The organism is Sphingobium sp. PAMC28499 (assembly GCF_004795815.1).
GTDB lineage: Bacteria > Pseudomonadota > Alphaproteobacteria > Sphingomonadales > Sphingomonadaceae > Sphingobium > Sphingobium yanoikuyae.
On record NZ_CP039248.1, the window covers coordinates 57,672 to 111,767 of the forward strand.

Below are 54,096 nucleotides of genomic sequence, written 5' to 3' on the forward strand. Positions count from 1 at the left end.
ATTGGCCGCCATGCGCAGGTTGCGCACCTCCCAATAGCCGGCATAGCCGCGCCCGAAACGCTCGGGCGAAGGCTCCTTGAGCGCCGCGCCGAAATCGCTGTCATAGATGGTCTGCGCCTGATCCGGCGCATTATAGGCGCGATAGAGCGCCAGCACGCCGGCCCCCGTCCGGATGCCGGGCTGCAGCGCCGCATCGGCCGCCTTGCGCCGCGCCGTCGCTTCATTGTCCCACGCCTTCATGATCGCCGCGCCCGCCGCCTTCTCCTCCTCGGCATTGCGATAGGGCCGGTCGGCGCTGTGGTCGTCCATCGGTTCCAGCCGCTCCAGCCCCAGCCGGGCAGCCAGCGGCGCGGCAATCAGGAACTCCTCGTTGCGACGCTGGCGCAGCGTTTCCAGCCGCGCCACCAATATGGCGTCCAGCCCATCCCCCGCATGCCGGTCCGCGCCGTCCAGCCGCAGCCATTGCACCAGCGCCGATCCCTGATCCGCCGCCGCCAGGAACAAGGCCGCCATATGGCGCCGGTCCGATGCCGTCGGCCGCTCCGGCCAGGCGGCCATACGCCGCTCGACCTCGGCCGTGGCGGCCGGCACGTCCAGCCCGGTCGCCTGGCGCGCCGGCGTCGCGTCCCAGCAATAGGTTTCCACCGTCTCCGCATAGCGGAACGGCGCGCGACGCAAGGCGTCGCATTGCAGGCCAGACAGGGACTCGACCGCGATCGATTGCGGCTTCCACGCCGCCAGCCGGTCGATCAGCGGCCCCAGCGCCTTTGCATCGAAATCCTTTGGCCAGCCCGACAGATGGGGCGTGCCCAGCACCATCACCTCATTGGGCGGCCCGGCAACCGCCTTCAAAGCGCGCGGATCGAAACCGGGACCAGTCGCCTGCACAGACACCGCCGCAAGCCCCGCTGCCACTATCGCCATGATCGTCCGCATCATCCGCCACGCTCCCTTGCCGCCACGTGTGTTATCATAACAATACAGCAAGGCAAGACGGCAAAGAAAAAGGCCCCCGCCAGATGGCGGGAGCCCTGTTCCTTCCAGCCGAGGGAAAGGCTTATGCCTTCGCCTGCGGCTCCACCACGCGGACATGCAGTTCGCGCAGCTGCTTGAACTCGGCAGCGCTGGGCGCCCCCATCAGCAGGTCTTCGGCGCGCTGGTTCATCGGGAACAGCGTGATCTCGCGCAGATTCTGCGCGCCGCACAGCAGCATCACGATACGGTCGACGCCGGCGGCCATGCCACCATGCGGCGGCGCGCCGTACTGGAACGCGCGATAGAGACCGCCGAAACGCTCTTCCACGTCGGCCTGGCTGAGGCCGACCAGCTCGAACGCCTTCACCATCGCCTCGGGCGACTGGTTACGGATCGAACCCGACGCGATCTCATAGCCGTTGCAGACCATGTCATACTGATAGGCCTTGAGGCTCAGCGGATCCTGATTGTTGAGCGCGTCCAGCCCGCCCTGCGGCATCGAGAAGGGATTGTGGGCGAAGTCGACCTTCTTCTCGTCTTCATCATATTCATAGAAGGGGAAGTCGACGATCCAGCACAGGTCGAACCGGTCCTTGTCGATCAGGTCGAGCGTCTCGCCGACGCGGATGCGCGCCAGGCCCGCCAGCTTCGCTGCCTGCGACTCCTTGCCCGCGGCGAAGAACACGCCGTCATTCGGGCCAAGGCCCAGCGCTGCGATCAGCTTGGCGGTCGCTTCCTCGCCATGATTCTTGGCGATCGGGCCGCCGGGCACGCCATCCTTGATGTTGATATAGCCAAGGCCCGAATAGCCTTCGCCGCGCGCCCAGCTGTTCATGTCGTCGAAGAATTTGCGGCTGCCCGCGCCCGCGCCCGGCGCCGGGATCGCGCGGATCACATTGCCGCTCTCGACCAGGCTGGCGAAGATGCCGAAGCCCGAGCCGTGGAAATGCTCGGTCACGTCCTGGATGATGATCGGGTTGCGCAGGTCCGGCTTGTCGCTGCCATATTTCAGCATGGCTTCGGCATGCGGAATGCGCGGGAAGCTGCCGGCCGGGGTGACCGGCTTGCCCTGCGCAAATTCCTCGAACACCGATGCGATGACCGGTTCCATCGTGTTCCAGACATCTTCCTGGGTGACGAAGCTCATTTCCAGGTCGAGCTGGTAGAATTCGCCCGGCAGACGATCGGCGCGCGGATCTTCGTCGCGGAAGCAGGGCGCAATCTGGAAATAGCGGTCGAAACCGGCAACCATCAGCAGCTGCTTATATTGCTGCGGCGCCTGCGGCAGGGCGTAGAACTTGCCCGCATGGATGCGGCTGGGCACCAGGAAGTCGCGCGCGCCTTCCGGGCTGGACGCGGTCAGGATCGGCGTCGAATATTCGGTGAAGCCGGCATCTTCCATGCGGCGACGCATGTCGCGGATGATCTTGGTGCGGGTGACGATATTGGCGTGCAGCGTTTCGCGGCGCAGGTCCAGGAAGCGATAGCGCAGGCGGATATCCTCGGGATATTCCTGCTCGCCCGCCACCGGCAGCGGCAGTTCGGCCGCGGTCGACAGCACGGTCACCTTGTCGGCCACGACCTCGATCGTGCCGGTCGCCATCTTCGGGTTGGTCGCTTCCGGGCCGCGCGCGACCACGGTGCCGTCGATCGTCACGACCGATTCCGCACGCAGGCCGTCTAGGATGCGCAGCGGCTCGCTGTCCGCCTTGGCGACGATCTGGGTCAGGCCATAATGGTCGCGCAGGTCGATGAAGAGAACGCCGCCATGATCGCGCTTGCGATGCACCCAGCCGGACAGGCGCACATTCGCGCCGACATCGGCTTCACGAAGGGCGCCGCAATTGTGGGTGCGATAGGCGTGCATGGCGTTTCGATCTTTCAAATTCGTTTTACGGAAATGACAAATTGTTGCGGCCCGGCTATGGGCTTGCCTTGTCGACTATCGACCAGCCCGCAGGACGCGGGCCAGCCCATAATAAGATCGAAGACCATATGCAAATTCATCCGCTGATTACCGACAGCAAGACGCTTTCCGATTTCTGCGCCCGCATGGCCAAATCCCCCTATGTCGCGGTGGATACCGAGTTCATGCGCGAGAATAGCTACTGGCCCGAACTCTGCCTGGTCCAGGTCGCCGACTCCAACGAGGCCGCGGCGATCGATCCCAAGGCGCCGGGCATCGACCTTACGCCCCTGCTCGACCTGCTGGTCAATAATGAGGACGTGCTCAAGGTCTTCCATGCCGGCGGCCAGGACATCGAGATCGTCCATAATCTGACCGGCAAGACGCCGCATCCGATGTTCGACACCCAGATCGCCGCCATGGCGCTCGGCCTTGGCGAACAGATCGGCTATGGCAACCTCGTCGACGCCTGGCTCGGCGTGCAACTCGACAAGGGCGCACGGTTCACCGACTGGGCGCGCCGCCCGCTCGACAAGCGCCAGATCGACTATGCGATCGGCGACGTCACCTATCTGATCGAAATCTTCCCCAAGATGCTGGAAGAATTGCGCAAGACCGGGCGCGGCGACTGGCTCGACCAGGAAATGGAGCGGATCAGCGATCCGTCCAATTACGAGAATGATCCATCCGAAGCCTGGAAGCGCGTCCGCATCGCCAGCCGCAAGGCCGATGTGCTGGGTCGCCTCAAGGCGCTGGCCGCCTGGCGCGAGAAGGAAGCGCAGGACAAGAATCTGCCGCGCGGCCGCATCGTCAAGGACGAGACGCTGGCCGACATCGCCAGCCACCCGCCGCGCGCGCAGGAGGATCTGGGCAAGGTGCGCGGTCTCTCCGCCACCTGGAAGAGCAACGACATTGGCGGCCGGCTGATGGCTGCGCTCGGCGCGCACAAGCCGCTCGGCAAGGACGAGATGCCCGAGCGCGATCCCAAGCGTCCGGGCCTGGGCAAGGATGGCGCACTGGTCGCCGACCTGTTGAAGCTGTTGCTCAAGATTCGCTCGCGCGACATCAATGTCGCCCCGCGCCTGCTCGCCCGCACCGACGATATCGAGGCGCTGGCCGCCGGCGTGCGCGACGATCTCGCGATCCTGGAAGGCTGGCGCTATGACCAGTTCGGCCGGGACGCGGTGGACCTGGTCGAAGGACGCCTTGCCTTTGCGGTCAAGAATGGCCGGCTCAAGATGACGCGGACTGAATAAGGAGACGGACGATGCGGATGCCGGTGCCCATGCCGATGATGGCGATGATACTCCTGCCCCTGGCCGCCTGTGCCGGAACCGGCAGCGAAGGCCCCGGCTCCGCATCGCCGCCTGCCATGGCGCAGGGGCCGTGCAGCCATGACGGGCTCGACCGCTTCACCGGCCAGAAGGCGACGGCCGATCTGGGCGCGGAATTGCTCAAGGCGTCGGGCGCGAAGACGCTGCGCTGGGGCGGTCCCAATATGGCCATGACCATGGACTTCCGCCCCGACCGGCTGACCGTCAGCTATGACGATCAGATGGTCGTCACCAGCGCCCGCTGCGGCTGACCCGCGCCCGCCTCATTCGGCGGCGCGCGGCAACTCCACTACCGTGCTCCCATCGAGCGCGGTGATCAGCACCACCGCCCCCTCGGCGCCATAGGCGCCGTGCAGGGCGACGATAGAGGCCTTCACGGCCACCGCCTCGCCGCGATTGCTCAGCAGCATGGTCTGCACGCATTGCGCGCCCTGCCCCTGCATCGCTCGCTCCAGCGCCTGGCGGAATGCCGCGCGGCCATGGGTGAGGACCAGGTCGGTCAGTTGCACGCCCATCACCCGTTCGCGCGGCAGGCTCAGCATGTCGGTGAAGGGCACATCGACCGCGTCGATCGTGCCGCGCACCGACAGGCGGACATAGCCGACATCGCCATGGGCGGTCATCGCCTCGATGATCGCGGCCTTGGCATCGGCCAGCCGATGGCGGCGCACATCCTCGGTAATGTCGCGGAACATGATGACGGTTGACCTTCCAAGGGGGAAACTCTGCAGCCGCAGCCAGGCGCCGTCGGCAAAGGGGGAGGGAATATCGGCTGCGCTCGGCTCGCCGCCGCTCACGGTGCGGCGCACATGCACTTCCATCAGGCTGCCACTGATCGACGGCAGGACGACGTCCAGCTTCGGACCGACCATCTGCCCCACCGGCTTGCGACAGATGGCGCTGGCGACCCGGTTGACGAAGTCGACGCGCATGTCCTGGTCGCAGATGATCACCGCCTGATCGACCCAGTCGGCCAGCGCGAACAATTTCTCCTCGGCGCTTTCCTGACCGGCGCTGCCCGACTGGGCTTTCAGCGCCCGGAATTCGTTGACGCCCAGCAGCACATGAGTCGCCCGGCCATGATGGGTGATGTAAAGCGGCGTGCGTGTCGCCATGTCGCGACATTCGGAAAAGCCGCGGACCAGGTCGGCCGCGGTGACGACCGGACTTTCGGCCGGATAACCACCCTCTCCCTCCATTCCATCACTCCCTACTGGGTTCAGATGGCGCGTAACGCGCTGGGTCATGTCCCTTGATGCCATAATTATCGGCCCTCCATCAATCGGACAAAAACAGAAGCAACATGCCTTCCTCGGGACGGGACGGCTTCAAGAGGGAATGACGGGCATTTCCGCATCCTGTTTCCTTTGCTCAGGCCGGAAACGCGTGTTTCCGGTCCATCTGCGTGCCCATGGCCATCACGACCAGCACCGGCACCGCCCAGATTGTCGACATGGCGTAGAAGAATTTGGTGAGGTAGGCGGGTGACACGATCACCGCGACTTGAACCGCCGCCACATTCAGCTGGAAGGCGGCGACGATGATCGGCCAGCGCCGGCTGCTCAGCATCGAAATGATGATCTTGAACAGCAGCGAGGCGCATTCGATCGCCAGGATCGTGCGGATCAGCACCGCCTCCGGCCGGATGGTCAGGACCGCCGTCTGGGCCAGGATGAACCCTGCCCAGACGCCGACGATGCTCCAGCGCCCGGTCGCGCCGCCATAACGCACCACGAAGATCGAGGTGGCGATCAGCGCGATCGTATAAGCGAGGAAGATCTGCACGATCCTGCCTTCCGGTCCGGTCGCGTCAGGCGACCAGGCGCAGGGCGTCGGCCTGCTTTTCTTCCAGCGCGCTCCACGGGCTGTAGCAGCCGTCGGCGCGTTCGGCCTGGTTGGTCTTCATGCGGATCTTGGTCGCTTCCAGATGGGCGCCCAGCAGCTGCTCGCGACTCTGCATCATCGTGTCGATGCAGCCATGGAAGCGCTTGAACAGCTTCTGTCCCTGTTCGGGGGCCAGGCCGATGGTGCGGGCGGTGTCGATCATGTCGGCGCTCATCCGCAGCGTATGGGCCAGAACATCGTCCAGCTTCACATAGGCATCGCGGACCTGGCCGCTCAGGTTGAAGAAGGTGTCGTCCGACATGTGCATTTCGCTCTTGGCGGCGCGCTCGGCGCGGCGGGCATTGGACATGGCAAGGCTCCCTTTTCAGGCCAGCGCTCGCTGGCCCATCAGATGGTTGGATTGTTGGAGACCGTCAGCCGAACAGATGATTGAGCCAATATCCCATCGTGATCAGCGCGGCCAGGGAACCCCCTGCCCATAACGCGACCCGGAAGATGGTCGTCAGGATCTGCCATCGATTCAGCCCATGCGGTTCCCCTCCCATGGTTGCCAGAATCCGGTTACCCAATTGGCGCAAACGACCCTTTTCCTGCCGCTCTGCACCAGCCGGGATTTCGCCGGTCCGGGTCGGCCTGCTTGGTGCCGACGCCTCCTTCTCACCCGCCATCGCCGGTTCAACAAGCGGCTCCGGCTTTAATTCAAATTGCTTGAATTGCGCGTTTTTCTCGGCCTCTACCAATATCCGGGCGGCTTCGCGCCGATCCCTGGCGCCCAGCGCCACGGTCGCGCGATAGACATATTGATCGACCGTGCCGGGGGTCAGCGATGTACGCTGCGCGATCTGCTTGGAGGTATAGCCCTGTGCCACCAGCCGCAGGCATGCCCGCTGATTATCGTCCAGACTGGCAACCGCATTCGACATTCCAACCCCTCTGATCGCCCACAGGGAATCATGCCCCGGAACGGATGTAAACTTCTTCTATGATCAATTTTTTATGATGACGGCCAAGCTATTGATTTATATCAGATACACTTCATCCATATCGGTGAGACGAAAAAGGCGACGCCTGTGGGCATCGCCTGTTTCCGTTACGGAATCCAGTCATGACATGACTCAATCCGCAATAGCTGCAATCGGGAACCCGGATAGCGCCCCGAAAGGCGCCGTCTACAGTTCCAGGCCGATCAGCGTGCCGCTGCCGATCCGGTCGACATAGCGCTTGCCATCGACCTCCAGCCAGTCCGGCGTCACTTCCAACCGGCGCCCGTTGATCGTGGTCCGCAGATGCTCGACCGCAAGCCGGTTGCGCGCAACGATACGCAAAACGCACAATCCGTCGCCCCGCGCCGCCATCATCGAATAGCGGTCGCCACGCAACAGGAAATGCCAGCTGCCGTCATGCGGCTTCCATTCATTGCCATCGATCACCTGCATCGGCGTGCCGTCGGCTGCGCCCAGCCTGACGCTGATCCGCGTCGCCCCCATGGATCGGCGCGGCGGCGCGAAGATCAGGATCGGCTCGCCATCCAGGGTGATGGGAATCGGCGTATCGCGCAGCATCCGCGACCCACCGACGATCAATTGCGGCAATTCGTTGGAGAAAGGCAGGCGATCGCGCGCGAAGTGGCGCTGGCGTACCACCGGATTGGCATGGAAGCTGTGGACCTGATTCGCGGTCAGCCGCCCTTCCTCCACCAGCCCGTGACAGGTCGGGCAGAGCAGCGTCGCCCCCGGCCCGTCTGGCAGCCCCAGATAACGATAGATGGTCACCCCGCAGCGCACGCAGGCAAAGCCGCAGGACTGCCGAATCTCGGCCCGCTGATCGGCCGTCAGTTCCGGCAACAGCGGCATTACGCGCAAACCCACCATCAAGGCGCCCCCTTTTTCCCGCCGTCCGCCTGATGCGGATCGACGTTGCTTGTTCCTGGCGTCCTCGTGCGGGTGGAAAGCTCTGCCGGCCCCTGGGCTCCTATTGGTTAAAATAAATGCGCCCAAGTCAAGGGCCTAGACATTATGTTCGACAAGAAAATGGCGGATTTCGTGCGCTTTCCGTGCGCGCCGCCCCTGCCCGACCGCTCAGCGCTGGGGCAGCAGGTCCAGGTTGCGGGCCGCCGCTATCGCCCGAATCCGGCCCGGTCGCGGCATATTGCGGATCGCGATTTCCGCTACGTCACCGGCGCTGAACAGCTCGACATTGCCGACGTCGAACAGCCGCTGGCCGAAGGTCTGCGTGATCCGTACGCTGCGGATGCTGGACAGCGCAATCTCGGTCCGCTGCTTGGCCAGCAAGCCACGCTCCAGCAGCACCTCGCGCTCGCTCAGCGCCAGCCGCTCGCCCTTGTGCATCACCCACCACACGCCGATCGCCAGGATGCCAACCACGGAAACCAGCAGCAGCAGGAATAGGAAGGGATGCGCCCGGACCATCGCCGGATGCTCGTCATATAGCCATGCTTCGCTCACGCCGCCTCCTTCGTCTGGCTTCCGCGGTTTTTCACCATGCCCCCGGCGCGGCGTCAAGGCGCCGTCCGCCGCACGCCCACCCTTCATGGTTAACCAAAAATTTCCCAATATTTACTAGCGATGGCCTCCGATTGGGGATGAATCATGGCCTATAGCCTGCATGATATTGGTGACGAAGACCGGGACCGGTCGGACCATTGGCTGAATGACAAGCAGGATCAGCGCCGCGCCATCGTGCCGCTGCGCCTCATCCTCATCGCCCTGTTGATGGGGGCGCTACTTCTGGTCCTGATGCGCCATGTGCTGCCCGCGTCGACGACGGCTTCGGCGCCATCCGTCGACGCGCCCGCCACCATATCCACCCGTTTTGCCGCCTGTGACGATCTGGACGGCCAGGCCTGTGTCCTCGCCACCGACGCCTATGCCTATCAAGGGCGTCGCTACCATCTCGCCGACATCAGCGCGCCGCGACTCGAAGGCGCTGCCTGCCCGCAGGAAGCCGCGCTTGCCCGCGCCGGCCGCACCGCGCTGCAGGGCATGCTGAACGGCGGCAGCTTCGAAGCCCATGCCGATACCGCCGACAGTGATCCGACCGCCCGCATCCTGCTCCGTGATGGTGTCTCGCTGGGCCAACTCCTCATCCTCAAACGCTATGCCCGCCCCTGGTCGGCCAAGCCAATCGACTGGTGTGCGGCCGGCTAAGACCGCTATCCCGCAAGGAGGCAAAGGCGGGACGTTCCAGATTGGGACCGACAGCGCCCGTATCCGCCATTTGCGCATTGCGCGTTAACCAAGAAAATATCCCATTCATTGCTCCATCATTGCTATGAAGCATCATGGTCGAAACGAAGCCGAAACGGACAAGGCTGACGGAGCTGGACGCGTTGCGCGGGATCGGCGCCTTGTGCGTGCTGGTCTTCCATTATTCGACCCGCTTCCATGAGTTGTTCCCGCAGGCCAGCCATGTGCCCTTCAGCTTCCCCGGCGGCAATTACCGCGTGCTGCTGTTCTTCACCATTTCGGGCTTTGCGATCTTCTTCACGCTGGATCGGATCGGCACGGTCGCCGACTTCATCGTCAACCGCTTCGCCCGCCTCTACCCCGCCTATCTGGTGGCGATGCTGGTGACGCTGTCGATCGAATATCTGGCCCAGGCGACCCAGTTGCTGGTCGGCCCCTTTGCGATTCTCGCCAATCTGACGATGCTCCAGGGCTTTGCCTTCATTCCCGAAGTGGACGGCGCCTATTGGACCCTGACGGTGGAGATCGCCTTCTATTTCTGCATGGTCTCGATCTGGAAATGGATCGGCCTGCGGCATCTGGAACCGACGCTGGTGGTCTGGCTGATCCTGCGCTGGGTGATGCAGCTCTGGCCCGACATCGTGCCCAAACGGGTCGTGATGCTGCTGGTGCTGCGCTACACGCCCTTCTTCATCATCGGCATGCTGGCCTACCGCATCTGGGCGGGACAGCGCAGCTGGCAGCAGCAGGCGCCCTATGCCGCGCTGGCCCTGCTGTCGATCGCGACCATGGAAACATGGGACGTGACGATTGTCGGCCTGGTGCTGATGGCGACCTTCGCAGCGCTGATCCGCAACCATCTGCGCTTCCTGGCGATCCGGCCGCTCGTCTGGATGGGCGGGATCAGCTACAGCTTCTACCTGATCCACCAGCATGTCGGTTTCGTCGTCATGCTGGAAATCGCCAGGGCCGGCTATAGCCCCTGGATCGGCTTTGCCGCCGCCTTCCTGGTCGCGCTGACACTTGGCACGCTGATCAACCGCCTTGTCGAGCGACCGGCGGGAGAGATCATCCTGCGCTGGTGGAAGAAGCGGCGACGGGCGCCCGGCCCGCTCGCGGAAATCGCGCCGAGCGGATGAGGGCGCTGCCGCAGCGGCAGCGCCCCCTTGCCATCAGGGCTGCGCGACCGGCGCGGCTGCCGCCGCATTTTCGGGCAGGCCGCCCAGTTGCGTCACCAGTTTCGTGTAGGCGTCGAGATAGGCGAGCACGATCACCTGGCCGATCTCGGTATTCTGATAGCCGCCGCCACCGGCGCCAGCAAAGCCGCCCCACCAGCTCGACCCGCCACTGGCGTTGAAGCTCAGGTCAGACTTGCGGGCATAGCCTTCGGTCAGCGCCTCTTCCTCGGTGGTGCGGGCATTGACGACCGAGAGGGTGACATTGGCCTCGCTCTTCTTGACGTTGATACCACCGGCGATCCGGCCCCAGGTGCTGCCCCCCATGAAGCCGCCGAGCACGCCGCCCAGCGAATTGCCGCCGCTGTTGCGGTTGGAAGAGACGATGTCCGGCTCCAGGAAATAATCCGCCGCCTTCACCTGGCCACGGCCCAGATTGCTGTTCGCCTGCAATTCGCCATTGTCGGCCATGGCGCGTTCCATGTTGCGGCTCGCCATCGACCGGCCACGATTGACCAGGCCGAAGCAGCCCGACTGCTGCACGAAGATCTTCAGGATCGCCTCGGGGCTGCCCAGATTGAGTTCGCGCCACCACTGATTGTCGGGCTCTACGATCGCGACGGTGCCAAGGCGGCGGGTGCAGCGCGGGATTTCCGCCTGCTTTCGCGACTGTTCCTGACGGGCCGACGAACCCTTTTCGGCAGCCATCGCCATCGGCGCGGCCGAACCAAGGCAGACCGCAGCCGCAGTCAGCATCTTCAATACACGCATTTTCAAAAACCCCGTTTCCTGTCTGGTCGAGAGAAATTGGTGCGCCCCGGATATTTTTCTGGAACGTAACACAGCCGCAAGGGGCTTCCAAGCAAAGGGGGTTAATGACGATGCTTGTCATCGCACGGCAATTTCGCATGCCATGCACTACGCGATCCTGCTGACAGCGCCCGCAACTGCTGCTATCGGGCGCCGATGACCGACCTGTCCCATATCCGAAACTTTTCGATCATTGCGCATATCGACCATGGCAAGTCGACGCTGGCCGATCGCCTGATCCAGCGCACCGGCGGCCTGACCGACCGTGAGATGAGCGCGCAAGTCCTTGATAACATGGACATCGAGAAGGAGCGTGGGATCACCATCAAGGCGCAGACCGTGCGCCTGGACTATACCGCCAAGAATGGCGAGACCTATGAGCTCAATCTCATGGACACGCCGGGTCATGTCGACTTCGCCTATGAAGTGTCGCGGAGTCTTGCCGCATGCGAGGGCGCGCTGCTGGTCGTCGACGCCGCGCAGGGCGTGGAGGCGCAGACGCTAGCCAACGTCTATCAGTCGATCGAGCATGATCATGAGATCGTGCCGGTGCTGAACAAGATCGACCTGCCCGCCGCCGAGCCGGAAAAGGTGCGCGCGGAAATCGAGGAAGTGATCGGCCTCGACGCGTCGGAAGCGGTGCTGGCCAGCGCCAAGTCGGGCATCGGCATCGACGATATCCTGGAAGCGATCGTCACCAAGATCCCGCCGCCCAAGGGCGATCGCAATGCGCCGCTGGAAGCGATGCTGGTCGACAGCTGGTACGACCCCTATCTGGGCGTCGTCATCCTGGTGCGCGTTGTCAACGGCGTCATCAAGAAGGGCCAGGCGATCAAGTTCATGATCGGCGGCACCGAGCACCTGATCGACCGCGTCGGCTGCATGCGCCCCAAGATCGAGGCGCTGCCAGAACTCGCCGCCGGCGAAATCGGCTTCATCACCGCCCAGATCAAGGAAATCGCCCAGACCCGCGTCGGCGATACCATCACCACGGTCAAGAATGGCGCGGCCAAGCCGCTGCCGGGCTTCAAGGAAGTGCAGCCGGTGGTCTTCTGTGGCCTGTTCCCGGTCGATGCCAACGACTTTGAGAAGCTGCGCGAGTCGATCTCGAAGCTGCGCCTCAACGATGCCAGCTTCTCGTTCGAGATGGAAACCTCGGCCGCGCTCGGCTTCGGCTTCCGTTGCGGTTTCCTGGGCCTGCTGCATCTGGAAATCATCCAGGAGCGGCTGAGCCGCGAATATGATCTGGACCTGATCACCACGGCGCCGTCGGTCGTCTATGACATGCACATGAAGGATGGTCGCACCCTTCACCTGCACAACCCGGCGGACATGCCCGATCCCAATCATATCGAGATGATCGAGGAGCCCTGGATCGAGGCGGTGATCTACTGCCCCGACGAATATCTCGGTTCGATCCTGAAGCTGTGCCAGGACCGTCGCGGCATCCAGAAGAACCTCACCTATGTCGGTGGCCGCGCCCAGGTGACCTATGAACTGCCACTCAACGAAGTGGTGTTCGACTTCTATGATCGCCTTAAAAGCATCAGCCGTGGCTATGCCAGCTTCGACTATCATCAGATCGGCACGCGCGAGGGCGACCTCGTCAAGATGAGCATCCTCGTCAACAACGAGCCGGTCGATGCGCTGTCGATGATCGTCCACCGCAGCGCCGCCGAAGCGCGCGGCCGCCACATGTGCGAGCGGCTCAAGGATCTGATCCCGCGCCACCTGTTCAAGATCCCGATCCAGGCGGCGATCGGCGGCAAGGTGATCGCGCGCGAGACGATCGCGGCGATGCGCAAGGACGTCACGGCGAAATGCTATGGCGGCGACATCACCCGCAAGAAGAAGCTGCTGGAGAAGCAGAAGGAAGGCAAGAAGCGGATGCGCGAATATGGCAGCGTCCAGATTCCGCAGGAAGCCTTCATCGCCGCCCTGCGCATGGGCGACGAGAATTGAGCATCATCCATCGGGGTGGAGGCCATCGGACTTCCACCCCGATTTGCTATTGCCTGCCGGCGCAGTCGCGCGTCAGCCCTTGTTGCCTACCGCCCGTTTATACCCGTCGAGCTGCTCCACCAGCACCTTGTCGACGATCGGCGCAATCGGCGCCAGGCCACCGCGCATATAACCGCCCACCGAATAGGTCAGCGTCACACGGCTGCCGCCCGGCGCGGCCGCAATGGCGAAGTCCAGCACGCCGGTCACCGCTTCGCTCTGGAGCGGCCCCAGAGCCCCGCTCAGCCGCAATCGCTGGCCCGGCGCGGCATAGATGACCCGCGCATGTTCGATACTGCCAAAGGCCCCCTTTCCGTTCTTGTCAGGAAGGGTCTCGCAGAAGCAGCCGCCGGCCTTCGCCTCCAGCACCATGTTGCGCGCATCGCCGCTATAGGTGTGGGCGCTGTTCCACCAGCGCCCCGGCTCTGCCAGCAGCGCATAGGCCGCGTCGGGCGCCATAGCCACGTCCACGCTCGCCTGCACGACAAAGCCGGCATCGCTGCTGGCAACCACCCCACCCTGTCCGGGCGCGGCCGCCAGCGCCATGCCGGCGCCTGTCAGTATCGATCTGATTGGATAGGCCATGTTCCCTCCCCGCCTTGTCGCCGGGGAGGGAGAATAGCTCAGGCCGGAACGCCGTCCAAGATGGCGACGATCGCGCCGCTGACATCGTTCATGTCGGCCATGCCGTCGACGCGGCTGACGATGCCGCGCGCTTCGTAGATCGGCAGGATCGGTGCGGTCTTGGCGCGATATTCGGCCATGCGGGTGCGCACCGTTTCCTCATTGTCGTCGGGACGACGCTTGAACTCGTGCCCGCCGCACTTGTCGCACGTACCCTCGACCTTGGGCTGCTTGAAGACATCATGATAGCCTTCGCCGCAGGTCGCGCAGGTGAAGCGGCCGGTGATGCGCTCGACCAGCGCATCCTCGTCCACTTCCAGCTCGATCACATGATCGAGCGTGCGGCCGCGATCGGCCAGGATGGTGTCGAGCGAATGGGCCTGCGCCTCGGTCCGCGGATAACCGTCGAAGATCACACCGGTATCGGCCGCCAGCGCATCAAGCGCTTCGCCGATGATACCCGAGACAACCTCGTCCGGCACCAGCGAACCCGATTCCATCAGCGCCTTGGCCTGAAGGCCGACCGGAGTCCCCGCCTTGACCGCAGCCCGCAGCATGTCGCCGGTCGACAGCTGAACCATGCCACGGCTGTCGACGAGCCGCGTGGCCTGGGTGCCCTTGCCGGCACCCGGAGGACCAAGCAGAATGATATTCATTGCGCGCATTCTCCCCTTGTACTTGCGCTTGCCTGTCTGCGCCCCCTTAGCGCAGACGGCCCTTCAGCTTCGCCTTCTTGATCAGATCCCCATATTGATGGGCAAGCAGATGGCTCTGGATCTGGGTCACGGTATCGACCGTAACATTGACGACGATCAGCAGGCTAGTCCCACCAAGGTAGAAGGGAATTCCCGCCCGGGCGATGGCAAATTCCGGCACCAGACAGATGAAGGCCAGGTAGGCGGCACCGATCACGGTGATCCGGGTCAGGACATAATCGAGATAATTCTCGGTATTCTTGCCCGGACGGATGCCCGGAATGAAACCGCCATTGCGCTTCAGATTGTCGGCCGTCTCTTCCGGATTGAACACCACGGCGGTGTAGAAGAAGCAGAAGAAGACGATGCCCAGGCCATAAAGGCCCATATAGAAGGGGCTGCCGTGCGACAGATACTGGTTGATGGTCAGCACGATGCTGCTCCAGCGGCTGTCATCGTCCGCCTTCACGCCCATGAACTGCGAGATGGTAAGCGGCAGCAGCAGCAGCGAGCTGGCGAAGATCGGCGGGATCACGCCGGCGGTGTTGACCTTCAGCGGCAGGTGGCTGCGATCGGCCTGCATCAGGCCCTGGCGCGTCTGGCGCTTGGGATACTGGATCAGCACCCGGCGCTGCGCCCGTTCCATGAAGCAGATGAAGGCAATCAGACCAAAGCCCAGCACCACGACCAGGAAGATGACCAGGCCCGAGATCGAGCCTTCGCTGCCCGACTTGAACAGGTTGCTCAGCGTCACCGGCAGCTGCGCGACGATACCGGCCATGATGATCAGCGAGGTGCCGTTGCCGATGCCGCGCGAGGTGATCTGCTCACCCAGCCACAGCAGGAACATGGTGCCGCCGATCAGCGAGATGATCGCCGAGACGACGAACAGCATGCCGGGGTCCACGACCACGCCCTGCGCCTGCCAGTTGGCGGCGGCGGCATAGCCCTGCACGGCGGTCAGGCCGACGGTGCCATAGCGGGTATATTGGTTCAGCTTCTTGCGGCCGCTCTCGCCTTCCTTCTTGATCGCCGCGAGCTGCGGCGAGAGGGAGGCGGCCAGCTGCACCACGATCGACGCGGTGATATAGGGCATGATGCCGAGCGTGATGAGGCTCGCGCGCGACAATGCACCACCCGAGAAGGTGTTGAAGATGTCGAGGATGCCACCGGCCGACTTCTGCGACCAGGCCGCGAGCGCGGTGGGATCGATACCCGGCAGCGGCACGAAGCTGAGGAAGCGGAAGACGATCAGCGCGCCGAGGGTGAACCACAGGCGCTTCTTGAGGTCGGTCGCCTGGCTGAACTTCGCGAGGCTGAGATTGGATGCGAGCTGGTCGGCTCTCGATGCCATTGTGGCTGCCCTTCAAATCATTCTTGCCGGAGCCATCGGGCTCCGTGGCGGAATCGCTACCCCCTTAGCGGGGCGGGAAGACCATGTCGAACGGGAGTTGCCGCCGTTGCGACGAACATATGCTCCCCCCGATACACATAGCCCCGCCAACCCATATCGGGCAGCGGGGCCGTGCTTGCAAGTCTCGGGCGAGACTTAGGCCTTGGCGGCCTTCTTGGCGGCAAGGGCGGTGCCCTTCTTCGCCTTGGCCTTCTCGGCTGCCGGGACGACTTCGATCACGTCCAGCTTGCCACCGGCCTTCGCGACCGCTTCGACGGCGCTCTTCGAGGCACCGGCGACCAGGAAGCTGACCTTGGCGGTCAGCTCGCCCTTGGCGAGAACGCGGACGCCATCCTTGCCACCACGGGCCAGGTTGGCTGCCTTCAGAGCGGCATGGTCGATGACGGCAGCGGCGTCCAGCTTGCCGGCGTCGATCGCGGCCTGCACTTCACCCAGGTTCACGATCGCATAATCGTTGGCGAAGATGTTGTTGAAGCCGCGCTTCGGGATGCGCATGTGGAGCGGCATCTGGCCACCCTCGAAGCCGTTGATGCTGACGCCCGAGCGTGCCTTGGCACCCTTCTGGCCGCGACCGGCGGTCTTGCCCTTGCCCGAGCCGATACCGCGGCCGACGCGCATACGGCCCTTGCGGGCACCGGCATTGTCGTTGATTTCGTTCAGTTTCATGTTCGCACTCGCTTTCGCTTTTGTCGCGCTGATCCCGTGCGGGATCATCTAAAGGAAGCGCCCGTTAGCGCTTCCGCTGAAAAAACGAAAGAGGGGTTTCCCCCTCTTTCGCTTCATTTCGTCGGATCGAAAGGGCTTAGCCTTCGACCACTTCCACCATGTGGGGGAGCTTCTTGATGGCACCGCGGACTTCCGCCGTGTCTTCCAGCTCGACCACGCGATGCATCTTGCCAAGGCCCAGGCCGATCAGAATCTTCTTCTGGCTTTCGGGGCGACGGATCGGCGAACCGATCTGCTTGATCTTGATCTTCGCCATGTCAGTTACTCCGCAATCGCTTCGGCGTCAGCCTGCGCGACTTCGGCCGAGGCACCACCGCGACGCAGAAGGTCAGCGACCTTCTTGCCACGACGCTGCGCCACCGACTTGGGGCTGGTCTGCTCGCCCAGCGCCGCGAAGGTCGCACGGATCATGTTGTAGGGGTTCGAGGTGCCGTTCGACTTGGTCACGACGTCAGCGACGCCGAGGCTTTCGAACACGGCGCGCATCGGACCGCCGGCGATGATGCCGGTACCGGCCGGAGCCGAACGGACAGTCACCTTGCCAGCACCGAAGTGGCCGAGGCCGTCATGGTGCAGGGTGCGGCCTTCCTTCAGCGGAACGCGAACCATGGCCTTCTTGGCCGAAGCGGTCGCCTTGCTGATGGCTTCAGGCACTTCGCGCGCCTTGCCATGACCGAAACCGGCGCGGCCCTTGCCGTCGCCGACGACGACCAGAGCAGCGAAACCGAAGCGCTTACCGCCCTTGACGGTCTTCGAGACGCGGTTGATGTGAACCAGCTTCTCGATCAGCTCTTCGCCCTGTTCCTCGTCACGGTTGCCGCCACGGCGGTCGTCGCGACGGCCACGGCCGCCACGCTCGCCACGGTTGCGGTCACCGCCACGGCCACGGCCACGGCCGGGACCACGACCTTCGGTCTGAGCCTCGGCACCCTCGACGGGCGCGACGACTTCGTTGGTGTTTTCGTCAGCCATGATCAGAACTCCAGCCCGCCTTCACGGGCGGCATCGGCCAGCGCCTTGACGCGGCCATGGAACAGGAAGCCACCGCGGTCGAACACGACCTTGGTGACGCCGGCCGCCGTAGCAGCGGCAGCGACGCGCTTGCCGACATCGGCAGCGGCTTCGGAAGAGGCGCCGGTCTTGCCCAGAGCCTTCGAGCCAACATCCTTGTCCAGGGTCGAAGCGGCGGCGACGGTGGTACCGGCGACGTCGTCGATGATCTGGGCGTAGATGTGACGGCCCGAACGATGGACGCTGAGGCGCGGGCGGGTGCCCGAAACAGCCTTGAGCGCGGTGCGAACGCGGCGACGACGCCGCGCGAAGAGGGAAAGCTTAGCCATCTTACTTCTTCTTCCCTTCCTTGCGGAAGATGAATTCGCCGGCGTACTTGATACCCTTGCCCTTATAGGGTTCGGGCTTGCGCCAGCGGCGGATCTCGGCGGCGACCTGGCCTACCTGCTGCTTGTCGATGCCGCTGATCTCGACCGTGGTGTTATCCGGGGTCTTGATCTCGATGTCTTCCGGAATCTCGAAATCGACGTCGTGGCTGTAGCCGAGCTGCAACTTCAGGGTCTTGCCCTGCGAGTTGGCACGGTAGCCGACACCGGTGATCAGCAGCTTCTTCGAGAAGCCCTGGGTCACGCCGGTGATCAGGTTCTGGATCAGGGTACGCTGCATGCCCCAGAAAGCGCGCGCGCGCTTGCCGTTGTTGGCGGGCTTTACAGCGATGCTGCCTTCTTCGACGGTGTAGGTCACTTCGTCGGCCAGCGGCATGGCGAGGGTGCCCTTGGGCCCCTTCACCGACAGCTGACCGTCAGCGATCGACGCGGTCACGCCCGCAGGCACGGTGACCGGCTTCTTGCCAGTGCGGCTCATCAGAACACCTCCGCCAGCACTTCGCCGCCGACATTCTGTTCACGCGCTTCGGCGTCGGACAGAACGCCCTTGGGCGTCGAGACAATGGTGATGCCCAGGCCGTTGCGGATCACCGGCAGTTCCTTGGAACCGGAATAGACGCGGCGACCAGGCTTGGACACGCGGGCAACATGCTTGATCGCAGGCTGGCCCTCGAAATACTTCAGCTCGATGCGCAGGCCGGGGTGATTGCCGAGGGTTTCCTCGGAATAACCACGGATATAGCCTTCGCGCTGCAGCACGTCGAGCACGCGGGCACGGAGCTTGCTGGCGGGGGACACAACGCTGTCCTTCTTCGCCTGCTGCCCGTTACGGATGCGGGTGAGCATATCACCCAGGGGATCGGTCAATGCCATCTCAAATGATCCTTACCAGCTCGACTTGGTGACGCCGGGGATCAGGCCCTTGTTGGCCAGATCACGCAGCTGCACGCGGCAGAGACGGAATTTGCGGTAGTAAGCGCGCGGGCGGCCCGTCAGTTCGCAGCGGTTGCGAATGCGGGTCGGGTTGCCGTTGCGGGGGACTTCCGCCATCTTCAGACGCGCAATCAGACGCTCGGTGTCGTCGAGAGCGGTATCGGCTGCGATCGCCTTGAGCTTCGCATAGCGGCCGGCATACTTCTTCACCAGCTTCTTGCGGCGCTCGTTCTTGTTGATCGAACTCAGTTTCGCCATGACTTAAGTTCTCTTCCTTAGCTTAAGCGTTGGGAGAGAAGCGGGGCCTGTTAGGCCGCCTGCTTCTCTTCAATCGGGAAGGGGAAGCCGAAGAGGCGCAGCAGTTCGCGCGCTTCGTCGTCAGTCTTCGCCGTGGTGGTCACGATGATGTCCATGCCACGCACCTTGTCGATGCGGTCATAGTTGATCTCGGGGAAGATGATCTGCTCCTTGATGCCGAAGGCATAGTTGCCACGGCCGTCGAAGCTCTTCGGGTTGAGACCACGGAAGTCGCGCACGCGCGGCAGGGCAATGTTGATCAGGCGATCAAGGAATTCATACATGCGCTCGCGGCGCAGCGTGACCTTGGCACCGATCGGCATGCCTTCACGCAGCTTGAACTGCGCGATCGACTTCTTCGCCTTGGTGATGACCGGCTTCTGGCCGGCGATCAGTTCCATTTCCTCGGCGGCCGAAGTGACCTTCTTCTTGTCCTGCGTGGCTTCACCGACGCCCATGTTGAGCGTGATCTTCTCGATCTTCGGGATTTCCATCACATTCTTGTAGCCGAACTTCTCGACCATCGCCTTCACGATGGCGTCGTCGTAGATCGACTTCGAGCGCGGAATATACTTGTCGGCCATTACAGCACCTCACCGGACTTGACGGCGACGCGGACCTTCTTGCCGTCGCGGTCCTCGAAACGGACGCGGGTCGGCTTGCCATCCTTGTCGGCGACAGCGACGTTCGAAATGTGCATCGGGGCCGGCTTGCGGTCGATGCCACCCTGCGGGTTCGACTGGTCGGGCTTGCGATGCTTCGCATGCACGTTGATGCCTTCGACCAGGACCTTGTCGTCCTTGGGCATCACCTGGAGGACGGCGCCGGTACGGCCCTTGTCCTTGCCAGCCAGGACGACAACCTTGTCGCCCTTCTTGATCTTAGCAGCGCTCATTACAGCACCTCGGGAGCGAGCGAGATGATCTTCATGTGCTTCTTGGCGCGCAGCTCGCGAACGACCGGGCCAAAGATACGGGTGCCGATCGGCTCCTCGTTCTTGTTGATAAGCACAGCGGCATTGCCGTCGAAGCGAATCACGCTGCCATCAGCGCGACGCACGTCCTTGGCGGTGCGCACGATGACGGCGCGATGCACGTCACCCTTCTTCACCTTACCGCGCGGAGCAGCTTCCTTGACGGAGACGACAATGATGTCGCCCACGCCGGCGAAACGCCGCTTCGAGCCGCCCAGCACCTTGATGCACTGGACGCGCTTGGCGCCGCTGTTGTCCGCGACGTCAAGATTGGATTGCATCTGGATCATGGATCCGGTTCCTTCTTATTTGGCCTACCGGGACTATCCCGGCGGTTCCGAATTTCGTGAGTCGACCCGGTGAATCGAAATGCACGAAGCGCGGGCCTGTACCTCCTCCCGAAGGAAAAGGCCAGCCCCGCGTCCGAACTTTTTCGACTCTAGAGTCGGTGACTGCCCTTAGGCCGCCGATTCCGGCGACTTGTGGGTGTCCACACGCTCGACGACCTTCCAGGTCTTGAGCTTGGAAATCGGAGCGGTCTCTTCGATACGGACCGTTTCGCCTTCCTTGTAGACATTGCCCTCGTCATGGGCATGGTACTTCTTCGACCGGCGGATGATCTTGCCGTAGAGCGCATGCTTAACCTTGCGCTCCACGCGAACCACCACCGTCTTGTCGGTCTTGTCGGAAACCACCGTTCCCGTCAGCACGCGCTTGGGCATCGTGTGTTTCCTTTACTTCGCGGCCGAGCGCGAACGCTCGGTCTGCAGGGTCTTGATCTGCGCGATCGAACGACGGACTTCACGAACGCGGCTGGGCTTTTCCAGCTGGTTGGTGGCCGCCTGGAAACGCAGATTGAACTGCTCGCGCTTCAGGTTGTTCAGCTCGGTCGACAGCTCGTCGTCCGACTTGGTCTTGAGGTCTGCAACGTTGGCCACAGCTTAACCCTCCAGGTGCGAGGTGTCGCCGAGGCGGGCAACGACCTTCGTCTTGATGGGCAGCTTCATCGCGGCGCGCGAGAAGGCCTCTGCTGCGAGCGGACCGGGAACGCCGTCCAGTTCGAACAGGATACGGCCGGGAGCGACGCGAGCCGCCCAATATTCGACCGAACCCTTGCCCTTGCCCTGGCGGACTTCAGCCGGCTTCTTGGTGACCGGAACGTCGGGGAACACGCGGATCCACAGACGACCCTGACGGCGCAGGTGGCGCTGGATCGCGCGGCGAGCCGCTTCGATCTGGCGCGCGGTGATCCGCTCGGGCTCCAGAGCCTTGAGACCATAGGCGCCGAAGTTCAGCGCAGTGCCGCCCTTCGCATCGCCCTTGATCCGACCCTTGAAGGTCTTGCGGAACTTCATCTTCTTCGGTTGCAGCATGACGCTATTACCTTCTTATTCTCAGCGCGCCGGGCGCACGCCGGAGGTCTGAGCCTCCAGCATCAGCCGGTCGGTAGCCATCGGATCATGGCCGAGGATCTCGCCCTTGAAGATCCAGACCTTGATGCCGCAAACGCCATAGGCGGTGTGCGCCGTGGCTTCGGCATAGTCGACGTTCGCACGCAGGGTGTGCAGCGGAACGCGGCCTTCACGATACCATTCGACACGCGCGATCTCCGCGCCGCCCAGACGGCCGCCGCAGGTGATCTTGATGCCTTCGGCGCCCAGACGGAGAGCCGACTGCACCGCACGCTTCATGGCGCGACGGAAGGCAACGCGGCGTTCCAGCTGGTCGGCGATGCCCTGTGCGACGAGCTTCGAATCGATTTCCGGCTTGCGGATTTCGACGATGTTCAGCGACACGTCCGACGAGGTGAAGGCACCCAGCTTCTTGCGAAGCTTTTCGATGTCTGCACCCTTCTTGCCGATGATGACACCGGGACGGGCAGCGTAGATCGACACGCGGCACAGCTTGGCCGGACGCTCGATCACGACCTTCGAGATCGCGGCCTGCGGCAGGTTCTTCATGATGTACTGGCGGATCTTGAGATCTTCCAGCAGCAGGCGACCATAGTCGGCGCCTTCGGCGAACCAGCGGCTGTCCCAGGTACGGTTGATCTGCAGACGCAGACCGATCGGGTTGCTCTTGTGACCCATGTGCTTACGCCTCCGCTTCTTCGCCAGCTTCACGCACGACGATGCGCACGCGGCTGAAGGGCTTGAGGATCCGGGTCGACTTGCCGCGGCCGCGAGCGTGGAAGCGCTTCAGGGTGAAGCTCTTGCCCACCGATGCTTCCGCGACGACCAGGGCGTCGACGTCCAGATTGTGGTTGTTTTCCGCATTGGCGATGGCCGAAGCCAGCACCTTGCGCACGTCGACAGCCATCGCCTTCTTCGAGAAGGCGAGGATGTTGAGCGCGTCCTCGACCTTGCGGCCGCGGATCAGCGTGGCGACCAGGTTCAGCTTCTGGGCCGAACCACGGATCTGCGTGCCGACGGCGAGCGCTTCATTGTCGGCGACGCGACGGGGAGCCTTTTCCTTGCTCATTAGCGCTTGCCCTTCTTGTCGGCAGCGTGACCGGGGAAGAAGCGGGTCGGAGCGAATTCGCCCAGCTTGTGACCCACCATATCCTCGTTCACGAGAACCGGAACATGCTTGCGGCCGTTATAGACGTTGAACGTCAGGCCAACGAACTGCGGCAGGATGGTCGAACGGCGCGACCAGGTCTTGATCGGACCCGAGCGGCCATTGCTTTCCTGCGCGACTTCCGCCTTCTTCAGAAGGCTGAGGTCCACGAACGGACCTTTCCAGACGGAACGAGCCATCTCGCTTACCTCTTCTTCTTCGCGTGGCGGCTACGGATGATGAACTTGTCCGTTGCCTTGTTGTGACGGGTGCGCGCACCCTTGGTCGGCTTGCCCCACGGGGTGACCGGGTGACGGCCGCCCGAGGTCCGGCCTTCACCACCACCATGCGGGTGATCGACCGGGTTCTTCGCAACACCGCGCGTCAGAGGACGGATGCCGTTCCAACGGTTGCGGCCAGCCTTGGCAAGGTTGGTGTTGCCATTGTCGGGGTTCGACACGGCGCCAACGGTGCCCATGCAGTCCGAACGGATGTAGCGCTGCTCACCCGACGACAGACGCACCATGACCATGCCACGGTCGCGACCGACCAGCTGGGCATAGGTGCCTGCCGAACGGCAGAGCTGCGCGCCCTTGCCCGGCTTCATTTCGATGTTGTGGATGATCGTGCCGACCGGCATCTGACCCAGTTCCATCGCATTGCCCGGCTTCACGTCGGTCTTCTTGCCCGCGATGACCTTGTCACCGGGCGCCAGACGCTGCGGCGCAATGATGTACGCCTGCGTGCCGTCGGGATAGTTGACCAGCGCGATGAAGGCGGTGCGGTTGGGGTCATATTCCAGACGCTCGACCGTACCTTCAACGTCCCACAGGCGACGCTTGAAGTCGATGATACGATAGCGCTGCTTGTGACCGCCACCGATACCACGCGAAGTGACATGGCCCTTGTTGTTACGACCACCGGTCTTGCGCTTGCCTTCGGTCAGCGCCTTGACGGGCTTGCCCTTGTGCAGGCTCGACTTGTCGACGAGGATCAGGCCGCGCTGGGCCGGGCTCGTCGGATTATAGTGCTTGAGTGCCATCTATCTCGCCTCAAATACCGGTGGTGACGTCGATGGACTGACCTTCGGCCAGCGTGACGATCGCCTTCTTCACGTCGTTGCGCTTGTAGGGCTTGCCCTTCCAGCGCTTGACCTTGCCCTTCTGCACCAGCGTGTTGACCGCCTTGACGGTCACGCCGAACAGCGCCTCGACGGCAGCCTTGATCTCAGGCTTCGATGCGTCGTTGGCGACCTGGAAAACAACGGCGTTGTTTTCCGAGAGAAGGGTCGACTTCTCGGTGATGACCGGCGCGACAACGACGTCGAAGTGACGGTTGTCCACGGTCGCGGCTTCTTTCTTAGCCATTGAAACGGGCCTCCAGCTTTTCGACCGCGGCGCGGGTGAGCACCAGCGAGTCGGCCTTCAGGATGTCGTAGACGTTGGCACCAACGGCCGGCAGCAGGTTGACGCCGACGATGTTGGCCGAAGCCTTGGCGAAGCTGACGTTCACGGCGTCGCCGTCGATGAACAGAACCTTGTTCAGGTTCAGCTTGGCCAGGTTGGCGACCAGCGCCTTGGTCTTGCCTTCGGCAACGTCGAGATTGTCGAGAATGATCAGCGAACCATCCTTGACCTTCGACGACAGCGCCATCTTCAGACCCAGCGCGCGAACCTTCTTGTTCAGCGAGGGGTTGAAGTCGCGAACGCGGGCACCGTGAGCCTTACCACCGCCGATGAAGACGGGAGCGCGGCGATCGCCGTGACGAGCGGTACCGCCGCCCTTCTGGCGACCGAACTTCTTGCCGGTGCGAGCGACATCCGAACGCTCGCGCGTGCCGCGGGCAGTGCCACGACGCTTTTCGAGCTGCCAGGTGACGACGCGGTGCAGAATGTCGGCGCGGGGCTCGAGGCCGAAAACGGCATCGTTGAGCTCCAGCTCACCGGCAGCTGCGGCGTCGAGGGTCTGTACATTGACCTTCATGGTTTAGCCCTCCTGGCCTTCGGTCGCTTCGGGAGCGGCCGCTTCCGCGGGCGTCTCGGCCGGCGCGGCATTGCTGTTTGCAGCCTGCTTCAGGCTGGCGGGATAGGGCGCGTCGGCGTGACGGGGAACCTTCACGGCGTCGCTGACGGTCAGCCAGGTGCCCTTGGCGCCCGGAACCGAACCCTTGACGAACAGCAGACCACGCTCGACGTCCGTGCGGACGATCTCGAGATTCTGCTGGGTCCGCTCACGATCACCCATGTGGCCGGCCATCTTCTTGTTCTTGAAGACGCGGCCCGGATCCTGACGGTTACCGGTCGAACCATGCGCACGGTGGCTGATCGACACGCCGTGGGTGGCGCGCATACCGCCGAAGCCCCAGCGCTTCATAGCACCGGCAAAGCCCTTACCCTGGGTGTGACCGGCAACGTCGACCAGCTGGCCAGCGACGAAGTGGTCGGCGGCGATTTCGGCGCCGACGTCGAGGAGCGCATCCTCGGCGACGCGGAATTCAACCAGACGCGCCTTCGGTTCAACTTCCGCCTTGGCGAAGTGACCGCGCTGCGGCTTGGCGACATTCTTGGCCTTGGCAACGCCAGCGCCCAGCTGAAGGGCGACATAACCGTCGCGCTCGACTTCCTTACGTGCGACGACCTGCGTACCCTCAAGGCTGAGGACCGTGACGGGGACGTGACGTCCGTCGTCCTGGAACAGGCGGGTCATCCCGACTTTCTTAGCGATCACGCCAGTGCGCATCACTGATTACTCCCATAGAGGCCCGCCATAGCAGCGGGCGTATCCAACGAAAAAACCGCTCAGCATCTCTGCTTCGCGGCCCAACCCAATGTATAGATCACCCCGTCCGGGTTGGATGCCGATCCCTCTCGGGAAAGGCGACGGGGGACCAGGACCACGCGCCTTGGCCGGTTCACCGGCGGGCCGTGCGGTATCCCTTGTGTCGTTTGAGCTTCCGCCTCTCCAGAGAAGAGGAACAGAATACCCGATACCCCGCCTACCTTGCGGAAGGCGGGGACTTGCCGACCTTAGGCCAGCTTGATTTCGACGTTCACGCCGGCAGCCAGGTCCAGCTTCATCAGCGCGTCGACCGTCTGCGGCGTCGGCTGCACAATGTCAAGCATACGCTTGTAGGTGCGGACTTCGAACTGCTCGCGCGACTTCTTGTCGATGTGCGGACCACGGTTGACCGTGAACTTTTCGATGCGCGTCGGAAGAGGAATCGGACCGCGAATGAGGGCGCCGGTGCGGCGGGCGGTTTCGGCGATGTCGCCGGTCGCCTGATCGAGCACGCGATGATCGAACGCCTTGAGGCGAATGCGGATGTTGCTGTCCATTGTTCCTGTACCGATGCGAAAGAGCCAATAACCAGCGCATTTTCATGAATCAGCCGGAGCAGCCGTTGATTTACAAAAACACGCCAACAAAAAAATATCCGCCCCGTTTTGCCCTTCTAGCTCATTCGAGCCGGAGAAAGGCGATCCGGGGCGGGTAAAAAACTTCAGCGGCGCGAATCGGGCGATTCGCGCCGCTGCGGTCCTATATTACTTCGAGATCGTGCCGACAACCCCTGCGCCGACGGTACGACCGCCTTCACGGATGGCGAAGCGCAGACCCGAGTCCATGGCGATCGGAGCGATCAGCTTGACGCCGAGCTTCACGTTGTCGCCAGGCATGACCATCTCGGTGCCCTCGGGGAGGATCACTTCGCCGGTCACGTCGGTGGTGCGGAAGTAGAACTGCGGACGATAGTTCGCGAAGAACGGGGTGTGACGGCCGCCTTCTTCCTTCGACAGCACGTAGACTTCGGCGTCGAATTCGGTGTGCGGGGTGACCGAGCCGGGCTTGGCCAGAACCTGACCACGCTCAACTTCTTCACGGCCCACGCCACGGATCAGCGCACCGATGTTGTCGCCGGCCTGACCCTGGTCGAGCAGCTTGCGGAACATTTCGACGCCGGTGACGGTGGTCTTCTTGGTGGGCTTGATGCCGACGATTTCGACTTCTTCACCAACCTTGACGATGCCGGTTTCGACGCGGCCGGTCACGACGGTACCACGACCCGAGATCGAGAACACGTCTTCGATCGGCATCAGGAAGGGCTTGTCGACCGGACGGTCGGGCTGCGGGATCCAGCTGTCAACGGCAGCCATCAGCTTCAGAACGGCGTCGTGGCCGATTTCCGGGGTCTTGTCCTGCAGGGCAGCGACAGCCGAACCGGCGATGACGGGGATGTTGTCGCCGTCGAAGTCGTACGAGCTCAGCAGTTCGCGGATTTCCAGCTCGACCAGCTCGAGGATTTCGGCGTCGTCGACCAGGTCAACCTTGTTCATGAACACGACGAGCTGCGGCACGCCGACCTGCTTGGCGAGCAGGATGTGCTCACGGGTCTGCGGCATCGGGCCGTCGGTGGCCGAAACGACCAGGATCGCGCCGTCCATCTGGGCGGCACCGGTGATCATGTTCTTGACGTAGTCAGCGTGACCCGGGCAGTCGACGTGCGCGTAGTGACGGGCTTCGGTCTCATACTCGACGTGGGCGGTCGAGATGGTGATGCCGCGCTCGCGCTCTTCGGGAGCCTTGTCGATGTTGTCGTACGAGGTAAAGGTCGCACCACCGGTTTCGGCGAGAACCTTGGTGATCGCCGCGGTCAGCGAGGTCTTACCATGGTCAACGTGACCGATGGTGCCGATGTTGCAGTGCGGCTTATTCCGCTCAAACTTAGCCTTAGCCATTTTATCCTACCTTCTAATCAAAATCAGCTTGGGTCTGACCGCTCGGCCGCGCCTCGCGAAGGCGCGTCCATAGCAGCATATTCACAGATTACCAGCCCCTATCCGAGCCGATTGCACGGCCCGGACAGGGAAACTCGTCAGGCCATCTTCGCCTTGACTTCGTCCGCAACATTCTGCGGCACTTCGTCATAGTGCGAGAAGATCATCGAGTAGTTCGCGCGGCCCTGGGTGAAGGAACGCAGCGAGTTCACATAGCCGAACATGTTGGCCAGCGGGACCATCGCCTCGACCACCTGCGCGTTGCCGCGCGTATCGGTGCCCTGGATCTGGCCACGACGGCTGTTCATGTCGCCGATGACGTCGCCCAGATATTCTTCCGGGGTCACGACTTCGACCTTCATGACCGGCTCGAGCAGGGTGATGCCCGACTTCTGCGCCGCTTCGCGCATCGCGGCGCGGCCGGTGATTTCGAACGCCAGCGCCGACGAGTCGACGTCATGGTACGCACCGTCATAGAGCAGCACTTCGAAGTCGATGATCGGGAAGCCGATCAGCGAACCGGTGGCAGCGGTTTCGCGCATGCCCTTTTCGATCGCGGGGATATATTCCTTGGGAATGTTACCGCCCTTGATCTCGTCCTTGAAGACGAAGCCCGAACCACGCTCGCCGGGGGTCAGCTTGACCTTGATACGGCCGAACTGACCGGTACCGCCCGACTGCTTCTTGTGGGTGTAGTCGACGTCGACGGCCTTCTTGAGATATTCGCGATAGGCCACCTGCGGCGCACCGACATTCGCCTCGACCTTGAACTCGCGCTTCATGCGGTCGACCAGGATTTCGAGGTGAAGTTCGCCCATGCCCTTGATGATGGTCTGGCCCGATTCGTGATCGGTCGAGACGCGGAACGAGGGATCTTCGGCGGCCAGGCGGTTGAGGGCGACGCCCATCTTTTCCTGGTCGGCCTTGGTCTTGGGTTCCACCGACAGTTCGATGACCGGCTCGGGGAATTCCATCCGCTCCAGGATGATCGGCTGGCGCTCGGCGCACAGCGTATCACCGGTGGTGGTTTCCTTCATGCCGGCCAGCGCGACGATGTCGCCGGCATAGGCGGTGTCGATGTCTTCACGGCTGTTCGCATGCATGAGGAGCATACGGCCGATCTTTTCCTTCTTGTCCTTCACCGAGTTCAGGTAGGTGCCCTTGGTCAGGGTGCCCGAATAGATGCGCAGGAAGGTCAGCGAGCCGACGAACGGGTCGTTCATGATCTTGAACGCCAGGCCCGAGAAGGGTGCGTCGTCCGAGGTCGGACGGCTGTCGGGGGTTTCGCCGTCCATCTTGACGCCCTGGACGTCTTCGATGTCGAGCGGGCTCGGCAGATAGTCGACGACGGCGTCGAGCAGCGGCTGAACGCCCTTGTTCTTGAACGCCGAACCGCACAGCACCGGCACGAAGGCGTGACCCAGCGTACCCTTGCGGATCAGCTTCTTGAGGGTCGCGGTGTCGGGCAGATTGCCTTCCAGATAGGCTTCCATCGCGGCATCGTCCTGCTCGACGGCAAGCTCGATCAGCTTTTCGCGATATTCGGCAGCCTTGTCGGCGAGGTCGGCCGGAATTTCTTCATAGTAGAATTCGGCGCCCAGGCTCTCATCCTTCCAGATGATCGCGCGGTTCTCGACCAGGTCGACCAGGCCCTTGAAGTCCGACTCTGCGCCGATGGGCAGATACAGGACGGCCGGGGTCGCGCCCAGACGGTCGATGATCGTCTGCACGCAATAATAGAAGTCGGCACCGGTGCGGTCGAGCTTGTTGATGAAGCACATCCGCGGAACCTTGTACTTGTCCGCCTGGCGCCACACGGTTTCCGACTGCGGCTCAACGCCGGCAACGCCGTCGAACGCGGCAACCGCACCGTCGAGCACGCGCAGCGAGCGTTCGACTTCGATGGTGAAGTCGACGTGGCCGGGGGTGTCGATGATGTTCAGGCGGTGGTCGTTCCAGATGCAGGTCGTTGCAGCCGAGGTGATGGTGATACCACGCTCCTGCTCCTGCTCCATCCAGTCCATGGTCGCGGCGCCGTCATGGACTTCGCCGATCTTGTAGGACTTGCCGGTGTAGTAAAGGATACGCTCGGTCGTGGTGGTCTTGCCGGCGTCGATATGCGCCATGATACCGAAATTGCGATAGCGTTCGAGCGGATGGCTGCGGGCCATGATGCTTCTCCGTTGCCGGCGCGCCGGCGGTTGGGGATTCGTTAATTCTGCGCGTGGCCCCTAAACCAATCCGTTCGCCATGGGTAGCCACCCACGGCGAACGGACCGATTTTGGAAACCAAATAACAAGGCGGGCACATAAGCGCCCGCCCTGCTGTTACCAGCGGTAGTGCGAGAAGGCGCGGTTCGCTTCCGCCATGCGGTGCGTATCTTCGCGCTTCTTGACGGCATTGCCGCGGTTGTTGGCAGCGTCCAGCAACTCACCCGACAGACGGGCGGCCATGGTGGTTTCGCTGCGGTTGCGCGAAGCCGTGATCAGCCAGCGGATCGCCAGCGCCTGGGCGCGCTCGGGGCGCACTTCGACGGGGACCTGGTAAGTCGCACCGCCGACGCGGCGGCTGCGGACTTCGATGCCGGGCTTCACATTGTTCAGCGCGTCATGGAACATGCCGATCGGGTCCTTCTTGGACTTCGCTTCGACAGTATCGAGCGCACCGTAAACGATGGACTCGGCGACGGCCTTCTTGCCGTCCTGCATGATGCTGTTCATGAACTTCGACAGCACGATATCACCGAACTTGGGATCCGGCAGGATAACGCGCTTTTCGGGGCGACGACGACGTGACATATTACTGTTCTCCCCTTACTTCGGACGCTTGGCGCCGTACTTCGAACGGCTCTGCTTGCGATCCTTGACGCCCTGGGTATCCAGAACGCCGCGAAGAACGTGATAGCGCACGCCCGGAAGATCTCGCACACGGCCGCCACGGATCAGCACGACGCTGTGTTCCTGGAGGTTGTGGCCTTCACCCGGGATGTAGGTGATGACTTCGCGCTGGTTGACCAGACGCACCTTCGCCACCTTACGGAGAGCCGAGTTCGGCTTCTTCGGGGTCGTCGTGTAGACGCGGGTGCAAACGCCACGCTTCTGCGGGTTCGCATCCATCGCAGGGACCTTGGACTTGGTCTTCTGCAGTTCGCGGCCCTTACGGACCAGCTGGTTGATTGTTGGCATGAAGCCCTTCACCTTTTCAGTTACTTTACCGGACGCCACCTGCGTTCCTGACCGGCCGGAATCACGAAAATTCCGAACGGCAAAGGCCCCCGACGGACAAGATCCGCCCGGAGCCGCAGGGACAGCCGATAATGTTCAGCTCTAGTGCTTGCCCCGGAAAGCGGCGGGAAAACGAGTCTTCCAGACGCATAGCGCGGGGCAGCGGCCCTATAGCGACGGGGGACGGAAGGGTCAAGCACGGCGCCCAAAGGCGCGCGTAGATGCGCGCGCCACATAGTGAATGACATTTTATCATTTTGCTAACATGCTGCAGATTATGGGATCTTTCCCCGCAGCCCCCATATCCAGATGGACCAGTCGTGATTGCACTTTCCCGCATTAGCGGCGAGTTCCACAGCCCGGAACGGGAGGCCGCCTTCCAGGCCGATCGACTGCCCGAATCGCGTCGCCACGCCCATCTGCTCTTCGCCTTGTCGGCGCTGCTCAACACCCTCTTCCTGCTGAGCGACTGGCGCTTTGCCGGGACGGCCCATTTCTGGGTCGCGGTGCCCGCCCGCCTGGTCGTGGTGTTCTGGTCACTCGTCAGCCTGGGCCTGTGCCGCTACATGCACAGTTTCAAGGCGGTCGAACGCATCTGTTTCGCCTGGCAATGCATCACCGCCATCGGCGTCGCCTTCCTCGTCTCCTCGCGGAGCGACATCGCCATCTTCGTCCTGGTGATGCTGCCGCTCGTCTTCTATCTGGTGGTGCCGACCAGCTTCCGCGGCAATGTCGGCGGTGGCCTGGGCTGCGGCGTCGCCCTGCTGATCGGCTATCTGGCCCCCGCCCCTCTATCGCCGACCATGCCCGGCATGATCATGGCGGTGCTGATGCTCCATTGCGGCATGTGGATCGCGATCGCCCGCACCAACCGGTTGCAGCGCCTGGAATGGACCGCCAGCCAGGACGCGCAGGCCGCCCGCGTCGCACTCGCCGCCAATGGCGAAGCGCTCGAACGACTGTTCATGACCGTGCCGCTGCCGCTGATCGTCATCCGCGACGACGGCACCGTCCTGCGCATGAACGATTCCGCCACACGCAATCTGGGCACCGCGGACGATGTCGCCCGACTGGCGCTGATCGTCGACCATGCCCCGCCGCTGCGTCTGCTCGATCGGCTGACGCGGGGCGACAGCATCGACAATGACGAATGCTGCCTCGCCAATGACGAAGGCATTATCCGCGATGTCCTGCTGGGCGCCCGCCCGATCCTGCTCGCCGGCGAACAATGCATCCTTGCCAGCATCGTCGACATCACCGACCGCAAGCAGGCCGAACGCCATCTTGCCCATCTGGCGATGACCGACGCCCTGACCGGCCTCGCCAACCGATCCCATTTCATGGCCAGCCTGATGCAGGCGGCCCAGTCGACCGAACGATCCGGCGGCCAGATGGCGGTCGTGCTGATCGACGTCGACGAGTTCAAGCGGATCAACGACAGCGCCGGCCACGATGCCGGCGACGCCCTGCTGTGCGCCGTGGCGGAACGGCTGCGCGACTCGGTACGCCCCGCCGACATGATCGCGCGCATGGGCGGCGACGAGTTCGCCGTCATCCTCACCCGCTTGCGCGGCCTGGCCGACCTCGACACCATCCTCAGCCGCATGATCGCGCGCCTGCACATGCCGCTGCGCCATGGCGGGCGGGACATTGATTGCCGCGTCAGCATGGGCGTCGCCCTCTATCCCGATCATGCCGGCGACATGATCGACCTGATGAAGCATGCCGACATCGCGCTGTATGAGGCGAAGAATAGCGGACGCGGACGTGCCTGCCTGTTCGAACCCGGCCTGCTGGAAAGCTGGCAGACCGAGGCGCGGATGCTGGAACGGGCCCGCGACGCGCTCGCCCATGCCCAGCCCGTGCCCTGGTATCAGCCAAAGGTCGACCTGCAGGATGGCCGAGTCATCGGCTTCGAGGCGCTGCTGCGCTGCGTCCGCCCGGACGGCACGCTGATGATGCCCGACCAGATATTGGCCGCCTTCGAACATCCCGAACTGGGCCGCAAGATCACCGAGCGGATGATCGACCAGGTGCTGGCCGATTGCCGGGCCTGGATCAGCGCTGGCATCGATTTCGGCCATGTCGCGGTCAATGTCCCCGGCGTCGAACTGCACGACCGCGCCTTCCCCGACCGGTTGCTCACCCGCCTCGCCCATGCCGATGTCGAACCGCGCCGGATCGAGCTGGAAGTCACCGAATCCGTCTTCCTCGGCCGCAATGTCGATGTGGTCGAACGCAATCTTCAGCGCCTCAGCCAGGCCGGCATGGCCATCGCCCTTGACGATTTCGGCACCGGCTATGCCTCGCTGTCCCACCTCAAGCAGTTTCCGATCGACGTCATCAAGATCGACAAGGGCTTTGTGCGCGACCTGGAAACCGACCCGGATGATGCCGCCATCGTGCGCACCGTGCTCAACCTCGCCTACAGCCTGGGCGTGAAAACCGTCGCCGAAGGCGTCGAAACGATTGAACAACTGGAATATTTGCGATCAGGTGGTTGCCATTATGGCCAGGGCTATTATTGGAGCGCTGCCGTTCCGGCATCGCAATTACCCAGCTTTCTTGAGCCCTCCCGCTTCGCCCGCCGAAGCTGAAGCGGATCGCGAAAAATATTTTCAAAGCCAGGGAACCAAATGGGGCGAAGATCATTTCGTCCCGGTTTAGCTTCGACTCGTCACGAGTCCGCGGCTGTGGATTCGCGCGTCCGATCTTCTTTTGCTACCGGCCCGACTCACCGAAATAAATAGTTACGGGGTCGCAATTGTCGCAGCGCAAGAAGAAGGGGGTCGCCACCCTCTGGGCCAGGCTCAGTGCCTTGTGCCCGGAGCGGGAAATCTTCCTGCGCTCGGGCGGCCAGGTGAAGTTCATCCGCATTTCCAAGCGCGCCCAGCTCATGGCGCTCGGCATCCTGTCGACCGGCCTGGTCGGCTGGGGCGCGGTTACCGTGTCGATGCTGGCGAGCAGCGCCGCCGTCGCCCATGACCGCGCGATGCTGGATGCCAAGGGCGCGGCCGTGGCCAGCAAGGCACGCAAGGTCGATGGCTATCGCAAGTCGGTGAACGACCTCGCCCATGACCTGGAAGCGCGCCAGGATTTCATCGACGATCTCTACAAGACCCATTTCGGCGAACCCGGCGACGCTGCGGCCAATGCCCCGGTCGGCAAGGCGGACGCCGCCACGGACAAGGCCGGCCAGGGCAAGCTCGACACCAAGATCAGCATGGCGCCCGAAGCCGCGCCGCTGATGCAGGTCGATGCCCGCCAGCGCCGCTTCGCCGCCCTGCTGACCAGCGCCGTCGAAGCCCGGACGCAGAAGGCCGCCGCCGCAATCCGCAGCTTCGGCCTCAATCCCGACGCGCTCGCCCGCAATGCCGCCCGCGCCCAGGGTGGCCCGTTCGTCCCCTGGCATGGCGATGAAGATGCGATGCCGGCCGAGCTGGAAAAGCTCGCCACCGCGCTTTCCCGCATGGAATTTCTGGAAACCAGCCTGCTGCGCATCCCGTCGGGCCAGCCGACCGGCACGCCGATGCTCAGCAGCTCCTATGGCTATCGCCGCGACCCGTTCAACGGTCACGCCGCCTTTCATGCCGGGCTCGACTTTCCCGGCCGCTATGGCCAGCCGATCCTGGCCGCCGCCCCCGGCAAGGTCAGCTATGTCGGCCAGCGCAGCGGCTATGGCAATGTCGTGGAAGTCACCCATGGCAATGGCATCATGACCCGCTACGCCCACCTGTCCGGCTTCAATGCCCGTGTCGGCCAGCAGGTCGCGCGCGGTGACCAGATCGCCCGCATGGGCTCCACCGGCCGCTCGACCGGCACGCATCTTCATTTCGAGGTGCGCGTCAACGGCGATCCCATCAATCCCCGCCGTTTCCTCGAGGCCCGCAAAGATGTTCTCCAAGTCCAGCAAATCGCCACGGCCCGTCTCGCCGATGTCGGCAACCGGGGCTAAGCACACCCCCTTCTCGCTGATCGGCAGCGACGTGACGATCACCGGCAATCTCGCCGCGACCGTCGACCTGCATGTCGATGGCGTGATCGACGGCGACATTCGCTGCGCCGCGCTGGTCCAGGGCCCCGACAGCCGCATCATCGGCCATGTCACCGCGCAGAGCGCGCGCCTGGCGGGGCTCGTCGACGGATCGATCAGCGCCGAGGAACTGGTGGTCGAAAGCACCGCCCGCATCACCGGCGACGTGACCTATGAACGGATCACGATCGAGGCCGGCAGCCGGGTCGAAGGCCGCTTTGCCCACAAGGATAATGGCCCGGTCGCGGCCGCCGACCTCAAGCTCATCACCAGCGACAGCGCTGCCTGAGCACTCAGTTGACCGGCGCGCGCCGCCGGTAGCTCAGCGCCTCGGCCACATGCACCCGGCCGACCTGCTCCGCACCGGCCAGGTCGGCGATGGTGCGTGCCACCCGCAACACCCGCGTATAGCCGCGCGCCGACAGCTTCATCGCGGCGGCGGCCTGCGCCAGTAATTGCCGCCCGGCCTCGTCCGGCCCGGCCACATCCTCCAGTCGCTCGCCATCGACCTCCGCATTGGTCCGCACCTTGCTGCCGGCATAGCGCCGGGTCTGCAGCGTGCGGGCCGCCGCAACCCGCGCCGCCACCTCCGCCGATCCCTCGGCCGGCGGCGGCAGCACCAGATCGGCCGCCGTCACCGCCTGCACCTCGACATGCAGGTCGATGCGATCGAGCAGCGGTCCGGACACCTTGGCCTGATAATCGCTGGCGCAGCGCGGCGCGCGGGAACAGGCCAGCGCCGGGTCGGACAGATGGCCACAGCGGCAGGGATTCATCGCCGCGATCAGCTGCACCCGCGCCGGGAAGGTGACATGGGCGTTGGCGCGCGCCACGCTGACCTCGCCGCTCTCCAGCGGCTGGCGCAGCGAATCCAGCACCACCCGCTGAAACTCCGGCAGCTCATCCAGGAACAGCACGCCCAAATGGGCCATGCTGACCTCGCCAGGCCGCGCCTTGAGGCCACCACCGACCAAGGCCGCCATCGATGCGCTATGATGCGGATTGCGGAACGGCCGGGCGCGGCTGATCCGTCCGCCCTCCAGCGTGCCGGCGACGCTCGCGACCATCGACGTTTCCAGCGCCTCAGTCGGCGTCAGCTCGGGCAATATTCCGGGCAGGCAGCTCGCCATCAGCGACTTGCCCGCCCCCGGCGGCCCGACCATCAGCAGATTATGGCCGCCGGCCGCCGCGATCTCCAGCGCGCGCTTGGCGCTTTCCTGCCCCTTCACCTGGCGCAGGTCAGCGGCCCGGATCGGCGGCTCGACCGCGCCGGGCTGGGGCGGCGACAGTGCAGCCGTGCCCTTGAAATGATTGAGCAGGCTGAGGAGATCGGGCGTGGCCACGACCTCCACCTGCCCCGCCCAGGCCGCCTCACTCCCCTGCGCCGCCGGACAGACCAGCCCCAGATCCTGCTCGCCGGCATGCAGCGCCGCCAGCAATACACCGGGCGACGGCGCGGTGCGCCCGTCCAGCCCCAGTTCGCCGACGACGATATAGCCCGCCAGCGTCTCGGCATCGATCACCCCCATCGCGCCGAGCAGCGCGATCGCGATCGGCAGGTCGAAATGCGACCCTTCCTTGGGCAGGTCGGCGGGCGAGAGATTGACGGTGATCCGCTTGGGTGGCAGCGACAGGCCGATCGCGGCGATCGCATTGCGCACCCGCTCGCGGCTTTCGGCCACCGCCTTGTCGGGCAGGCCGACGACGATGAAGGCGGGCAATCCCGGAACAAGCTGGCACTGCACTTCGACCGTGCGCGCCTCCAGGCCCAGATAGGCCACCGTCGAAACCGTCGCTACCAAAGGCCCCGCCCCCTTCTTCCCCCATGAAGGCGGCCGATCGCTTGTTCCTGTTAGTCCTGCGCGTCCGGCCGTCCCTTGAATCCCTGCGCCACGACATACCATTCGACGCTGCCCTTGCGGCTCGCCGGCGGCTTGGCATGCTTGATCGTGGTGAAATGCTTCTTGAGCACCGCCAGCAGCTCCGCGTCGGTGCCACCGGCAAAGACCTTGGCGACGAAGGTACCGCCCTTGCGCAGATTCTGCACGGCAAAGTCGGCGGCCGCCTCGACCAGCCCCATGGTGCGCAGATGGTCGGTCTGGGCATGGCCCACCGTATTGGCCGCCATGTCGGAAATCACCAGGTCCGGCTCCTGCCCCAGCGCGTCGCGCAGCAGGTCGGGCGCCTTGTCGTCCATGAAGTCCATTTCGAACAGGGTGACGCCGGGAATCGGATCGACCGGCAGCAGGTCGATGCCGACCACCGCCGCCTTCGGCGCCATCTTGCGGATCACCTGTGCCCAGCCGCCCGGTGCCACGCCCAGATCGACGACCGCGCGCGATCCCTTCACGAAATGGAATTTCTCGTCCAGCTCGATCAGCTTGAAGGCGGCGCGGCTGCGCCAGCCTTCCTGCTTGGCCTTGTGGACATAGGGGTCGTTCAGGTGTCGCTCCAGCCAGCGCACCGACTGCGCGGTGCGCCCCTTGGCGGATTTCACCCGCACCTTGCCTGCGCCAGAACCCCTCACGTCGTTGCTCCATGGCGGTCCATCAGGCCGCGCAATATGCCCTCGCGAATGCCGCGGTCGGCGACGCCCAGTCGCTCGGCCGGCCAGATGTCGAGGATCGATTCCAAAATGGCACAGCCCGCGACCACCAGGTCGGCGCGCTCCGTGCCGATGCAGGGCAATCGTTGCCGATCCGCCAGCGCCATGGTCGACAGCCGTTCGGAAATCGCGCGCATCGAACTGCTCGGCACGATCAACCCATCGATCGCCTGCCTGTCATAGCGCGGCAGGTCAAGGTGCAGGCTGGCCAAAGTCGTCACCGTGCCCGACGTGCCCAGCAGCCTGATGCCGGCTTCGCCCTGCGGCAGGCGACGGGCGAGCGGCGCGAACGCCTCGGCCACGCGCGCGCGCATCCGGCCATAGGCGGCCAGCCGCTCGGCCGGATTGGCATGGTCGAACAATTCACTCTCGGTCAGCGACACCACGCCCCAGGGCGCGCTCACCCAATCGACGATGCGCGGCGCGCCGTCGCAATGGGAATCGACCAGCACCAATTCGGTCGATCCACCGCCAATGTCGAAGATCAGCGCCGGGCCATTGCCCTCTTCCAGCAGCGCATGGCACCCCAGCACCGCCAGCCGCGCCTCTTCCTGTGCGCTGATGATGTCGAGCGCGATCCCGGTCTCGCGATAGACGCGCTGGATGAACTCGGCGCCATTGCTCGCCCGCCGACAGGCCTCGGTCGCGACCGACCGCGCCAGCGTCACATGGCGCCGCCGCAGCTTGTCGGCACAGACCGACAGCGCAGCGATGGCCCGGTCGATCGCCGCATCGCTGATCCGCCCGGTGGCCGCCAGCCCCTCGCCCAGACGCACGATCCGGGAAAAGGCATCGACCACGATGAACCCGTCCGCTGACGGCTTGGCGATCAGCAGACGGCAATTATTGGTACCCAGATCGATTGCCGCATAGGATCGGCGGTCACGCGCCGTGTAGGGATAAAGGCCCCGTTGCTTCGACGGGGGCGTAATGGCCGCAGCCTTGCTCCCATTACCCGAACCGGAACGGGCGGACTTGCCCGAAACGCGGCCAACCGGGCCGGAACTCTGCGGCGATGGGCGGCTATGCTGCACCAAGGCCGTATCTCACTTCATCAATCGCCGACCGCGCAAATCCGATCGGAACTTGCCTTCATGCTTAAGCGGAACCGCCCGCTTCCGCAAGTGGGCGGGAAACAAGCCGAAAACCCCCGGCATTTCTTCAACCCATTACATTTGCATAAATTACATAATCGATACCGTTAACATAGAAAACGGCATGACCGCCGGATCAATCAATCAAGGCTGGATATTCATAACGCAAAGATAACATTGTGTCTTTTTGGATACATGACAGAAACTTTCATTTTTGGGCAATTGTCTTGCGCCTGATAGCTGCATAGCCTCGCCAACGGTCTTTGGGGAGTTAACATCATGCGCATTCGTAAGAATGGCGCGGGCCTGTTGGCACGCGCCGGTCGTTCTGCCCTTTTGGCATCGGCCGCTCTGTCCGCTCTGAGCATCGCACCGGCGGCTCATGCCGTCGTGCCGAACGACAATAATACGCCGGCCGACATCGTCGATGGCACCGATGTGAACGGCGTCGGCATCATGTATCGCGCCGACGGCTATGTCTGCACCGGCACGCTGATCAATCCGCGCACAGTCATTTTCGCCGCCCACTGCGTCAATGACTATGACCCCAGCACCTACAGCACGGTGAATGACGGCATTCCCGTCGCCTTCGCCTTCCAGAGCAACGCCCGTCCCGGCCTCGTCAACTGGATCAGCAACGGCTATCGCACCAACACCGCGCTCAGCGTCTATAACGTCAACAATATCGCCTATAATCCGGACTCGCTCGATCCGCCGGCGCTCAGCTTCCTCTATGGCGACACGGCGATGGCCACGCTCGACACGCCGGCCAGCGACGTGCCGACCTGGGCGATGCTCTTTTCCGCCCTGCCCGCGCCGGAAAGCATCAGCGACACGACCGGCACCGGCTATCACGTGACGATCACCGGCTATGGCCGCAGCGGCAGCGGCACCACCGGCAACAGCTATGGCATCGATTATCGCCGCAAGGTGGCCGAGAATTTCCTCGGCATGCTCGGCTCGCTCGACGATATCGACATCTTCCTGTTCGGCGAAGGCGGTGGCTACACCCAGAATCTCTACCAGACCGACTTCGACGATCCGACCCGGACCAACGAATTCGACTTCAATGTCTTCAAGGACGATGCGCTTCCCAATGAAGGCAATACCGCTGGCGGCGATTCCGGCGGCCCGCTGATCCTCGACCAGACCTTTGACCAGAAGGTGGTGCTGGGCGTCCTGTCGGGCGGCAGCCGCTATTTCCTGGAACAGCCGCAAAGCTCTTATGGCGGCTCCGCCTTCTATCAGCCGCTCTATCTCTTCTGGGACTGGATCGCGCAGAATAATCCCTATCGCTACGCCACGGCCAAGGCCGGCGACGGCAAATGGAGCGACGCCAGCCACTGGGTGACGGCGCTCGATCCCAATTACATGATCATCGACAGCAACGGATCGTTGGTGAACGGCGTGCCGACCACGCCCGGCGCTGGCGCCTTTGGCGAGGATGATGCGCAGAAGTTCGGCCAGGTCTGCTACCAGCCCAATGATGGCTCGGACGACGCCTGTTACGACGTCGGCACCGACACGCTGCTGATCAATGGCGAGCCGGTCGAGGCGACCGACGCGACCACCACCAGCGGCAGCAAGACCGTCGCCGACAACAAGGGCAAGGTCGAGATCGCCGAGCGCAGCCCGTCCGATGGTGCCGCCAGCCTGGCGGACGAGGCCATCGTGGAGGCCCAGGCGGAGGGCGATGCCGTCCTGCCCGCCGCGACCCTGGCCAACGGTCTGCCCGGCGCCACCAATTTCGTGCCGAACAATATCGACCCTGTCGCGGCGCAGGGCGTCGTCGGTCGCTATTATGACGTCACGCTCAGCGCCGCCGGCAAGACCACGCTCGACATCGACGCCACCGTCGATCGCTTCACCATCTCGGGCACCGGCTCGACGCTCGACGTGACCAGCGCCGGGTCGCTCACCAGCCTGATGGACATCAATCATCTCGCCGGCGTGGTGAATGTCGATGGCACGGTCGAAACGCCGGGCGACTATCTGCTGCTCTCGGGCCTGCTCTCAGGCAAGGGCACGCTGCGCACCCCCTATTTCACCAACATCATGGGCGTGGTCGCGCCTGGCGGCATCGGCACGGTCGGCACACTCACGGTCGAGGGTAATGCCATCCTCTCCTCGGGCAGCACGCTGCATGTCGACCTTGGCAGCAGCGGTTCCGATCTGCTCGCGGTCAAGGCCACCGATGATGTCGAAGGCATCGCGGCGGTCGATGGCAAGGTCGTCTTCGGCGCGGCGACCGGCGCCAAGCTGCGCTATGGCAGCCGCTACACTTTCCTGACCGCGGAAGGCGGCGTCGAAGGCACGTTCGACACGCCGACCAACATCAGCGCCATCCTGAAGCCCGTGCTGACCTATGGCGCCAACAGTGTCAGCGTCACGATCGATGCCGGCACCTATGCCGGCGTCGTCAATGGCGGCTCGCAGGTGCAGACCAGCTTTGCCCGCCTGCTCGATCAGAACCGTGCCCTCTACGGCAATTATGCCACCCTTTATGGTGAGGCCGACCTGCTGAGCGTCGCCGCGATCCAGGCGTCGCTCGAAGCCATGGCGCCGCGTACCGAAGCGCTCCGCACCTCCATGTCCGAAGTGCTGAACGACAATATGGCCCGCTTCTATCGCGATCGCCTGGCACGCGTCAGCGGCGGCAGCATGGGCGGCACGCTGACCATGACCGGGCAGCCGCTCCAGCTCGCCGCGCTCAGCATGAACAATCTGAACCTGGGCATGGATCAGGGCGGCGGCAACGAAACCGTCACCCAGGAAAATGCCCTGCCTGAAGACGTCAGCGCCTTCATCGCCGGCGGCTATATCGACGGCAAGAGCGATCCGATGCGGGGCGCCATCACCACCGGCCGCGACAAGTTCGACGGCTGGTATGGTGCGGCCGGCATCGAAAAGATGATCGGCGACGATGCCGTGATCGGCCTGGCCGCCTCCTTCAGCGAGCTCAAGGGCAATACCGGCATCGGCGACACCGCCCGTGCCCGCCTGTACCAGGCCACCGTCTATGGCAATTGGGATCTGGGCGGCGTGGTTCTGGATGGCGTCGGCAGTGCCGGCACCCTCACCAGCAAGACCAAGCGTGCCTTCGCGGTCGGCACCACCCCCTACACGCTGCGCGGCAGCGACCAGCAGCTGGCCCTGTCGGGTGAGATCGGCATCGGCGCGCCGCTGGGTGGCGACGCCTTCACCATCACGCCGCGCGCCTCCCTGCGCGGCGCCTATATCAGCGGCGGCAACCTCGCTGAATATGGCGGCGACACCGCGCTGGTGATCCATCGCCATGCGATCCAGAGCGCGCAGGGTCGCCTGGGGGCCACGGCGAAGATCGATGTCGGCGGGTTCAAGCCCTATCTGACCGCCAATTATGTCCATGAGTTCCGCGACCAGCCGGCCTATTTCCTGGCCAATTTCGTCGGCGGCACCGGATCGCTCGCGCCCTTCGCGCTGGGTGGCTCGGACAAGAATTGGGGCGAAGTGGGCGGCGGCCTGACCCTCAGCACCGGCAATGTCGACATCAGCCTGTCGGCCGACACCACCGCCTGGCGCGGCAACCTCAGCTATCAGAGCTATCGCGCCGCGCTCAAATTCCGCTTCTGACAGCAGCTCCCCGGCAACAGAAGCATTGGGCCGTCCCGCATGGGGCGGCCCTTTTTTTTGCGGGCAGCCCCCTCCGGCCAATTACCGATTGCCTCTGCGCCTCTCCACTCGGACAAATGCAGCATGAAAGACCATGGCCCGCCCCTGTCCCGCCGGCACATGCTGTCGCTGACGGCGGGCGCCATCCCGGCCCTGTCCTGCGCGCCCGGCCTGGCCGTCGCGCCGCCTTCCGGTCTCGACGCCATCGCCCGCAGCCGGGGCCTGCGCTTTGGCACCGCCGTATCGCCCACCCATCTGGACGATCCGGCCTTTGCCCAGTTGATCGTCCGGGAATGTTCGGTGCTGACTGCCGAGAATAATTTCAAATGGAAATATCTCGAAGCCAGGGAGGGACAGCGCAACCCGGCAAAGGCGCTGCGCGTCCTGCGCTTCGCCAGCCGCCACCGCATGTCGCCGCGGGGCCATACGTTCGTATGGAATCAGGATGATCGGGTGCCCGGCTGGCTGATCGCCAGTGAGGCGACGCTGGCGCAGAAAGGGGGCGCCCCGCTCATCGCCCTGATGAACGACCATGCCCGCTATCTTGCGACCACCTTCCCCCAGATCGAATCATGGGACTGCGTGAACGAGGCGTTCGTCGTCCAGAGCGGACAATTGAAGAACTCGATCTACACCCGCATCCTTGGTCTGGGCTTCTTCGACCTCGCCTTTCAGCTGATGGCGCAATATGCCCCCCATGCGCAGCGCGTCTATAATGGCAATATGAGCTGGGAGCAGAATCCCGATCATCGCGACGCCGTGCTGCGCGTGCTGGAACAGGCGCTCAAGCGCGGCGTGCCGGTCAATGCCATCGGCATCCAGAGCCATCTGGGCAATACGCTGGGCCGCGGCCGCGACGAACGGGCCTGGAATCGCTTCCTTGCCGAACTGGACGCCATGGGCATGACGGTGCTGATCACCGAACTGGATTGCGCCGACCGCCATCTGAGCGACCAGGAGCCGGCCAGACGCGATGCCGAAATCGCCGCCTTTGTGAAGGGCTATCTCGACATCACGCTCAGCCATCGCAATGTCTCCCAGATCATCTGCTGGGGCCTCAGCGATCGCTATTCCAATCTCAATCGCGACAGCTATCCGACCCGGAGGCGCCGGCCCGACGGCCTGCCCATGCGCGGCAACCCCTTCGACGATGCGCTGCGGCCCAAACCCTTTTATGATGCGATCGCCGCCGCCCTCGCCGCCTGTCCGGTGCGATGATCGGGCGGACCGCTGGACAGGATCGGCCACCCTATTAGGGTAGGGTGATCGACAGACAGGGGCCAGGCCGATGCATCCGGTGGAATTGTTCGAACTGCTGGTGGCCATGCTGCTGGCGATCATCGCGCTTCATTATGCCGCGCATCGGCTGGGCCTGCCGCCAGCGGTCGCCTTGCTGACCGGCGGCACCTTGCTCGCCTTCGTGCCCGGCCTGCCGGTCATCTCGCTCGACCCCGAACTGGTCCTGGTCATCTTCCTGCCACCGCTGCTGATGGACGGCGCCTGGTTCATCGCGCTGGGCCATCTGCGCCGCCACCTGATCGGCATCATGTCACTGGCGATCGGTGCGGTGATCTTCACCACGCTCGTGGTCGCCGCGGTCGCCCATGCGCTGATGCCGTCCCTGCCCTGGGCCGCCTGCGCCGCGCTGGGCGCGATCGTATCGCCGCCCGATGCCATTGCCGCGCGCGCCGTGCTGCAACGCGTTCATCTCCCGCGCCGCCTGTCGGTCCTGCTGGAGGGCGAAAGCCTGTTCAACGACGCCAGCGGCCTGGTCCTCTTCCGCTTCGCCATCGCCGCCGTCGCCACCGGCAGCTTCAGCGCGGTCGCGGGCCTCGAAAGCTTCATCCTGCTCGCCGTCGGCGGCCTGGTCGTCGGCGCCGCGATCGGCGCCATCTGGGTGCTGCTGGTCCGGCGGCTGGGCGACGATTATCTGATGATCGCCTCCTCCATGCTGGTGCCCTGGTCGGCCTATCTGCTGGGCGAAGCCTTCCATGTCTCCGGCGTCATCGCCACCGTCGCCGCCGGCCTCATCTGCGGCTGGTATCAGCATATCGTCTGGTCCGCCTCGGTGCGGATGCGCGGCACCGCCTTTTGGGCGGTGATGATCTTCCTCATGGAAGCGACCGTGTTCATGCTGATCGGCTCGTCGCTGCGCGGCGTGGTCGACCGGGTCGGCGGCTTTGCCGTCGTGCTTGACAATATGGCGGTGCCCGTGCTGCTCATCCTGCTCGCCCTCACCGCCGCCCGCTTCGTCTGGGTGTTCGGCTCGGACGCCATCATCCTGCTGCTGCGCGCGATGGGCCTGCGCCGTTACAGCCCGGTCGGCCCGCGCGGCGCCACCGTGCTCGGCTGGGCCGGCATGCGCGGCGTGGTGACGCTGGCGGTCGCCCTCTCCGTGCCGGAGGGCTTTCCGGGGCGCGACTTCCTGCTGGTAGCGGCCTTTGGCGTGATCCTCGGCACCGTCCTGATCCAGGGCACGACGCTTGGCCTGCTGATCCGCTGGGCGGGCCTCTCCGACCCGATTCATGATCGCCCCCGCCTCAGCATGAGCGATGCCGAAGCCGCCATCGCCAGGGTCCAGGCCGTGCGCGTCGAACAGCTCGCCTATGATGCGGCAGGCGAACTCATCCACCCGCAACTGCTCGAACGCTATCAGCGCCGCGCCGTCCTTTCGAAAAACTATGCAGGGCAGGAAGACCAGTTCGCCGACCGGCTCCATGCCCATTTCGACCTGGTGCTGGAGGCGATCGCCGCCGGCCGCGCCGAACTGCTACGCCTGCACCGCGCCGGCGATATTGACGAACATGTGCTGCAGGAACTGGAACGCGACCTCGACCTGGAGGAGCTGACCGCCTGGTCGATGAAGTCGTAATCCGCATGGAAGCCCGTTTGCGCGACCTGCTGAACGCCGATCCCTGGCGCATGGCCATCCTGCATCTGCTCCGCGCGCTTGACCTGCCCGATGGCTGGGTCGCCGCCGGCTTCGTGCGCGATGCGGTCTGGGACCAGCTCCACGGCCACGCCCCGTCGATCCCCGTCGGCGATATCGACATCATCTGGTTCGATCCCATCCGGACCGACCCTGCGCTCGACCGGCAGATCGAGCAACAACTGGCGGCGCTGCGCCCGGACGTCGACTGGTCGGTCAAGAATCAGGCACGGATGCACCTGCGCAATCGGGATGCCCCCTATGCCGATGCTGCCGACGCGATGCGCCACTGGACCGAGACGGCGACCGCCATCGGCGTTCGCCTGACGCCCGACGACCGGCTGGAGGTCAACGCCCCCTTCGGCTTTGATGATCTGTTCGGCTTGCGGCTGGTGCCCGGCCCGGCCTTTCTCGGCGCCAGGCGGACGATCTTCGATGCGCGGGTGCGCGCCAAGCGATGGCTAACCCGTTATCCCCGGCTCCAGCCCGGCTGATCAGAGCGGCAGCAGCGCGCCCACGATCCAGCGTTCCTCGGCGCGCAGCACGCCCCAGGCACGGGCGGCGGCGCGGCTGTCCATCGCCTCGACGCCGATACCGCGCGCTTCCAGTTCCCGCACGAAGGCACGGGGCGGCTGTTGCAACCCGCTGCCGGTGCCCAGCAGCAGGAATTCGGGCTTCAGTTCCAGATGGTCGAACAAATCGCCCAGCGCCGCGACGCTCATCGCCGACACCGCCGGCGCCTGCATCCAGGCCAGTGCCCGGACGGGGCTGAGCAACAGCCCGTCCGGGAAGACATCGTCCTTCACGCGGAAGCCCCGGCCCTGGAAGCCGGTGACGATCGGACCCTGGCCGCTATCGTCGCGGCGCAGTTCGATTCCGGTTTGACGGTCGCTCAGGGCTGGGCTCCGTCGCGCGGGCCCATGCGCTCGGCCTGGGCGGCGATGCCGCCCTTCTTTGCCTTCTTCTCGGCCGTCTGCGGGCTCAGGCCCAGCGTGATCAGCAGCGAGGACGAGACATAGACCGACGAATAGGTGCCGACGATGATGCCCAGCATCATGGCCGCGGTGAAGCCGCGCAGCACATGGCCGCCCAGCAGCAGCAGCGCGCCCAGCGCCAGCAGGATGGTGACCGAGGTCATGACCGTGCGCGGCAGCGTCTCGTTGACCGACAGGTCGATCAGCGACTTCATGTCCATCTTGCGATATTTGCGCATATTTTCGCGGATGCGGTCGTCGATCACCATCTTGTCGTTGATCGAATAGCCCACGATGGTCAGCACGGCGGCGATGATGTTGAGGTCGAACTCCAGCTGGGTGATCGCGAAGAAGCCCAGCGTCATCAGCACGTCGTGGACGATCGCGACGAAGGTCGACACGCCGAACTGCCATTCGTAGCGGAACCAGGAGAAGATCGCGATGCCGATGATCGCCAGCACGACCGCCAGCACACCATTCTGGATCAGTTCGCCCGACACCTTGCCCGACACCGTGTCATAGCGCGAGAAGGTGACGCCGGGGAACTGGGCCTCCATCGCCTTGCGGGTCTTTTCGACCACGGCGTTGGCCGCGCCGGCGCCGCCCTGTTCGGGCAGCGGCAGGCGGATCTGCACCGTCTTGGGATCGCCGAACTGCTGCAGCGAGCTTTCGCCCACGCGCAGCCCCGCGATCGTGTCGCGGACCTTGTCGGTCTCGACCGCCTGCGGGAACTTCGCCTCGATCATCAGGCCGCCGACAAAGTCAACGCCCAGGTTCAGGCCCTTGTAGAAGGTCGCGCCGACCGCCAGCACGGTCAGCAGCAGCGTCAGGCCAAAGGCCCAGTGGCGCAGCTTGACGAAGCCGATATTGGTGTTGTCGGGGACGAGCTTGAGAAGTTTCATGGGTTGTTCCTCCCGCCCCTCTTAAATGTGGATGTCCGTGGGACGGGTGCGACGCACCCAGCCCGAGACGAGAACGCGCGTGAAGGTCACGGCAGTGAACACGCTGGTCGCGATACCGATCAGCAGCACGATGGCGAAGCCCTTGACCGGGCCGGAGCCCAGCGCAAGCATGATGCCACCGGCGATCGCGTGGGTCACGTTCGCTTCGAAGATGGTGCGGCTGGCTTCCTTGTAGCCGAACTCGATCGCCTGCACGACCCCGCGCCCGCGTCGCCGCTCTTCGCGAATACGCTCATAGATCAGCACGTTCGCGTCGACCGCGGTGCCGATGGTCAGCACGAAGCCGGCAATGCCCGGCAGGGTCAGCGTCGCGCCCAATATGCCCATCACGCCCAGGATCACCAGCACGTTGATGGCCACGGCCAGGTTCGCATACATGCCGAACCGGCCATAGCTCACGAACATGAAGGCAGCGACGGCGACGACCGCGACGATCGACGCGACCAGGCCGGCGCGGATCGAATCGGCGCCCAGGCCCGGACCGACGGTGCGTTCCTCGACCACGACGAAGTTGACCGGCAGCTTGCCCGAGCGCAGCGCGATCGCCAGCTGGTTGGCACCCTCGACGGTGAAGCTGCCCGAAATCGTCGCCGACCCGCCCAGGATCGGCTCATTGATGTTCGGCGCCGACAGCACCTTGCCATCCAGGATGATGGCGAAGGGGCGGTTGACATTCTGCGACGTCACCTTGGCGAACTTGTTGCCGCCTGATCCGTTGAAGCGGATGGTGACATTGGGTTCGTTGGTCTGCTGGTCATAGGTCTGCTGCGCGTCGGTCAGTTCCTCGCCCGACACCATCACCTGGCGGTGGACCGCGATCATCGGCGGCCCGGCGGGATTGGTCGGATAGGGCAGGACTTCGCTGCCCACCGGCGCGCGGCCCTGGGCCACCTCGCTCGGATTGGCGCTCATGTCGACCAGCTTGAATTCCAGCTTCGCGGTCTGGCCCAGCAGCGCCTTCAGCGCCTTGGGATCCTGCAGGCCCGGCACCTGCACGACGATGCGGTTGGCGCCCTGCTGCTGGATGGTCGGCTCGCGCGTGCCCATTTCGTCGATGCGCTTGCGGATGACTTCGGTCGCGACCTGCATCGCGCTCTTGACCGCATTGTCGATTCCCGCCTGGGTCGGCGTGATGACGATGGTGGAGCTGTTGACCACCTCGACATTGAAGTCGCGCTGGCCGGTCAGGCCCGCACCCTGGGTCAGCGGGCGGATGCGCTCGACGGCGGCATCCACTTCGCTGGGGTTGCGGACCATGAAGCTGAGCTTCCCGTCACGGCTGGAGATATCGCCGATCGCGATCTTCGTCTCACCCCGGCGCAGTTCCGTGCGGACCTGCTCCTCCATATTGGCGAGCCGCTGCTTGGCCACATCCTGGGTCGACGCTTCCAGCAGCAGATGGCTGCCGCCGGCAAGGTCGAGGCCCAGATTGACCCGCGTCTGCATGAAGGGGGGCAGCTTCGCCACCGTCGAATCGGGCAGGAAGCTCGGGACGGCGCAGAAGATGCCGATGATCAGCGGCAACAGGATGCCGGCGATGGCCCAGCGCGAGAAGTTCAGCATGGTTGGATCAGTCGTTCGCGGGCTTGGCGGTGGTCGGGTCGATCACGTCGGCCAGGGTCGACTTGACCGCCTTGACCTTCATGTTCGGCGCCAGCTCGATATCGACATAGATGTCGTCGACGCGCGCGACCTTGCCGACCAGGCCACCGCCGGTCACGACCTGATCGCCCTTCTTCACGGCGTCGATCTTGCCCTTATGCTCCTTCATCTTCTTCTGCTGCGGACGGATCAGCAGGAAGTAGAAGACGACGAAGATGAGGACCAGCGGTGCCATCTGCACCAGGATACCGGCGCCGGAGGCTTGCCCGCCCGCGGTCTGGGCAAAGGCTGGAGTAATGAACATGGTGGGACTTTCGCCTTGTTTTTCGGTCTCCCCAACCCGCAGGGCGCGGGCATGGGATCAAGCGCGGGCGGCTAACACAGATGGCCGGGGCAAGGCAACAAGCTTGGCTTTTCGCGCCCGGAATGGCGGGCTTTGAAAGCATCGGGCAAGGGACGGGAAAGCCGGTGATTTGCACGCCCCGCAAAAAGCCTGCATCGAATCCCTTGCAACTTCCAATTCATCCCTCTATTGGGCGCCCTCCGGTCGGGACGTAGCGCAGCCTGGTAGCGCATCACACTGGGGGTGTGGGGGTCGGAGGTTCGAATCCTCTCGTCCCGACCAAAATTCTCCGAACATCGCCATAATCCATGATTTTCGCCGCTTCGGCGGAGGGTCTGCCCCTGCGTGTCAAACGCTGCCGGCGCGGATCTTGGCAAACATGTCCGCAAAGGTCAGCCGGCTATCGATCCGGGTGAAGATGCGCATCGGCCGCCCAGCCGGATGTGCGACATAGCCCGCCTGATCGTTGATCCGTGGCGTCGGCCGGATCGATGGTCAGATTATATTCCTTGCTTGCCCGGACATGGACGGTGGGATCGACATCCCCATGTTCCGGCCCGCCGATCCAGACCAGGATGATCCGCCGTGCGATCTCCGGCCGCAGGCGCACCGCCTCGGCCAGGTCGGTCAGGCCAGCCCCCGCAACATAGAAGAGGGGCACTTTGCTATCGGTCCGTTGCGCTTCGGCGATGATCGCGGTCACCGCCGGGGTGGCCGATGGCGGCGTGCCGGGCGCCGGCGCGGCATTGCGCCCCGCCAGCACCGGCGGTCGATGCGGCAGCCGCATGCAATCCATCATGGCGCTGACGCATTGCACGGCATTGTCGGCTTGCCGGTCCGACCCGTCGAGGAAATCCCTGGGATGAATATGCGATCCGATGACCAGCGGGATCTGCACCGAAGGCGACAACAGATGATGCGCCAGTTGGAACAGGCCATCGGGATCGCCGGAAAAATCATTGTCGATGATCACCCGGCTGCGGACCCGCGCGGTCAGGGCGTGAGCCGGCCCGGTCAGTGATGCCTGGCCGGCCAGCCCCACAAGCCCCGCCAGCCATGTTCGCCGATCGATGATAAGCCTGTTCTGCACGACCTGACCCTCCCCATGTCGCCCCATTGGACATGCAGCCACATTGCGGGACCATGACCCACAATGTCAAACAAGACCCGGAAATGCCGGAAGATCAGCCCGCCGCCCCTGCCGTATCCCCCCTCTCGCCCGCCATCGCCAGCAGCAGGTCGATCTTGTCGTGCAGGCTGGCAATCTGCGCTTCCGATCGCAGGTTGGTCTCATAGTCGAGCCGCGCCCCCAGCCGGTCCTTGGCCGCCTGGCGGTTCTGGCTCATCATGATGATCGGCGCCTGCAGCGCGGCCAGCATCGACAGCATCAGGTTGAGGAAGATGAAGGGAAAGGGATCGAAGGCGTGTCGCGCCAGCACCAGCGTGTTCAGCAGCGCCCAGGCGACCAGGAACAGGCTGAAGCCGATGATGGAGCACCAGGAACCGCCGATCGCCGCGACGCGGTCGGCCAGCCGCTCGCCATAGGTCTGGCCGTCATCGAACAGGCGGTTGAGATCAGGGGCCTGGGGCCCGCGGCGCAGGGAGCCGACGAGAAAACGGATGGCTGCATTCATGGATCACCTCGTGCGACCGCGCCTTCGGGGCGGGCGGGTGATCCGAACCTGTCAGGTCGCCCCCATGCCCGAACGCGCGGTCTTTCGACTATGGTCGTTGTCGGACATGATTTCCTCGAAAGGATGGGCGGAATATTCCGGCTGGAACAGGATGGCCGCTAGACCCGGCACCGCGCCGGATCAATCCGCGCAATCATGAAATCTTGGTCATGTTGGGGAGGGGGGGGGCGGACTGTCAGCCTACCCTCTCCCGTTCACGGGAGAGGGAGGGGCCCGCGCCGAAGGCGTGGGAGGGTGAGGGTCTTCTGAAACAAGCCGCCCTCATCCAACTTCGCCTAACCGGCTTTGCCGGCAAGGCTTCGTATCCTTCTCCCGCCAACGGGAGAAGGAATGAGCGCTCCTGCTCGCTTCGCGCCAGGCAGCCTTCCGCCCGGAAGCGGACCAAGCGCTATCCGGGCAGCGCCATGCCGGCCCCGCCCCGACACCCCCTTTCCTACGCCCCCCCTCTCCCTGCTCTACACTTGGTGATGCGACCGAATGCGCCCGCGCCAATCGACCGGCGCGTGCCGCGTGCAAGAAAGGAGCGTGGGTGTCGCGTCCGGGGCGCGTGCCGCGCGCGGCGTTGACGCGGCACGATGGCCCAGCCCCTGTTGGACGGGACGCGTTCCAGTGCATGACCGACGCGCAGCAGAGGCGTTGCCGACGCGTTTCAGGCGCAAACGACCTCAGAAGCCCGTTTACACTGTGAACTTCGACAGACGCGCCCATGCCATTCCCCCTGTCCTACAGATAACCATATGGGATAAATGATTCGCCATCCACGAACCATGGAAGGGCCGATCATGACCATCGACACATTGCTGGACGAACTGATCGCGCGGGAGGGTGGCTATGTCGACCATCCGGCCGATCGCGGCGGGCCGACCAATATGGGCATCACGCTGGGCGTCGCGCGGGCGAACGGCTTTGCCGGCGACATGCGCCGCCTGCCGCCCGCCACTGCCCGCGCCATCTATCGCCAGCTTTACTGGGATGGACCGGGCTATGCCGCTGTCGCACAGCAAAGCATGGCGCTCGCCGCCGAACTGTTCGACACCGCCGTCAACATGGGGCCGGGGGTCGCCAGCACCTTTCTCCAGCGGGCACTCAACGCGCTCAACCGCAACCAGCGCGACTATCCCGACCTGAAGGCCGATGGCGCGATCGGCGCCCACACGCTCGCCGCGCTGCGCGCCTTCCGCACCCTGCGCGGCGCGGCCGGCGACGCCGTGCTGATCAAGGCGATCGAGGCCTTGCAGGGCGAACGCTATCTGGCGCTGGCCGAAAGCCGCCCGGCCAACGAGGCCTTTCTCTATGGCTGGCTCGCCAACCGCATCGGCTGAAGGGAGATGCGATCATGATAAGGACCGACGACATTCCTCTTCCCACCGAGCCGACCGACCTGTGGACCCAGCGGTCGCGGCCGGCCTTTCTCTACGTCATCTATGCACTGCTGCTCTGGTCGATCCCGATGGGGCTGATCTCGGGCTGGCAGCCGGAGGTGGCGGGCGCGATCATCGCGGGCATGCGCGCCTATCTCGACGCCCTGCCCGAGCCGCTCTACGCGCTCTTCGGCACCGCCTATCTCGGCTATACCGCGGCCCATGCCTGGGGCAAGGCGAGGGGCACGGAGCGCTGACAGCCTGTTTGAAAAATCGCGAAAGAGCGATTTTTCAGCGCGGTACCGGCCCGCTCCCCCGCCCAACCACCCGATCCAGTGTCATCCTGTCGGGCGGTTGGGCGGGGGAGCGGGCCGGAACCGACTTTCTCAAACAGTCTCTGAGAGCCAGAGGCGGTGCGCAACACCGCCCCTTTCGACTCAATTATTGACGTAGAAGTCGCGCAGTGCCCGCGCATCATGCAGGGCATTGTGCGGCACCCGGCTGTTGGCCGCCGCGCTGAAGCCCGCCGCGTTGATCAGTTCCAGCCGCAGCCCATAGTCGACCGCCGCCATCTGCCCCGGCCCGGTGGTCAGCAACGCGCAGAAATGGGCCAGATCCTCGGGCCAGTCGGCGATGATCACCGGATCGGAATCGCCATCCAGATAGGCGGCGATATGGTCCGCCGCCTCGATCCGGCTGAGTTCATGGTCCAGCCCCGGCGGCACATGGCGCAGATAGGGGATGACATGGCGCTCGACCCAGGGTTCGATCACATCGGGCAGCGGCAGCGACGCATAGAAATCATCGTCGCCATGTTCGGGCACCAGCGCCACGCTGATCAGCGCGCCGCCAAAGCCGTTGAATTCGGTATCGAGAAAATAACGCATGATGGGGGTGCCGATAGACCCCTGCGCCGCCGCTGGCCAGCCCATAGGCGGCGAACCGTCCATCGGGCCGCCATTGCGCAGCGGCGCGCGACCTGTCATGCGGCCGCTTTCCCCGCCCTGTTTGAGGACCATTGCCATGACACCGCGCGAATTGCTGGGCACCGCCGCCGTTCCGGGCGGGCAGGAACTGCGCCTCTATCGCCGCGGCGGCGACTTCATGATCGTGCTCGACCGCAACGAGCTGATGAGCAGCCGGATGAGCGGGTCGGAAAAGGCGCTGGCGCTGATGACGCTGGAGCGGCTGGGCAAGCGCGCCGGTCTCCACATGCTGATCGGCGGCTATGGCATGGGCTTCACGCTGCGCGCCGCGCTCGCGGAAATGGACGCAAAGGCGCAGATCACGCTGGCCGAACTGGTGCCCGAGATCATCGAATGGGCGCGCGGTCCGATGGTCGATCTGGCCGCCGGCTGCCTCGACGATCCGCGCGTGCGGCTGGTGATGGACGATGTCGCCCATGTGATCGCCGCCGGCCATGGCAGCTATGACGCGATCCTGCTCGACGTCGACAATGGCCCCGATGGCCTGACCGCCGACGCCAATGACCGGCTTTATACCAATGCGGGCCTCTCCAGCGCGATGCGCGCGCTCAAGCCCGGCGGCATATTGGCGATCTGGTCGGCGGGATCGGACGCCGCCTTCACCCGGCGGTTGCAGAATGCGGGCTTCGCGGTCGAGGAAGTCGCGGTCAAGGCGCGCGACAATGGCAAGGGCCCCCGCCACGTCATCTGGTTCGCAACCCGCCGGCGTTGAGGGGCCGTTTTAGAAAGCCGGCTCCAGCCCACTCCCCCGCCCAACCGCCCGATCCAGTGTCATCCTATCGGGTGGCTGGGCGGGGGAGTGGGCCGGCGCCGTACCGAGACATCGCCCTTTCGCCATGTCTCAAAAAAAAGCGCAACACCCCGGACATGAGAGGGGCCGCCGGGACGCAATGCCCGACGGCCCATCATGTGCATGGTCAGCGGCCGGAAACCGCCCAGAAGGAAGACAAGTTCGCGCTAAAGCCCCTGGCGGAGACGGCCTGTATGTCGGCGCT

Annotated in this window: 62 protein-coding genes and 1 tRNA gene (1 of these 63 cut by a window edge); 16 read left to right on the plus strand and 47 right to left on the minus strand. The window is 64.2% G+C overall.

Annotation, left to right across the window (positions count from 1 at the left end; all coding sequences use genetic code 11):
* Together E5554_RS00250 and aspS are read right to left on the minus strand one after the other, a co-directional pair.
* Positions 1 to 939, minus strand: the 5' portion of a protein-coding gene (locus E5554_RS00250; protein WP_017499615.1) for a DUF5694 domain-containing protein. 138 nt of this gene lie to the left of the window's left edge; 939 of the gene's 1,077 nt are visible here — the first part of the coding sequence; the start codon lies at positions 937 to 939; its stop codon lies off the left edge, out of view.
* A gap of 118 nt (positions 940 to 1,057) precedes the next feature.
* Entirely contained in the window at positions 1,058 to 2,842 is a 1,785-nt protein-coding gene (gene aspS / locus E5554_RS00255; RefSeq protein WP_136185635.1) for an aspartate--tRNA ligase, read from the minus strand.
* Positions 2,843 to 2,970: 128 nt separating this feature from the next.
* On the opposite strand from aspS, the gene rnd reads away from it, so the two are divergent.
* Positions 2,971 to 4,137, plus strand: coding sequence for a ribonuclease D (gene rnd / locus E5554_RS00260; protein WP_099231051.1), 1,167 nt, complete (start codon positions 2,971 to 2,973; stop codon positions 4,135 to 4,137).
* Positions 4,138 to 4,148: 11 nt separating this feature from the next.
* Positions 4,149 to 4,466 carry an I78 family peptidase inhibitor gene (locus E5554_RS00265; protein ID WP_017499617.1) on the plus strand — a complete coding sequence of 106 codons (318 nt, stop codon included), beginning with the start codon at positions 4,149 to 4,151 and terminating at the stop codon, positions 4,464 to 4,466.
* Positions 4,467 to 4,478: 12 nt separating this feature from the next.
* On the opposite strand, the gene E5554_RS00270 is transcribed toward E5554_RS00265, so the two are convergent.
* The 6 genes from E5554_RS00270 to E5554_RS00295 form a co-directional block, all read right to left on the minus strand.
* Positions 4,479 to 5,414 (minus strand): PAS domain-containing protein, encoded by a 936-nt coding sequence (locus tag E5554_RS00270; protein WP_010337303.1) that lies wholly within the window; start codon positions 5,412 to 5,414, stop codon positions 4,479 to 4,481.
* 172 nt (positions 5,415 to 5,586) lie between these two features.
* Positions 5,587 to 6,000 (minus strand): hypothetical protein, encoded by a 414-nt coding sequence (locus E5554_RS00275; RefSeq protein ID WP_004208689.1) that lies wholly within the window; start codon positions 5,998 to 6,000, stop codon positions 5,587 to 5,589.
* 25 nt (positions 6,001 to 6,025) lie between these two features.
* Entirely contained in the window at positions 6,026 to 6,409 is a 384-nt protein-coding gene (locus tag E5554_RS00280) for a hypothetical protein (RefSeq protein WP_004208690.1), read from the minus strand.
* A 64-nt stretch (positions 6,410 to 6,473) separates the two neighbouring features.
* On the minus strand, positions 6,474 to 6,983 hold the full coding sequence (locus E5554_RS00285; protein WP_136185636.1) for a helix-turn-helix transcriptional regulator: 510 nt from the start codon (positions 6,981 to 6,983) through the stop codon (positions 6,474 to 6,476).
* 246 nt (positions 6,984 to 7,229) lie between these two features.
* Positions 7,230 to 7,913 carry a hypothetical protein gene (locus tag E5554_RS00290; protein ID WP_010337301.1) on the minus strand — a complete coding sequence of 228 codons (684 nt, stop codon included), beginning with the start codon at positions 7,911 to 7,913 and terminating at the stop codon, positions 7,230 to 7,232.
* Between the two features lie 225 nt (positions 7,914 to 8,138).
* Positions 8,139 to 8,525 (minus strand): PH domain-containing protein, encoded by a 387-nt coding sequence (locus E5554_RS00295; RefSeq protein WP_037510835.1) that lies wholly within the window; start codon positions 8,523 to 8,525, stop codon positions 8,139 to 8,141.
* 144 nt (positions 8,526 to 8,669) lie between these two features.
* Between E5554_RS00295 and E5554_RS00300 the strand changes: the two genes are divergently transcribed.
* On the plus strand, positions 8,670 to 9,227 hold the full coding sequence (locus tag E5554_RS00300; protein ID WP_136185637.1) for a nuclease: 558 nt from the start codon (positions 8,670 to 8,672) through the stop codon (positions 9,225 to 9,227).
* A 134-nt stretch (positions 9,228 to 9,361) separates the two neighbouring features.
* Positions 9,362 to 10,405 carry an acyltransferase gene (locus E5554_RS00305; protein ID WP_136185638.1) on the plus strand — a complete coding sequence of 348 codons (1,044 nt, stop codon included), beginning with the start codon at positions 9,362 to 9,364 and terminating at the stop codon, positions 10,403 to 10,405.
* 33 nt (positions 10,406 to 10,438) lie between these two features.
* Here E5554_RS00305 and E5554_RS00310 read toward each other — a convergent pair whose 3' ends face one another.
* Complete coding sequence (locus E5554_RS00310; protein WP_017499622.1) at positions 10,439 to 11,212, minus strand: CsgG/HfaB family protein; 774 nt, start codon at positions 11,210 to 11,212, stop codon at positions 10,439 to 10,441.
* 195 nt (positions 11,213 to 11,407) lie between these two features.
* Between E5554_RS00310 and lepA the strand changes: the two genes are divergently transcribed.
* A complete protein-coding gene (lepA, locus tag E5554_RS00315) occupies positions 11,408 to 13,213 on the plus strand; it encodes a translation elongation factor 4 (protein ID WP_010337296.1) in 1,806 nt (601 codons plus the stop codon).
* 72 nt (positions 13,214 to 13,285) lie between these two features.
* Here lepA and E5554_RS00320 read toward each other — a convergent pair whose 3' ends face one another.
* From E5554_RS00320 to rpsL, 28 genes are all read right to left on the minus strand, one after another.
* Complete coding sequence (locus tag E5554_RS00320) at positions 13,286 to 13,837, minus strand: ATPase (protein WP_136185639.1); 552 nt, start codon at positions 13,835 to 13,837, stop codon at positions 13,286 to 13,288.
* 38 nt (positions 13,838 to 13,875) lie between these two features.
* A complete protein-coding gene (locus tag E5554_RS00325) occupies positions 13,876 to 14,532 on the minus strand; it encodes an adenylate kinase (protein ID WP_004208699.1) in 657 nt (218 codons plus the stop codon).
* Between the two features lie 46 nt (positions 14,533 to 14,578).
* Complete coding sequence (secY, locus tag E5554_RS00330; protein ID WP_004208701.1) at positions 14,579 to 15,925, minus strand: preprotein translocase subunit SecY; 1,347 nt, start codon at positions 15,923 to 15,925, stop codon at positions 14,579 to 14,581.
* A 195-nt stretch (positions 15,926 to 16,120) separates the two neighbouring features.
* Complete coding sequence (gene rplO, locus E5554_RS00335; protein ID WP_004208702.1) at positions 16,121 to 16,651, minus strand: 50S ribosomal protein L15; 531 nt, start codon at positions 16,649 to 16,651, stop codon at positions 16,121 to 16,123.
* A 136-nt stretch (positions 16,652 to 16,787) separates the two neighbouring features.
* Entirely contained in the window at positions 16,788 to 16,967 is a 180-nt protein-coding gene (rpmD, locus tag E5554_RS00340; protein ID WP_010337294.1) for a 50S ribosomal protein L30, read from the minus strand.
* A gap of 5 nt (positions 16,968 to 16,972) precedes the next feature.
* Entirely contained in the window at positions 16,973 to 17,683 is a 711-nt protein-coding gene (rpsE, locus tag E5554_RS00345) for a 30S ribosomal protein S5 (RefSeq protein ID WP_004208704.1), read from the minus strand.
* A gap of 2 nt (positions 17,684 to 17,685) precedes the next feature.
* Positions 17,686 to 18,051 carry a 50S ribosomal protein L18 gene (gene rplR / locus E5554_RS00350; RefSeq protein WP_004208705.1) on the minus strand — a complete coding sequence of 122 codons (366 nt, stop codon included), beginning with the start codon at positions 18,049 to 18,051 and terminating at the stop codon, positions 17,686 to 17,688.
* 1 nt (position 18,052) lies between these two features.
* Positions 18,053 to 18,586, minus strand: a complete 534-nt coding sequence (gene rplF / locus E5554_RS00355; RefSeq protein ID WP_136185640.1) for a 50S ribosomal protein L6 — start codon at positions 18,584 to 18,586, stop codon at positions 18,053 to 18,055.
* Positions 18,586 to 18,981 carry a 30S ribosomal protein S8 gene (gene rpsH, locus E5554_RS00360; RefSeq protein ID WP_004208707.1) on the minus strand — a complete coding sequence of 132 codons (396 nt, stop codon included), beginning with the start codon at positions 18,979 to 18,981 and terminating at the stop codon, positions 18,586 to 18,588. Before rpsH ends, rplF begins: the two co-directional genes overlap by 1 nt.
* Before the next feature lie 12 nt (positions 18,982 to 18,993).
* On the minus strand, positions 18,994 to 19,299 hold the full coding sequence (gene rpsN, locus E5554_RS00365; RefSeq protein ID WP_004208708.1) for a 30S ribosomal protein S14: 306 nt from the start codon (positions 19,297 to 19,299) through the stop codon (positions 18,994 to 18,996).
* A 50-nt stretch (positions 19,300 to 19,349) separates the two neighbouring features.
* Positions 19,350 to 19,922 (minus strand): 50S ribosomal protein L5, encoded by a 573-nt coding sequence (gene rplE, locus E5554_RS00370; protein ID WP_004208709.1) that lies wholly within the window; start codon positions 19,920 to 19,922, stop codon positions 19,350 to 19,352.
* Positions 19,922 to 20,233: a 50S ribosomal protein L24 gene (gene rplX, locus E5554_RS00375; RefSeq protein WP_004208710.1), complete on the minus strand. Its 312-nt coding sequence runs from the start codon at positions 20,231 to 20,233 to the stop codon at positions 19,922 to 19,924. Before rplX ends, rplE begins: the two co-directional genes overlap by 1 nt.
* Entirely contained in the window at positions 20,233 to 20,601 is a 369-nt protein-coding gene (gene rplN, locus E5554_RS00380) for a 50S ribosomal protein L14 (protein WP_004208712.1), read from the minus strand. The genes rplX and rplN overlap by 1 nt, the downstream gene beginning before the upstream one ends.
* 168 nt (positions 20,602 to 20,769) lie before the next feature.
* The gene (gene rpsQ / locus E5554_RS00385; RefSeq protein WP_136185641.1) at positions 20,770 to 21,033 is read right to left on the minus strand and encodes a 30S ribosomal protein S17; all 264 of its coding nucleotides are present in this window, start codon (positions 21,031 to 21,033) and stop codon (positions 20,770 to 20,772) included.
* A gap of 12 nt (positions 21,034 to 21,045) precedes the next feature.
* Positions 21,046 to 21,249, minus strand: a complete 204-nt coding sequence (rpmC, locus tag E5554_RS00390; protein WP_004208714.1) for a 50S ribosomal protein L29 — start codon at positions 21,247 to 21,249, stop codon at positions 21,046 to 21,048.
* A gap of 3 nt (positions 21,250 to 21,252) precedes the next feature.
* Complete coding sequence (rplP, locus tag E5554_RS00395; RefSeq protein ID WP_004208715.1) at positions 21,253 to 21,684, minus strand: 50S ribosomal protein L16; 432 nt, start codon at positions 21,682 to 21,684, stop codon at positions 21,253 to 21,255.
* Positions 21,685 to 21,705: 21 nt separating this feature from the next.
* Positions 21,706 to 22,401 (minus strand): 30S ribosomal protein S3, encoded by a 696-nt coding sequence (gene rpsC / locus E5554_RS00400; protein ID WP_004208716.1) that lies wholly within the window; start codon positions 22,399 to 22,401, stop codon positions 21,706 to 21,708.
* A gap of 4 nt (positions 22,402 to 22,405) precedes the next feature.
* Complete coding sequence (gene rplV / locus E5554_RS00405) at positions 22,406 to 22,792, minus strand: 50S ribosomal protein L22 (RefSeq protein WP_004208717.1); 387 nt, start codon at positions 22,790 to 22,792, stop codon at positions 22,406 to 22,408.
* The gene (gene rpsS, locus E5554_RS00410; RefSeq protein ID WP_004208718.1) at positions 22,792 to 23,070 is read right to left on the minus strand and encodes a 30S ribosomal protein S19; all 279 of its coding nucleotides are present in this window, start codon (positions 23,068 to 23,070) and stop codon (positions 22,792 to 22,794) included. Before rpsS ends, rplV begins: the two co-directional genes overlap by 1 nt.
* Before the next feature lie 5 nt (positions 23,071 to 23,075).
* Positions 23,076 to 23,912 (minus strand): 50S ribosomal protein L2, encoded by an 837-nt coding sequence (rplB, locus tag E5554_RS00415; protein ID WP_004208720.1) that lies wholly within the window; start codon positions 23,910 to 23,912, stop codon positions 23,076 to 23,078.
* A gap of 10 nt (positions 23,913 to 23,922) precedes the next feature.
* Positions 23,923 to 24,237, minus strand: a complete 315-nt coding sequence (locus tag E5554_RS00420) for a 50S ribosomal protein L23 (protein ID WP_004208721.1) — start codon at positions 24,235 to 24,237, stop codon at positions 23,923 to 23,925.
* The gene (rplD, locus tag E5554_RS00425; RefSeq protein WP_004208722.1) at positions 24,230 to 24,853 is read right to left on the minus strand and encodes a 50S ribosomal protein L4; all 624 of its coding nucleotides are present in this window, start codon (positions 24,851 to 24,853) and stop codon (positions 24,230 to 24,232) included. The genes E5554_RS00420 and rplD overlap by 8 nt, the downstream gene beginning before the upstream one ends.
* A gap of 3 nt (positions 24,854 to 24,856) precedes the next feature.
* The gene (rplC, locus tag E5554_RS00430) at positions 24,857 to 25,609 is read right to left on the minus strand and encodes a 50S ribosomal protein L3 (RefSeq protein ID WP_004208723.1); all 753 of its coding nucleotides are present in this window, start codon (positions 25,607 to 25,609) and stop codon (positions 24,857 to 24,859) included.
* A gap of 287 nt (positions 25,610 to 25,896) precedes the next feature.
* Positions 25,897 to 26,205 (minus strand): 30S ribosomal protein S10, encoded by a 309-nt coding sequence (gene rpsJ, locus E5554_RS00435; protein ID WP_004208724.1) that lies wholly within the window; start codon positions 26,203 to 26,205, stop codon positions 25,897 to 25,899.
* Between the two features lie 207 nt (positions 26,206 to 26,412).
* Entirely contained in the window at positions 26,413 to 27,603 is a 1,191-nt protein-coding gene (tuf, locus tag E5554_RS00440; protein ID WP_004208725.1) for an elongation factor Tu, read from the minus strand.
* 137 nt (positions 27,604 to 27,740) lie between these two features.
* Positions 27,741 to 29,813 (minus strand): elongation factor G, encoded by a 2,073-nt coding sequence (fusA, locus tag E5554_RS00445; RefSeq protein WP_004208726.1) that lies wholly within the window; start codon positions 29,811 to 29,813, stop codon positions 27,741 to 27,743.
* A 157-nt stretch (positions 29,814 to 29,970) separates the two neighbouring features.
* On the minus strand, positions 29,971 to 30,441 hold the full coding sequence (gene rpsG, locus E5554_RS00450) for a 30S ribosomal protein S7 (protein WP_004208727.1): 471 nt from the start codon (positions 30,439 to 30,441) through the stop codon (positions 29,971 to 29,973).
* A gap of 15 nt (positions 30,442 to 30,456) precedes the next feature.
* The gene (gene rpsL / locus E5554_RS00455) at positions 30,457 to 30,828 is read right to left on the minus strand and encodes a 30S ribosomal protein S12 (protein ID WP_004208728.1); all 372 of its coding nucleotides are present in this window, start codon (positions 30,826 to 30,828) and stop codon (positions 30,457 to 30,459) included.
* Between the two features lie 359 nt (positions 30,829 to 31,187).
* On the opposite strand from rpsL, the gene E5554_RS00460 reads away from it, so the two are divergent.
* The 3 genes from E5554_RS00460 to E5554_RS00470 all read left to right on the plus strand — a co-directional run bounded on the left by E5554_RS00460 (position 31,188) and on the right by E5554_RS00470 (position 35,189).
* Entirely contained in the window at positions 31,188 to 33,464 is a 2,277-nt protein-coding gene (locus tag E5554_RS00460; RefSeq protein WP_136185642.1) for an EAL domain-containing protein, read from the plus strand.
* A gap of 167 nt (positions 33,465 to 33,631) precedes the next feature.
* Positions 33,632 to 34,822 carry a M23 family metallopeptidase gene (locus E5554_RS00465; protein ID WP_136185643.1) on the plus strand — a complete coding sequence of 397 codons (1,191 nt, stop codon included), beginning with the start codon at positions 33,632 to 33,634 and terminating at the stop codon, positions 34,820 to 34,822.
* On the plus strand, positions 34,803 to 35,189 hold the full coding sequence (locus tag E5554_RS00470; protein ID WP_010337288.1) for a polymer-forming cytoskeletal protein: 387 nt from the start codon (positions 34,803 to 34,805) through the stop codon (positions 35,187 to 35,189). The genes E5554_RS00465 and E5554_RS00470 overlap by 20 nt, the downstream gene beginning before the upstream one ends.
* Positions 35,190 to 35,193: 4 nt before the next feature.
* On the opposite strand, the gene E5554_RS00475 is transcribed toward E5554_RS00470, so the two are convergent.
* From E5554_RS00475 to E5554_RS00485, 3 genes are read right to left on the minus strand one after another with little or no spacing between them, the layout of a single operon-like run.
* Positions 35,194 to 36,702, minus strand: coding sequence for a YifB family Mg chelatase-like AAA ATPase (locus E5554_RS00475; protein ID WP_136185644.1), 1,509 nt, complete (start codon positions 36,700 to 36,702; stop codon positions 35,194 to 35,196).
* A gap of 50 nt (positions 36,703 to 36,752) precedes the next feature.
* The gene (locus E5554_RS00480) at positions 36,753 to 37,427 is read right to left on the minus strand and encodes an RlmE family RNA methyltransferase (RefSeq protein WP_136185645.1); all 675 of its coding nucleotides are present in this window, start codon (positions 37,425 to 37,427) and stop codon (positions 36,753 to 36,755) included.
* A complete protein-coding gene (locus tag E5554_RS00485; protein ID WP_010337284.1) occupies positions 37,424 to 38,542 on the minus strand; it encodes a Ppx/GppA phosphatase family protein in 1,119 nt (372 codons plus the stop codon). The genes E5554_RS00480 and E5554_RS00485 overlap by 4 nt, the downstream gene beginning before the upstream one ends.
* A gap of 336 nt (positions 38,543 to 38,878) precedes the next feature.
* Between E5554_RS00485 and E5554_RS00490 the strand changes: the two genes are divergently transcribed.
* The 4 genes from E5554_RS00490 to E5554_RS00505 all read left to right on the plus strand — a co-directional run bounded on the left by E5554_RS00490 (position 38,879) and on the right by E5554_RS00505 (position 45,673).
* The gene (locus E5554_RS00490; RefSeq protein ID WP_136185646.1) at positions 38,879 to 42,211 is read left to right on the plus strand and encodes an autotransporter domain-containing protein; all 3,333 of its coding nucleotides are present in this window, start codon (positions 38,879 to 38,881) and stop codon (positions 42,209 to 42,211) included.
* A gap of 123 nt (positions 42,212 to 42,334) precedes the next feature.
* On the plus strand, positions 42,335 to 43,468 hold the full coding sequence (locus E5554_RS00495; RefSeq protein WP_136185647.1) for an endo-1,4-beta-xylanase: 1,134 nt from the start codon (positions 42,335 to 42,337) through the stop codon (positions 43,466 to 43,468).
* 70 nt (positions 43,469 to 43,538) lie between these two features.
* Complete coding sequence (locus tag E5554_RS00500; protein ID WP_136185648.1) at positions 43,539 to 45,122, plus strand: Na+/H+ antiporter; 1,584 nt, start codon at positions 43,539 to 43,541, stop codon at positions 45,120 to 45,122.
* 5 nt (positions 45,123 to 45,127) lie between these two features.
* Positions 45,128 to 45,673 (plus strand): nucleotidyltransferase family protein, encoded by a 546-nt coding sequence (locus E5554_RS00505; protein WP_136185649.1) that lies wholly within the window; start codon positions 45,128 to 45,130, stop codon positions 45,671 to 45,673.
* On the opposite strand, the gene E5554_RS00510 is transcribed toward E5554_RS00505, so the two are convergent.
* The 4 genes from E5554_RS00510 to yajC form a co-directional block, all read right to left on the minus strand.
* Positions 45,674 to 45,985, minus strand: a complete 312-nt coding sequence (locus E5554_RS00510; protein ID WP_017499639.1) for an MTH938/NDUFAF3 family protein — start codon at positions 45,983 to 45,985, stop codon at positions 45,674 to 45,676.
* Positions 45,986 to 46,071: 86 nt separating this feature from the next.
* A complete protein-coding gene (gene secF, locus E5554_RS00515) occupies positions 46,072 to 47,055 on the minus strand; it encodes a protein translocase subunit SecF (protein ID WP_010338409.1) in 984 nt (327 codons plus the stop codon).
* A 21-nt stretch (positions 47,056 to 47,076) separates the two neighbouring features.
* On the minus strand, positions 47,077 to 48,678 hold the full coding sequence (secD, locus tag E5554_RS00520; protein ID WP_004208742.1) for a protein translocase subunit SecD: 1,602 nt from the start codon (positions 48,676 to 48,678) through the stop codon (positions 47,077 to 47,079).
* A gap of 7 nt (positions 48,679 to 48,685) precedes the next feature.
* Entirely contained in the window at positions 48,686 to 49,021 is a 336-nt protein-coding gene (gene yajC / locus E5554_RS00525; protein WP_004208743.1) for a preprotein translocase subunit YajC, read from the minus strand.
* Between the two features lie 244 nt (positions 49,022 to 49,265).
* Here yajC and E5554_RS00530 point away from each other — a divergent pair.
* Positions 49,266 to 49,342: transfer RNA gene (locus E5554_RS00530), tRNA-Pro, on the plus strand.
* A 118-nt stretch (positions 49,343 to 49,460) separates the two neighbouring features.
* Here E5554_RS00530 and E5554_RS00535 read toward each other — a convergent pair.
* On the minus strand, positions 49,461 to 50,150 hold the full coding sequence (locus tag E5554_RS00535) for a nucleoside hydrolase (RefSeq protein ID WP_247594341.1): 690 nt from the start codon (positions 50,148 to 50,150) through the stop codon (positions 49,461 to 49,463).
* Positions 50,151 to 50,244: 94 nt separating this feature from the next.
* On the minus strand, positions 50,245 to 50,694 hold the full coding sequence (locus E5554_RS00540; RefSeq protein WP_136185650.1) for a DUF1003 domain-containing protein: 450 nt from the start codon (positions 50,692 to 50,694) through the stop codon (positions 50,245 to 50,247).
* 842 nt (positions 50,695 to 51,536) lie between these two features.
* Here E5554_RS00540 and E5554_RS00545 point away from each other — a divergent pair.
* Positions 51,537 to 52,076: an N-acetylmuramidase gene (locus E5554_RS00545; protein WP_136185651.1), complete on the plus strand. Its 540-nt coding sequence runs from the start codon at positions 51,537 to 51,539 to the stop codon at positions 52,074 to 52,076.
* Between the two features lie 14 nt (positions 52,077 to 52,090).
* Positions 52,091 to 52,372 carry a 3TM-type holin gene (locus E5554_RS00550; protein ID WP_136185652.1) on the plus strand — a complete coding sequence of 94 codons (282 nt, stop codon included), beginning with the start codon at positions 52,091 to 52,093 and terminating at the stop codon, positions 52,370 to 52,372.
* A gap of 180 nt (positions 52,373 to 52,552) precedes the next feature.
* On the opposite strand, the gene E5554_RS00555 is transcribed toward E5554_RS00550, so the two are convergent.
* Entirely contained in the window at positions 52,553 to 53,002 is a 450-nt protein-coding gene (locus E5554_RS00555) for a hypothetical protein (RefSeq protein WP_026108855.1), read from the minus strand.
* Positions 53,003 to 53,138: 136 nt separating this feature from the next.
* Between E5554_RS00555 and E5554_RS00560 the strand changes: the two genes are divergently transcribed.
* A complete protein-coding gene (locus E5554_RS00560) occupies positions 53,139 to 53,813 on the plus strand; it encodes an MnmC family methyltransferase (RefSeq protein WP_017499648.1) in 675 nt (224 codons plus the stop codon).
* Positions 53,814 to 54,096 lie beyond the last annotated feature (283 nt).

What these genes read in the sequence shown, in the direction of transcription:
- rplP (WP_004208715.1), bottom strand. Translation starts at nt 21,684, where the DNA reads ATGCTGCAACCGAAGAAGATGAAGTTCCGCAAGACCTTCAAGGGTCGG.
- E5554_RS00500 (WP_136185648.1), top strand. Translation starts at nt 43,539, where the DNA reads ATGCATCCGGTGGAATTGTTCGAACTGCTGGTGGCCATGCTGCTGGCG.
- rplB (WP_004208720.1), bottom strand. Translation starts at nt 23,912, where the DNA reads ATGGCACTCAAGCACTATAATCCGACGAGCCCGGCCCAGCGCGGCCTG.
- rplX (WP_004208710.1), bottom strand. Translation starts at nt 20,233, where the DNA reads ATGAGCGCTGCTAAGATCAAGAAGGGCGACAAGGTTGTCGTCCTGGCT.
- yajC (WP_004208743.1), bottom strand. Translation starts at nt 49,021, where the DNA reads ATGTTCATTACTCCAGCCTTTGCCCAGACCGCGGGCGGGCAAGCCTCC.
- E5554_RS00290 (WP_010337301.1), bottom strand. Translation starts at nt 7,913, where the DNA reads ATGCCGCTGTTGCCGGAACTGACGGCCGATCAGCGGGCCGAGATTCGG.
- rpsE (WP_004208704.1), bottom strand. Translation starts at nt 17,683, where the DNA reads ATGGCTGACGAAAACACCAACGAAGTCGTCGCGCCCGTCGAGGGTGCC.
- rpsH (WP_004208707.1), bottom strand. Translation starts at nt 18,981, where the DNA reads ATGGCATTGACCGATCCCCTGGGTGATATGCTCACCCGCATCCGTAAC.
- secY (WP_004208701.1), bottom strand. Translation starts at nt 15,925, where the DNA reads ATGGCATCGAGAGCCGACCAGCTCGCATCCAATCTCAGCCTCGCGAAG.
- E5554_RS00470 (WP_010337288.1), top strand. Translation starts at nt 34,803, where the DNA reads ATGTCGGCAACCGGGGCTAAGCACACCCCCTTCTCGCTGATCGGCAGC.
- E5554_RS00305 (WP_136185638.1), top strand. Translation starts at nt 9,362, where the DNA reads ATGGTCGAAACGAAGCCGAAACGGACAAGGCTGACGGAGCTGGACGCG.
- secD (WP_004208742.1), bottom strand. Translation starts at nt 48,678, where the DNA reads ATGCTGAACTTCTCGCGCTGGGCCATCGCCGGCATCCTGTTGCCGCTG.
- rplV (WP_004208717.1), bottom strand. Translation starts at nt 22,792, where the DNA reads ATGAGCAAGGAAAAGGCTCCCCGTCGCGTCGCCGACAATGAAGCGCTC.
- E5554_RS00545 (WP_136185651.1), top strand. Translation starts at nt 51,537, where the DNA reads ATGACCATCGACACATTGCTGGACGAACTGATCGCGCGGGAGGGTGGC.
- rplO (WP_004208702.1), bottom strand. Translation starts at nt 16,651, where the DNA reads ATGAAACTGAACGAAATCAACGACAATGCCGGTGCCCGCAAGGGCCGT.
- rpsG (WP_004208727.1), bottom strand. Translation starts at nt 30,441, where the DNA reads ATGTCACGTCGTCGTCGCCCCGAAAAGCGCGTTATCCTGCCGGATCCC.
- rpsQ (WP_136185641.1), bottom strand. Translation starts at nt 21,033, where the DNA reads ATGCCCAAGCGCGTGCTGACGGGAACGGTGGTTTCCGACAAGACCGAC.
- E5554_RS00555 (WP_026108855.1), bottom strand. Translation starts at nt 53,002, where the DNA reads ATGCGTTATTTTCTCGATACCGAATTCAACGGCTTTGGCGGCGCGCTG.
- rpsN (WP_004208708.1), bottom strand. Translation starts at nt 19,299, where the DNA reads ATGGCGAAACTGAGTTCGATCAACAAGAACGAGCGCCGCAAGAAGCTG.
- E5554_RS00505 (WP_136185649.1), top strand. Translation starts at nt 45,128, where the DNA reads ATGGAAGCCCGTTTGCGCGACCTGCTGAACGCCGATCCCTGGCGCATG.
- rplR (WP_004208705.1), bottom strand. Translation starts at nt 18,051, where the DNA reads ATGGCTAAGCTTTCCCTCTTCGCGCGGCGTCGTCGCCGCGTTCGCACC.
- aspS (WP_136185635.1), bottom strand. Translation starts at nt 2,842, where the DNA reads ATGCACGCCTATCGCACCCACAATTGCGGCGCCCTTCGTGAAGCCGAT.
- E5554_RS00280 (WP_004208690.1), bottom strand. Translation starts at nt 6,409, where the DNA reads ATGTCCAATGCCCGCCGCGCCGAGCGCGCCGCCAAGAGCGAAATGCAC.
- rplC (WP_004208723.1), bottom strand. Translation starts at nt 25,609, where the DNA reads ATGCGCACTGGCGTGATCGCTAAGAAAGTCGGGATGACCCGCCTGTTC.
- rpsC (WP_004208716.1), bottom strand. Translation starts at nt 22,401, where the DNA reads ATGGGTCACAAGAGCAACCCGATCGGTCTGCGTCTGCAGATCAACCGT.
- lepA (WP_010337296.1), top strand. Translation starts at nt 11,408, where the DNA reads ATGACCGACCTGTCCCATATCCGAAACTTTTCGATCATTGCGCATATC.
- E5554_RS00310 (WP_017499622.1), bottom strand. Translation starts at nt 11,212, where the DNA reads ATGCGTGTATTGAAGATGCTGACTGCGGCTGCGGTCTGCCTTGGTTCG.
- E5554_RS00490 (WP_136185646.1), top strand. Translation starts at nt 38,879, where the DNA reads ATGCGCATTCGTAAGAATGGCGCGGGCCTGTTGGCACGCGCCGGTCGT.
- rplE (WP_004208709.1), bottom strand. Translation starts at nt 19,922, where the DNA reads ATGGCCGACAAGTATATTCCGCGCTCGAAGTCGATCTACGACGACGCC.
- E5554_RS00300 (WP_136185637.1), top strand. Translation starts at nt 8,670, where the DNA reads ATGGCCTATAGCCTGCATGATATTGGTGACGAAGACCGGGACCGGTCG.
- E5554_RS00320 (WP_136185639.1), bottom strand. Translation starts at nt 13,837, where the DNA reads ATGGCCTATCCAATCAGATCGATACTGACAGGCGCCGGCATGGCGCTG.
- rpmD (WP_010337294.1), bottom strand. Translation starts at nt 16,967, where the DNA reads ATGGCGAAGATCAAGATCAAGCAGATCGGTTCGCCGATCCGTCGCCCC.
- E5554_RS00420 (WP_004208721.1), bottom strand. Translation starts at nt 24,237, where the DNA reads ATGGCTAAGAAAGAAGCCGCGACCGTGGACAACCGTCACTTCGACGTC.
- rnd (WP_099231051.1), top strand. Translation starts at nt 2,971, where the DNA reads ATGCAAATTCATCCGCTGATTACCGACAGCAAGACGCTTTCCGATTTC.
- E5554_RS00495 (WP_136185647.1), top strand. Translation starts at nt 42,335, where the DNA reads ATGAAAGACCATGGCCCGCCCCTGTCCCGCCGGCACATGCTGTCGCTG.
- E5554_RS00540 (WP_136185650.1), bottom strand. Translation starts at nt 50,694, where the DNA reads ATGAATGCAGCCATCCGTTTTCTCGTCGGCTCCCTGCGCCGCGGGCCC.
- rplD (WP_004208722.1), bottom strand. Translation starts at nt 24,853, where the DNA reads ATGAAGGTCAATGTACAGACCCTCGACGCCGCAGCTGCCGGTGAGCTG.
- rplN (WP_004208712.1), bottom strand. Translation starts at nt 20,601, where the DNA reads ATGATCCAGATGCAATCCAATCTTGACGTCGCGGACAACAGCGGCGCC.
- rpsS (WP_004208718.1), bottom strand. Translation starts at nt 23,070, where the DNA reads ATGGCTCGTTCCGTCTGGAAAGGTCCGTTCGTGGACCTCAGCCTTCTG.
- E5554_RS00265 (WP_017499617.1), top strand. Translation starts at nt 4,149, where the DNA reads ATGCGGATGCCGGTGCCCATGCCGATGATGGCGATGATACTCCTGCCC.
- E5554_RS00560 (WP_017499648.1), top strand. Translation starts at nt 53,139, where the DNA reads ATGACACCGCGCGAATTGCTGGGCACCGCCGCCGTTCCGGGCGGGCAG.
- rpsL (WP_004208728.1), bottom strand. Translation starts at nt 30,828, where the DNA reads ATGCCAACAATCAACCAGCTGGTCCGTAAGGGCCGCGAACTGCAGAAG.
- fusA (WP_004208726.1), bottom strand. Translation starts at nt 29,813, where the DNA reads ATGGCCCGCAGCCATCCGCTCGAACGCTATCGCAATTTCGGTATCATG.
- rplF (WP_136185640.1), bottom strand. Translation starts at nt 18,586, where the DNA reads ATGAGCCGCACTGGCAAGAAGCCGGTCACCGTGCCTGCGGGCGTGACC.
- E5554_RS00550 (WP_136185652.1), top strand. Translation starts at nt 52,091, where the DNA reads ATGATAAGGACCGACGACATTCCTCTTCCCACCGAGCCGACCGACCTG.
- tuf (WP_004208725.1), bottom strand. Translation starts at nt 27,603, where the DNA reads ATGGCTAAGGCTAAGTTTGAGCGGAATAAGCCGCACTGCAACATCGGC.
- E5554_RS00270 (WP_010337303.1), bottom strand. Translation starts at nt 5,414, where the DNA reads ATGGAGGGAGAGGGTGGTTATCCGGCCGAAAGTCCGGTCGTCACCGCG.
- E5554_RS00325 (WP_004208699.1), bottom strand. Translation starts at nt 14,532, where the DNA reads ATGAATATCATTCTGCTTGGTCCTCCGGGTGCCGGCAAGGGCACCCAG.
- E5554_RS00285 (WP_136185636.1), bottom strand. Translation starts at nt 6,983, where the DNA reads ATGTCGAATGCGGTTGCCAGTCTGGACGATAATCAGCGGGCATGCCTG.
- secF (WP_010338409.1), bottom strand. Translation starts at nt 47,055, where the DNA reads ATGAAACTTCTCAAGCTCGTCCCCGACAACACCAATATCGGCTTCGTC.
- rpsJ (WP_004208724.1), bottom strand. Translation starts at nt 26,205, where the DNA reads ATGGACAGCAACATCCGCATTCGCCTCAAGGCGTTCGATCATCGCGTG.